Raw genomic sequence first — 56,231 nt, 5'->3', positions numbered from 1 at the left:
CGCTCATCCCGATGCGGTGGTCGTCTCCGAATCAACGCAAGCCGGCGTTCGCAGCCTCTACGCGGTGGCGTCGACTCAGAAGCAAGCCGACGACTTCGTCCATCGGCTGAGGCAGGAAGGGAAACCGGTAACGGTGTCGGGGCGCGAGGTGGTCCCGCACCTTTTTGCCAGCACGCCGACCGTGCTCTGGAACTTTGGCGGCACCGACACGTTTCGATGCATCGCCCGCCTCGTCGTCAATCTCCTGGCGAGTTATCGTCCAGCCCTCGCGCGCGAGCCTTGGCTTGCGCCGCTCAAGAAGTTCATCGTCGACGGAGGAGACTCCGATCCATGGGTTGCCTACTCGTACGGCGATCCTATTGAGCTGCCGGCTCGCTTCGACTTCGGGCATCGCTTCGCCCTCATGTTCGACGCCGAAGCCGGTGAAGTCTACGCCCACGTCTCACTTCTCGGGATCATCGAGCTGTCGGTGCGACTCGGAAACACGATCATTCCGCGAAGTGAAACCTGGGTCTACGAGCTCGACGTGCTCGCCCAATCTCCGCCGTCTGATGTCGCGGTGAGTTCATCCGATGGACTTCTCGTTGTGCGTGGCGCCGCCCCAATGTCCGACCCCAGCGTCTTCGTTCCCGAACGCCTCGCGCAGGTTCTGGTTCGGCGGAACAAACGGATATGGGATGACGATGCCCCGAAGCTTCTCGCTTCGCTCAACGCCGCGCGCGCCGTCGAGCCCTTCGACCGGCACGAGGCGATCGTGGAAGCACTTGCGGAGCAGCAGCAGCGCCTCCTGAACATCGCGACGTTCGTGGCGACCGACATTCGCCGTCACATGACGGACCTCTTCGGAGCGGAGGTCGGCTCTGCGATCGGGGATGCTTTTGGAATGCTTGCCAAGCCCGACGCGACGAACCGGACCGGCGTGAGCGACCTCACTCATGTCCATGCCGAGATGCTCCGCTACGTGATGGCGGACCATCTCCTTGAGATTCTCAACGAGCGCGAGATCCGCGGCGAAGAGCTTCGCCTCCTGCTCGAAGGCGGTCCTGGAGCCGCAATCATCGGGCGCTACATGATGGATCAAGTTCTGCAGGGGCACCCCCTCATGAAGGGGGTGCGATGAAGGAACTGATCAGCAAGAAGACTCGGTACGAACTCGCCGAGTACTTGAGCGGCTTCGTCCTTCGCGAGATCGACCACGAGTGCGAGGCGGTGGATATCGCGCTCGACCTCGCGCACGACCCGCAGTGCCAGGGGCAGCGAAGGACCCGCGCTCGTCAGTACCTTCACTCCCTCGACCTCACCAAAGAGGCTGAGGCGCGCAAGTTCCTCGCCCTGTGCGAGAACTTGCTGAACGCTGCCGCGCCCGACTCGGCGTTTCTGCGAGACTTTCCGAAGTGGCTGCGCAAGGACGGCTTCATCTTCGAGAACGGACGGGTCGCTGCCGTCGCACACGTCACATCGCTCGCCAACGTTCGCGCCATCGCGCTGGAGTTCGACGCGAACCACATGCAGGAACAGATCAATCGGATGTCGGCGTCGGTCGATACCGATCCTGCCCTTGCCATCGGTTCCGCGAAGGAACTGATCGAGACGTGCTGCAAGACGATCCTCGCCGAGCGTGGGAAGCCAGCGAAGGGCACCGAGGACGTTCTCGAACTGGTGAAGGCAACGAGGGCGGAGTTGAAGCTGCTCCCCGACGACGTGCCTAACGCAGCGAAGGGGCACGACACGATCAAGCGACTGCTCAGCAACCTGGCGACCGTTGCACAAGGACTCGCCGAACTACGAAGCCTCTACGGCACGGGGCATGGGCGTGATGGGAAGGCAAAGGGCGTAAAGCCGCGTCACGCCCGTCTCGCTGTCTATGCGGCGTCGGCTCTGGCGGTGTTCCTCTTCGAGACCCACAAGGATCTCTCGGGATGAACTACGCCGCCTTCCCGAAGATCCTCTTCCGCATCGCGAGCACCTTGGCGCGGTCGTACAGCCGGTAGCCGTTGATGGGGTGGCGCCGAGCGACGAACTTTCCGAGTTCGTCCCAGCGGCGCAGGGTTGCCCATCGGCTGGCCGTCGACCGCCGACCTCAGACTGAAACTCGCATGGCTCGACAAGCAAATCGCTCAAGGTGGGGATCGCCAAGCTCATACATGGGGGAGCGGGAAGCCGTGCGTGCTCGCTTGGCTGACGCCGCGTCGAAGACGCCTCCGCTAGGGTAGTGGGAAGTGGCCGCTCGGATCGCCGGTAAGTCGGCCGTGAGCGTATGGCCCTGCAAGGCTCAACCTGCCGAAGCTGCGGCAGCTCGTGGTCGATCACTACGAGCAGCTCGACTCCGAGACGCGTGCGCTGGTGCCGCTGCGGCGCTTCTATTGGCCGATGGCGAAGACTGGAAACTGACAATCACGCCTCTGGCAACGAGGGAGCGCCACGCGGCTGTTTGCACCCGCGCCTCACCTCTTCCGCTCCCCGTGCCGCTTCACCGCGAGATACACGCTCGACACCGGCATCCCAAGGTGCTCGGCGGCGGCCGCGACGTTTCCGTCGAACGCCTTCACCGTCAGGTCCACGCGCGCATCGTTCGCGGCCACCTTCTTTGAGCGCTCTCTCTGCTTGGGCTCCACTTTCGGTGGCGGCTGCTCGCGCCCCGGTTGCTCCTGCCCCGGCTGCTGCGAGGGGGGGGCTGGCGCGAGGTCGGGAAGCTCGGTTGGGAACAGCTCCTCGTGAAAGTCGACCAGCGGAAAACCGTGCGCGACCGCATCCGCGGCGCTCCTCTCCACCGCGACTTGAAGCTCACGCACGTTGCCTTTCCAGCGGCGCGGCAAACACGCTTCGATGAACCGCGCGGTGAGCTGCGGCGCGCCTGGGATGCGCCGCCGGAACATCTCCGCGAAAAACGGAATTTCCTCTCGCCGCTCGCGAAGCGGTGGCAAGTGAACCTCGCGCTCGACCAACCGCCGCAAGAGGTCCTCACGAAACTTTCCTGCCGCGACCATCGCCGTTAGATCGCGGTGCGTGGCGCAGCAGATGCCGAGGTCCACCTTCTTCGGCGTGTCGCCGCCAACCGGCAGAATCGTTCGCTCCTGAAGCGCGCGCAGGAGCTTCGCCTGCACGTCCAGCGAGAGCTCGCCGATCTCATCGAAGAACAGCGTGCCTCCGTGCGCGCGCTCGAAGGCCCCCGCCCGATCGGCCACCGCGCCCGTATAGGCAGCACGCTTGTGACCGAACAAGTCGGCCTCGGTGCGGTCCTCGCGTATCTCTGCGCAGTTGATCGCGACCAGCGTTCCACGCGCGCGCGGGCCCTCTTGGTGGAACAACCTCGCCACGCGCTCTTTGCCTGCGCCCGTCTCGCCGTGAATCAAGAGCGAGCGATCGTGCTGGGCCGCTTGCGCGGCCGCGCTCCAGACGCGTTTGATCGCCGCGCCCGCCACCTCATCCCCATCGAGCAAGTCTTCGCGCCCATCGAGACGGTCCACGTCCGAGTCCAACAAGAAGACGGAGCCGCCCACGCGTAGAACGGCGGGGTAGGGCACCGTCCGCTCACCGTCGACCTTCTCGCCGTTCAAGAACGTCCCGTTGTGGCTACCAAGATCGCGGACGCGGACGCCGCCTTCGTCATTCGAGATCTCAGCGTGCCGGCGCGATGCGGCCTTGTCGTGGGACACGTCGATGCCGCAGCGTTCGTCCCGCCCGATGTCGAGGCGTCGCTCAGCGAAGGCGCGCTTCCGGCAAATCGGCGCGCCGTTCGACCAGACGAGGATGGCGCCGGAGACCAAAGCTCGTTCGCGCCGCAACGGGGGAAGGTCGTCAGCGGTCTCGTTCGCCTCGCTCACAGGCCGAGCATACAACGTGGTGGGGCGTCCGATCCCAGGGCCGGGCGCCCGGGAGCGACGCTGCGGGTATGCTTTTGGCGCGTTTCGCGCGAGTGCGCGCGCTTGGCCTGTGACCCGGCACTGTTTGCCAGGGCCGCACGACGCGATAATGAACGGCGTGGGTAAGCCGACACCGGGCATGTTCGAGAACATGTGGAATCAGCTGTTCGAGGTCTGGCTGAATCCTGAGCTTGAACGCCGGAAGGCCAAGGGGCTGCCCCTGCTGCCGCCAAATTTCCCGGAGCAGATCGTCGCGGCCCAAGTGATCCTGCATCCCACCGAACCCGCGGAAATTCGCTTCAACGAGGAGGTCCGGGCCGTAATGAAAACGGACCGCGTCGGACGACCAGGCCCGCTGATGGCGAACGAGAAGGTGCAGGTGAAGAGCCTCCAACTGACGGACTTGGACGGCGACTGCGGTCACATCACCTTGATCTTCGTCGCAGGCCGCTGGCAGATCTTCTTCGACTTCACGTACTACGGCGCAACATGCGCAGCCTCTATTGTGGCCGCTGAGCAGTTTCTGGACACGGCGCGTGAAGCCGCGGAGCGCCGCAGACCTCGACCCTTCGTCCACAATCTCTATACGGCCGTCGAACTGCTTGCGAAGGTGAGCCTGCTGAGCGTCGCACCTGATCAGGGCGTCGCTAAGTCGAAGAAACACGCTGCGGTGATCGGCGCGATGCACAAGCGGCGCAAAGCAGGTTGGGTGCCCGGAAGCCACACGGAGCTACTCACGACCCTCTTCGACCTTCGCCAGAAAGCGGGGTACGACGCCGGCCCGTTCATCGTGTCAGACGCGAATTACCGACAGTTTCTCGATACGGCCGACCAGATGTTGGTGCACGCGAAGTCCGTCGTGCGAGAGCGCTTCCCTCCGTATTAGCCTGGCGATACAGCGCTAGGGCGGCACGCGTCACAGACCTGTGCGCACGCGCCCAGGTGTCCTTCGACGCGACCGCCGCGAGGCCGCCGTTCGTGAAGTTTCGTGAAGACCCCTCCCGCCCTTCGCTTCGAAGGTAACCTCTCTCCCGTGAGCACTCCCTTCGCATCGCGGAAGAAAGCCGGGCCGCAGCTCGCAGCCCGCGTCGGACGTCTCTCGCTGTGGTCGCCCGCCGTCGGCATCGCCGCGGCTCTCGCCGCGGTCCTCGGTGGCTGCGGCGCGGCCACCGCGCCCCAGCCGGTGGCCCACAAGCCCGCGCCATCGGCGCCCGCGCCCCCGCCCTTCACAGCGGCCGCCCTCGATACGCTCCTTCGTCGCGAATGGGAGAGCCGTGGCATCACGCCGGCGCCGCGCGCCGACGACGCCACGTTCCTTCGTCGCGTTCACCTCGACATCGTCGGCGTCATTCCCACGGCCGACCGCGTCACGGCGTTCCTCGCCGACAAGACACCGGACAAGCGCGCTCGCGTCGTCGACGAGCTGCTCGCGTCGAAGGACTACGCCGACTACTGGGCCGCCCGCTGGGAAGAGGTCCTCGTCGGCGGTGCGCGGCCCGGCGACGTCGACCGGTTGACCTTCCGCGCGTGGCTCCGCGAGGCCTTCGCGCGGAACGCCAAGTGGGACGAGCTCGCGACGACGCTCGTCACAGCGACCGGTCGGAGCTCGCCTGGCCTCCTCCGCACGGCGACGCTCGCCGAAGCGACCGAGGGCCTCAAGGTCCAAGGCATCGCTCCCGCCGTGAACTTCGCCGCGAAGTTTCGCGACACGCCCCAGGACTTCGCCGGTCAGACGGCGCGCATCTTCCTCGGCACGCAAATCCAATGCGCCCAGTGCCACGATCACAAGACGGAGAAATGGACGCAGGCGGAGTTTCGCTCCTTTTCGGCCTGCTTTGGCCGAACGCAACTGACGGTCGTCGAGCGTGGCGGCGGCTTCGGGCGCATCGTCGACGCTCGCGATCTGCCCGGGCCCGTGCCGCGCTTCGCGAAGAACAGCGAGGTCGCGCCCTTCGTTTCGACGCCGCCGAAAGCCCTCGACGGCACCAGCATGGACGGCGAGACGCGGGCGAAGCTCGCCAAGTGGATGGTGACGCAGCCGCTCTTCTCCCGTGCCTTCGTGAACCGCGCCTGGGGCCACTTCTTGGGGCGAGGCTTCGTGAGCCCCGTCGACGACATGAGGCCGTCGAACGCGGCCGAGGCCCCGGCGGTGCTCGAGGCGCTCGGCGAGGCCTTCGCGAGGAGCGGCTACGACATCAAGGCCCTCGTGCGCGTCATCACCACGAGCGAGGTCTACCAACTGTCGGCGCAGCTCGGCGGCCCTGGTACAGGGCCCCTCTGGTCGCGGTTCCGCGTCACGCCGCTCGGCCCAGAAGAGCTCGTTCGCTCCGTGGTGCGGGCGACGGCGCTCGACGCGACGCTCTCCGAGAGCGGTGCCGGTGAGGTCGACGATCTCCACGTGCGGCTCACGCGGCTCTTTGCCTTCGTCTTCGACGTCGACGAGGAGATGGACGCGACGCGCTACGAAGGCTCGGTGAGTCAGGCGCTCATGATGATGAACGGCCGCCTCATCGATCGCGGTACGGCGGGCGGCGCGACGTCGCTCTTTGCCGCGCTCAAGGCCGCGCCGAGCGACGAGGCGCGCGTCGCGACGCTCTACTTGCGAACGCTGGGGCGCCCCCCGCGCGACGCGGAGCTCGCGGCTGGCGTCGCCGCGCTCTCGGAAGGGTCGCGCGGAGCTCGCGGGGCACGCCTCGCGACGCAGCCGCCCAAGCGCCTCCCGAAAGGCGGCCCCGATCCGCTCCGGGGCCTCCCTCCGCCGCGCGCCGCCGACGCGAAGACCGCGGCCATCGAGGATCTCTTGTGGGCGCTGCTCAACGCGTCCGAGTTTGCGTTCAACCACTGAGGCTGCCGATGCGACGACGCGAATTTCTCTTGTCTACGCTCGCCGGCGCGCTCGCTGCGCAAAGCGCCCGCGCATGGGAGGGCCCTCTCCCGGCGTCCGTCATCGTCCTCTGGATGAACGGCGGACCGAGCCACCTCGACACGTGGGATCCGAAGGCCAAGGGGCCGACGAAGGCGCGGCGCACGCGGCTCGCGGGTCTCGACATCGCCGAGGACATGCCGCTCATCGCCGACGTGGCCGATCGACTCTGCGTCGTACGCAGCCTGTCGAGCAAAGAAGGGAACCACCAGCGCGCCCAATACGTGGGCCGCACGAGCTACAGCCCGAATCCCACCGTCGAGCATCCGTCGCTGGGCGCGTGGGTCGCGAAGCGGCTCACGGCTCCAGACAGCGGCCTGCCGCCCTTCGTGAGCCTCGGGGGCCCGAGCCTCGGGGCCGGGTTTCTCGGCGCGCAATACGGCCCGTTCGTCATCGGCAAGGCGGGGGCTCTCCCCGACGGTGCGCGCCCCACCGTCTCCGACGCGCGGCTCGCCCGCCGTCTCGGACTCCTGGGCTCCCTCGAGGATGGCTTCTCACAAGAGATCGTGACGCCGCTCATCACGGAGCGGCGCGCGCTCTACGAGTCGGCGCGCCGATTCATGGCCAGCGATGCGCTCGCCGCCTTCGACGTGTCCGCCGAGTCGGCGGCGACGCGCGCCCGCTACGGGGCGACCGACTTTGGCACCGCATGCCTCACGGCGCGGCGTCTCGTGGAGCGCGGCGTCCGCGTCGTGGAGGTGATGCTCGACGGCTGGGACACGCACGAAGACAACTTCACGCGCGTGAAGAAGCAGCTCGCCATCCTCGACCCGGCCATGGCGGCGCTCGTGACGGACGTCTCGCAGGCGAAGACGGGCATGTTGTCGGGCACCGTCATCCTGTGGCTCGGCGAGTTCGGACGCACGCCGCGCATCAACGGTCGCGACGGTCGCGATCACCATCCAAAGGCCTTTAGCGCTGTGCTCTCGGGCGCCGGCGTCGCGCCTGGCATCGTCGGCGCGACGGACGCCGAAGGCGCGAACGTGGTCGGCAAGAGCGTGAGCGTCGCGGATCTGCTCGCGACGGTCTACACGCTCGTCGGCATCTCGCCGAGCCAAGAGTTCGAGTCCCCGTCGCGACGGCCCATCGCCATCACCGACTTGGGAGTCCCGATCGCCGCGGCCCGGCGCTGACCGTTCGCTGAAGCCACCGTTTTGGCGCCTACCCGCTGCGCGTGATCTTCACCGCCGGATAGGTACCGGAGCGTAGGTGCGCCGCGGCCGAGGGCGGCGCCGCGGGGGCGACGAGATCCGGCGAGGTGCTCGTGGATTCGCGATTGGAGGGCGGGACCATGGAATCGCTTGCCCGTTCGAGCAGCGCCAGGCGCTCCGCCACGCGGACGTTCAACGCCGTCGCAACGTCACGGTCGAGCAGCGACGTCGTCAAGAACAGCGCAAAGGAGACGAGCTCGTCGAGGCGGCGAATCAGCTGGGCGATGGGCGCCTCGCCGGGGCGGGCCGCTAGGTTTCGCGCGACGCGTTCGGCAACGACGGTGCCGTCGGCGAGGGGCCAGGCGCTGTCGAGTAGCGCGGCCAACGAAGGGCTCCCCGCGACGAAGCGCGACAGCCCGGCGCGAAGGTCTTGCCCCACGTAGCTCGTGTCGCATCGTTGGTGGATCTCAAAGAGGGCGCCGCTGTAGATTTCGACGATGGCCCTGGCGCCGCGCGGACGCGGTGGCGCCATGCGGACGAGCCCGGAACGGACGAGCTCGGCGATGCCCTTTCGCGTCTCGTAGTCGAGCCACCCTGCGCGGCGACCGACCTCCGCCACAGAGCGCCGACCATCGCAGAGCGAATAGAGCGTGACGAGTTCGCTCGGGACCGCGCGCGTCTCGAGCGGCTCCGGAATGTGATGCTCGCTTTCGATGCACGTGGCTAGCTCGCCCAGCTCGTCGAAGCGTTGGGCGCTCTCCATGAGGAGCTCCATGAGCGAGATGCTCTCGCGGAGCCGCGCGGGCGAAGGGCGCGAGAAGAAGCTGAAGGCTCCCGTCTCCGCCGCGAGGACCCCGTAGACGACGAGCCGCGCCGCTTGCTCCACGGCAAGGGCGAGATCGGCCGCGACCACGGCGCCCGACTGCTCGAGGGCTTCAACGAACGAGCTGCCCGAGACAACCGCGGTTCGCGCCACGAGGTCGACGGTGTCGCGCGATGCGACCCCGCGAGTGAGGATCACGTCGACGACCTTCTCACCGCGGGCGTCGCTCGTCGCGTCGATGACGCGCCCCTTCTCGAGAACCACGGTGCGCGTCGCGCCGCCGCTTCGAACGATCAGCGTCCCGGACCATCCGGACTGCCCCATGAGCGCGAGCACATCGAACATGGCCCCGCGCGTCTCGATCTCGCCAGCGAGGCGAAGCGTGGGTTCGGTGGGGCGACGCATGAGCATGTGCCCCGCGGAGCCGTCGACGATGCACCACTCGCCGGAGCGTTGCTTGAGCTCCTCAGCGGCCACGCGCCCCACGGGCGTCACCATCCCCTCGCCAATCCGGACAACACGCTCCGCCATTCAGACAACCTCCGAGAGGGGTACTCTTCGGTATGGCCGCCCTGGTCGCTACACTTACCATTCACTTTTGTGGTGCAAGTGGAACGGTTTCCCACTCCGTCGCACAACGTCGCCGCGCCGTTGCGCGAGTAGGGCATGCATCGATCCGCGGGACGCCCCTGGCGGCCCTCCGCGGCGCGGTCGCGTGCCTCAATGGGGATCGCCACCGCACCGCGAGGGCAAGAGCCCGCGCGGGGCTAGCCGATTGGCACGCTCGAGAGAGAGCTTGCACGATGCGCCCTGGCACACAGCGGGCGCGAGTTCATGAAGCTTGGCAGCCGCAGCTCCCGCGAGCCTGAACTCACGAACGTTCGTCGTCTCCTCGAACTCCGCCGGCAACACGCTCTCGTTGTCCGCCAAAGGGACGTGCCCAGCGAAGTAACAGTACACATCCTCAGCGATGAACGTCCCGCCCTGCTGCCACTGTCCAGTTTGAAAACAGCGGACGTTGGAGTCGCGCTCCGAGCCGCATCGGTCGACGAACGGCGCATCGCTCCACGTGATCTTCGTCTCGCCCGGCAGCGCCGCCACGAGGGTTCCTTTGGGAACAACGTTGCGCGCCACCGCTGGCACTTGGAGCAGCGCCGCGTGCAGCGGTGAGCCGCGCGAAATCTCTCCCGTGACAAAGGCGGTGGTGGGCGCTCCAAAGAGGCTCAAGTTTCCAAGGTCGCTCGCGTTCTCGTCGTCAGGTGCGGAAGAGCAGCCGACGATGGCGGAGGCAACAGCAACGACGAGCACAAAGGAACTGTGGCGAAATGACATGGTGGACCTTTCGTTGGGCATGCCTCGCATGGAGCACGGCGCGTGCCTCGGATTCGGGCGACGGCGCGCGGCCAATTTCGCGCTGGTTTGCCAAACGCGGGAGTGCCGACGCGTCGCTCGACAAGTTCCGTCACTCGCTCGTGACCGGGAACCAAATTGCCGACGCTCCTCTTGTCCTCACATCGAGTCGCATCCTGTCCACACACGTTGGGTGCGCCACCGCGTTGCCGCCGAAGCGCCCTCGACGGGGGCAAAAACTCCACGCGCTTCGAGATCGACCGCTTCTCTGGAGGCCGATGCGCACGCGCTCCGTCTGTGCAGCCTGTGCAGCGCCATTGGCCTTCGCCCTCGGGGGCTGTCAGCTCCTGTTGGGCGATCGCACGGAGGGGCCAGCTCCTGTCGCGAGCGCCGCAGCAGCGTCCGATGCCGGCGCGCCCGATGCGCTTCCGGATGGTGCCCCCGCGGCGCGACGCCGATCAGCACGGACCCATCGGCAGCTTGGGTCACCGTCAGCCCGACGTCGGTGTACTGGTGGTCGACCAAGCAGAGCGCCATCCAGGTCGCGACGAAGCGCGACAACTTCACCAAGGCCGTCGTCACGCGCCCCGGTCAAGTCGTCACCGACCTCGTCGTCTCGCGCGCCGAGGATCTTTCTGGATCGAAACGGGTCCCGATGGCTCGGGCGGCAACTCGTGCCGAATCCTCGGGTTCGAGCACAACGGACTCGAGGCCAAGTTGCTCTACGCGCCTGCGCCGGCGAAAAACGCGACCCTGCGGCACCTGGTCTACGGGCAGAATCAGCTCCGCGCCGTCAGCGACGGCAACTTGGTGTCCGTTGACCTTCGGGCTCCGGTAAACAGCTCCTCCATCGTCATTGGCATCACCCCCGACGGGCTCGCCAGCGACGGCGCCACTCTTTTCTACACGTACGTGAGCTCCACGCCGGGCCTCAACTCCATCATCGCCCTGACCGCGCCGCCGCGCGCCGTCGCTCTTGAGCTGAACACGGCGCGAAACCTTGCCGTCGACGAGACGCAGATCTTCTTCGTGCAAGGCACCCCGGACGCGGGGACGAGCCGAATTTCCGCCGTGCCAAAGACCGCCGCTAAAGCCCAAGGCGACGCCATCGCGATGTTGTCCGTCGGCGAGGAGAACCCCATCGCGCTGGCCATCCACAGGTCTGGTCCCAACGCGTCGGCCGTCGTCTGGGCAAACGCAACAACGGGCGCCATTCGTCGGCGGGACCTTCGCAAGGGCGGCACCACGACCACCTTGGCCACCGCCAACAGTCCCAACGCCATCGCCGTTGACGACGACGGCGTCTATTGGAGCAGCTCCGACGGCGTCACGCGGCTCCCCCCGTGACGGTCGTTTTATGGACGCGGATCATCTCCATGGGGCATGGATCGGTTCGCCTGAGGGGGGGCCGACGCTGGGGGCCAAAGCCGTCCGCGGGCAGGGGAATCACTGCGCGAAAGCCATGATCGGGCCAGGTACGACGTGTGCATACACGCGGCCATGCGCATCCGCTTCCCGCAACTCTCGCTCTTCGGCTCCTTCGTCTGTCTCGCTTCCCTAGGTTGTTCCGGCGGAGCGTCCTCCGATGCGACCGGCGGCGAAGACGAGGACGTGGGCGCGCTCGAGCGGGCCGGCCAGGCCGTGTCGCTTCACCTTGCCATCGCCGAGAGCAAGCTCGTCTTTAGCTCGCACGTCGAGTCCTTCAGCATCAGCGATGGAGGCGACAAGACGCTCCCGTGCCGCGATCGCGAATTTTATCTGACGAGCAAGGACAGCCTCTACAAGGACGGCTGGTCGGTGCGCGATGCGGCTCGCTTCGGCGAGGACGCCGAGGGCGCGAAGTTCCACGAGTACCCGTTCGCATCGTGCCGCGACGACAAGACCGAGATCCTCGGGTGGTTCGGCAAGGAGCGCGACATCGAGTTCATTCCGTCGGAGCAACTGCTCGACAACGACTACAAGCCGTCGCGCCTGCCGCTCATCCTGCAGCGGAAGAGCATCGGCCAAGCGGACGCGAAGTACTTCTCCTGCGACGGGGACTTCAAGAAGACCCTCGTTCGCGAGAGTGAGAACGCGAAGTTCTTCGACATCTCGGTCACGTGCAAGGCGCGCAGCGCACCGACCAAGGCGCAGCTCGGGCCCGTCGACTTCATCGCGGAGCCGGGACCGTACGCAGCGGTGGCCTCGTACAAGCCGTGGAGCCTGCCCGCCGTGGCGTCCGATGCGGCCGCCTTCGACCGCGTTCGCGAGGCGCTGCTCGGCCAAGTCGGCGAGGGCAAATACAACGGCGCCATGAGCACGCTGCAGAAGACGTGCGGGCTCGAGGTCGACAAGACCGACGGGGCGCTCGTCGTCTCGCACACCATCGATAGCAGCAGCCGCACGCGTCGCCTCGAGCTGCGCGCCGCCGACCTCTTGGGCTTTGCCGAGGGCGACGTGTACGCCGATCCGATTCGAGTGAAGGGAGAGCCCGTGGGCAAGTTCGCCGCGGCCGAGTTCAAAGACGGCAAGGGCGGCTCGCTCGTGGTGCGCTTCGAGGCGAACACCTCGCTCGACGCGAAGATCGTGCGGATCAACGGCTCGGAGACCTACTGTCGGCGACTCGTGAAAGAGTGAGCAGCGCCTGTCGCTGACGCAAGCCCCGCGCACGCGGATGGGCCCGCCCGCCACCCGTGGCGGGCCGGCGCATCTGCCTCATAGCTCGGACGTCAGACCGCGTCCCAGCACCGCCCTCCGCGCCATCGATTCGGCATTTGCCGCGTCGCGCTCGCGCGTGCCACTCGGTCTCGTCCATCCGCCGCGCGGCGCTTGGGAGGACTCCATGAACAAGACGACTCGTAAAGCCGGGATGGCGCTGACCCTCGCACTCGTCGCGTGCGGAGCCACGGTAGACGGCAACGGAAGCGGCGGTGGCGGCGGGGCCGGCGCCTCGCCGGGGGCCACGCCGGCGAGTCCCGCGGGCCCGCCGACCGACAAGCTCGATCTGCTCTTCGTCGTCGACAACTCGGCCGGCATGGCCACGAAGCAGACGTACCTTCGCCACGCCATCGCCGATTTCGTCGACCGCCTGGTGCGCCCTCGCTGCCTCGACGACCAAGGGCGCAGCGTCGGCCGTGCTGAGATTGGTGGGGCATGCCCGGCAGGGACACCTGAGTTTCTGCCGCTCGCAGACTTGCATGTGGGCTTCATCTCCTCGTCACTCGGTGCGCGCGGCGGCGATCAGTGCGGCGCGACGGAGCCCACACGGCACAACGACGACGGGGCTCATCTCCTGGGCCGCGTGCGCAGCGCAGAAGATCCTGTGGCCGAGGCGACGCCGGTCCCCTTCGTCGCCTGGCTTCCGCCTATCGCGTCGAACGCCGGCAAGCCACGCGATGCGGAGAGCGTCGGCACCACGCCGTTCACCGACGCCAGCAGGTTCATCGCCGCCGCCCAGCGCATCTTGGACGGCGTCGGCCAAGACGGCTGCGGCTACGAGTCGCCGATGGAAGCGGCGTACCGGTTTCTCGTTCAGCCTGATCCCTACGAGCGCATCGTGAAGGTCGGGGATACGGTCCGCTACGTAGGCTACGACTTCAAGCTCCTCGCCGAACGGAAGGCCTTCCTGAGACCCGACTCGGCGGTCGCCGTGGTGCTTCTGACCGACGAGAACGAGTCGAACGTCGCGCCGATGGCCCTTGGCGGCCGTAGCTGGTTCTTCGCCGACTCGAAACGGGTGCGGCCGGGCACGGCCGCATGCGCGACGGCCCCCGGGAGCGGCGATTGCACGAGCTGCTATTTGAGCGTCGCGAGCGGGGACCCCGGTTGTCAGCGCCCCCTCCAGGAAGACACGGACCATCCCAACGTGCGCTTCTTCGACATGAAGAGACGCTTCGGCATCGACCCGCGGTATCCCGTCGAGCGCTACGCGCGCGGCTTGTCCGAAACGTTGGTGCCCCACCGCGACAGCGAATACGAGCCTTGCGACGGAGCGGACTGCGAACCCTTCGCGTACACCGGCTCGGCGAAAGCGACGTGCCGAAATCCCCTCTTCGCGTCCGAGCTGCCCTCCGGGCAAGGCGAGGAGCTCTGTGAGCTTGCGCCCGGCCCGCGCACCCCCGACAAGATCTTCTTCACGGTCATCGGAGGGGTGCCGTGGCAGTTGCTCACCGAGGCCCCGGACGATCTTTCCGCGACGAACAGCGCTCCGTACAAGACGAAGCTCGGCGACACGGATTATCGGTCGCTCGTCGGCGAAGCGCCCGCCGCGTATCGCTTCGACGGCCAACACCCGCTCATGCAGGAGTCGCTGCAGCCCCGCGAAGGCGCCTCCGCCGATGGCGCCCACACGCGCGACTGGAACACGGAGGGCAGGAACGTCCAGTACGCGTGCACGTTCGATCTCCCGGAGCCCGTCGACTGCGCCCTCCGGGAGAACGTCGACTTCTGCGATTGCAGCGAACCCACCGACGCGCCGGTCTGCTCGCCGACCGACCGCAAGGTCCAGATCCGCGGCGTCGCTTCGCCCTCGACGCGCCCCATCGCGCTCGCACAGTCCCTCGGCGATCGCGGCCTCGTGGCCTCCATTTGCCCCCGCGAGCCCCGCGATCGCGCGAGCAGCGCCTACGGGTATCGCCCCGTCATGGACCAACTGGTGAGCCGCATGGCGGCGGTTTTCAAGAAATAGTCAGCGCGCGAGAGCTCACCCTCGCGAAGCCCGGGACCCGCCTCGGCGCGCTCCTTCCGACGCGGGAGCGGTCAGAGCTCGACCGCCGCGAACGTATCGCAGGCCTCGAGCCTCGTGGAGTCGAAGCCGCGCCGGAACCAGCGTGCGCGCTGCGTCGACGTGCCGTGCGTGAACGTCTCGGGCTTCGCGGTGCCTCGCGCCGCCTTCTGCAGACGGTCGTCTCCGATGGCCGCTGCCGCGCGCAACGCCTCGTCGAGATCGCCCGCGTCGAGGAGCTTTCGCTTCGCCGCGTGGTGGCCCCAGAGGCCTGCATAACAGTCGGCCTGCAGCTCGAGGCGCACGGAGAGCGCGTTTTTCTCGCCCGGCGCGCGCCGCTGTGCGCTCCGCATCTTCGCTTCCGTGCCCAAGACGTGCTGCACGTGGTGCCCGATCTCGTGGGCCATCACGTAGGCCTGGGCGAAGTCTCTCGGTGCTTTGAAGCGCGCCGCGAGCTCTCGGTAAAACGACAGGTCGATGTAGACCTTTTCGTCGCCGGGGCAATAAAAGGGCCCGCTGGCGGCGCTCGCGTCGCCGCACGCCGAGCGCGTGCCGTCCCAGAAGAGCACGAGCGTCGACCTGCGATACGCGGGGGTCGTGAGCGCGCTCGACCAGAAACGTTCGGCGTCGTTGAACGCGCCCACGGCCACGCGCTCCAAGTCCTTCTCCTGTGCGCTGCGAGCGCCCGCATTTCCGGCAGGACCGCCTTGTGTGCCGCTGGTGTGGGTGGGCCTTTGGTCAACGCCGAGGTCTCGGAAGAAGTTCCGACCAAAGGCGACGCTCGCCACGGCGACCACGATGAAGCCGCCGAGGCCGAGCCTCACGCCGCGCCCGCCGCCCCGGCCGCGTCGGTCTTCAACGTTGGAGTAGTCCGGCTCACCTTCGAAGCGCACGGCCTTAGGCTAGCGCAAGGGCTGGGCGCGATGCACTCGAGGCGCGAGCGTCGCTCGCGGCGGCCGCCGTCCTGCGGAGGGTACGGCGGCACTCGCGCACTCGGGCGCACGAAGCGCGCCCCCGCAGAGGTTCTTCTCCAAGAGCTTCGTGTAGTCGTCGGAATGGAAGGTGCCTTCGACGTTGTCCTTGTAAGAGCCGTCGATGCGAAGGACGCCCGCCGCAAAGGACAGCTTCTTCGACGTGGCGCCCGAGACGTTGCGGAGCTCGATGCGCTTGAGCTTCGTGGTGATGGCTTCCTTGCCGACGGCGTCGCGGCAAAGGCCCCCGATGGCCATGGCCGCTTCGCCGATGCCGCGGTTGGTGCCGAGGACCTTCAGCGCGACGATGTCACTGCCGAAGCTCGCCCAGTCGATGTCGACGCGGAGGTTCATCCCGCAGCGCTCGCGAACGGGCCGCATGCGCTCGTTGAAGTGATCTTGCGCGTACTTCATCTCCTTCTTGGCTTCGAGGGTCATGGTGGCCGGCGGCTCGGCCGAGACCGCGGTTCCGCCGGGGCCCGCCGCCGAGGCTGACGTCGCCGTCGTGGCGCTCGCCGACGAGTCCGGCGGAGAAGCTGAGGCAGGGGTCGATGCACCGTCTCGGACCGCGGCGTTGGCTCCGCCGCACGCGACGAGCGAAAGGTACGAGAGCGCGAACATCATCGTCTTCATCATGGGAGGTCTCCTTGGTTTCTGAACAGCATTCGAATCTCGAAAATCAGAGTGACTGGCTTAGTTGGCGAACGAGATCGGTGGTCGCGACGCCGCGCGACGCCGCGTAGGGCGCCTCGAGGGTCAAGGTGCCGTCGGCGAAGATCGCGCGCGCTGGCTTTTCGGCTGCGCTGCTCCGGAGCCGAACGAGCTTCACCTTCGTGAGCGCCTTCCTTCCGAGGTCGTCACTTGCGATGCGCGCGAACGCTTCTTCGAGACGCCTCACTTGGCGCGTGACGTTGCGGTGGGCCGCGTCGTCGCCGCCGAGCGACGCGACGTCCAGTTCGAAGAGCACCTTCGCCCCCGACCGGGCCTCTACCGACGCGCTCCACGCCGCAAGGTGCAGGCGTGACGCGAGGGCCGGCTGCGGCGCGTCGGGCAGGGGAGCGGCGTCGGCGTCGCGCGTCACCAGAACCGGGTCTCGCCCCGGCGCGAGGAAGCGAACGCGTCCCCAGGCGTCACCCTCTGCCCAGGTGCGCTCGTCGTCGTCGATGAACGCCGTGACGCTTGACGACGCGACCCGCGCCCGAAGCACGATCACCTCCGGCGTGCCGTCGACGCGCAGCTTCGGCTCTCCTCGTCGATCGAAGACGAAGCCTACGGTGCCGTCACCGCTCGAGTAGTGGCCGAGTCGCAGCTTGGGCGTGCGCGCGTCGGGGCTGCTGTCGCTCGAGGTCGGGGCGCAACTCGGAGGTGCGCCCGGCGGTGGCGGCGAGCCGAAGACGCCGAGGAAGCACAAAAGGTAGATGCCGCTGCACATGGGCGTCGTTCTCCATCGCCCATTCGAGGCGCCTCTCGCGGCGCTCTTCCGTCGAATCGGCGTACGAGAACGAGTGGAGCAAGGCGCGTGCTAACGCGCGAAACCATGGAAGATCACACTATGCTCTCGCCGATCGCAGGAAACGCCTTGCCACAAGGGGGGCCTTCTTCGCTGCTGTTGGCAAGAAGAGGCACGCGGAAGCGCACGCGCGCAGGCGGCACCCCGTCGTCTGACCTCACCGGCCGGTACGAACGCTGAGCGCGCGCGCGTCGCGGGCGCGCCCGCTCACGGCGGTCGACGGGTTTTGCGGCTGTCTTCGCGGTCGTCAACGGCGGCATCGTCCTTGCGACCGTGGCCTACGAAAGGGAAGGCCACCATGCTCCTCCGCAACGCTCAACTTCGTTTCGTCGCGCGCACCTCGCTCTTCGCATCTCTCGCCCTCGGCGCCATCGCTTGCGGCGCCGCCGTGGATGACGGCGGCGAGACGGAGGTGACGCCCGAGCAGCCAGAGGCCACCGTCAACGCGCAAGCGATCAACCGCGGCGGCCTCGTGTGCGGGGCCTGTTCCCCGACCTCGACGGCCGGCGAAGTCTGCCGCTTGGTGAAGCAGTATTGCGACAAGGAGGGGCATCTTCACTGCGACTACGACTGCCCCACGATCGTGCTCCCCGGCTCGATCGGGCGGTAGTCGAACGACGCGTCGTGGTCTGCGAGTACCATGGCCTCTCCATGTCCGCGTTCCGCAACTTGGGCGCCGGGGTGCTCTTCTTGGCCGCGGTCGCCACCCCGCGATCCATCGAAGCGTCCACCTGCGGCGCCGTCGAGTACACGTTCGTGCCGGGGCCCTCGGGGGTCGTCCCGAGAAACGCGCGCGTGTGGCTTACGCTCCCAACGACCTGGGAGCTCACCGGCACGTGCCGCGCGACGAGCGCCAAGCGGTGCCCTGAGCCCGAAGGCCAATACGCGCTCGTGCTCCGCTCCGCGACGACGGGAAAGGACGTGAAGACGCGCATCGATCACACGACCGGTCAGGAGGATCGGGTCCTCAGCGTTCGTGGCTTCGAGCCCCTCGACGCGAACACGCGCTACGAGGTCTGGCTCGTGCGCGGGGAGACCGGCCGCATCCTGGGGACCTTCCGAACGAATGCCGAGATCGATCAAACGCCGCCGTCGTGGTCCAAGCGCGTGCGGGTCGTGGAGGTGCGCGGCGCGGCGCCACGGAAGCTGGCGCGCGGCAAGGGCGGCGTCGTTACGCTGCCTGACGGCCTCGCGCTCGACGGTCCCTTCGTGACCCTCGAGGTCGACGCGCCCGTCGACGGGCCGTCGCCCTTCGTCGCTCTTCGCATTCACACGATGAACGGCACGTTCCCCGGTGGGAATGTGATCATTCCCGTCGCGGCCGGCGGGGGACCGACGCAGCTGACGTTGGGCGGTAGCCTCCCGCCTTGCGCGTACAGCGCCATCGCGCTCCCCGAGCGGCCCGAACGCGTGAAGATCTCGGTGCAGGCCATCGACATCGCTGGAAACCTCGGCGAAGAGACCTCGCTCACGGTGAACTTGCCGCGGTGAGTCTCACGCGGGTTTCGCAAAACGCGCCGCGAAGGCGCTGGGACTCGAGCCCACCACGCTCTTGAAGTCGCGCGCAAGGTGGGCCTGGTCGGCGTAGCCCAGGTCCGCGGCGAGGGCCGCCAGCGAGGGCGCGAGACCCTGTTCCATGCGCTTCGCAATTTCCTGCAGACGGTTCCGGCGAATCACCTGCTTCGGCGTGGCGCCGACGTGCTCACGGAAGAGCCGCTGGAGGATTCGGCGGTGCACGCCGGCGACCTGCGCGAGCCGTTCGACCGTCGTGATCTCGCTGTCGGCGACAACTCGAGCCACGAGCGCGATCGCCAGGCTCGGTTCGTTGTCCGGTGCGAGGCGCCTCTTTTTGCGCAGCCAGTCGGCGAACGCTGCGAACGCCTCTTGATCTCCACCGGGCCGTAGGACGGCGTCCTCCAAGGCGAGGACCTCGTCACCAAAGACGTCGCGAAGGGGGACGATGCGGTTCGTGAACACCGTCGCAGCGGTCGGGAGGAACACGCGCGCGGCCCCGGGCCGGAGCTTCACGCCACGAACGAGGCCCTGGTCTTCCAAGACGCGCCGCCATACGCGAGTCCACACGCCGACGATGCGGCTGCCGCCGTGCGCGCCGCCGGCTTCGAAGACAATGTGAAGGGACGGATCGCCGAGGAGCACGCTTGTGTGGGGCGGCTGTCCACGAAGGTCCCAGCGACCCGTCCAGAAGTCTTGCACCACGTCGCGAAGATCCGCGTCGGGCGCGTGCGTGCAGGCTTCGACACGCTGCCCGCTAGCGCGGTCCGACAAGAGCCCGCGGGTGCGTTCGCCGGGGCTTGGTCGCGTTTCTACAAGCGGCGCCCTTCGCCCCATGGCTACATCATCGTCAAAGAAGGAGCTTCTTCATGGAAAAAGTCATCGCCAAGAACATTTCCGACATCGCCCCCTACGCGGGACCGCACGCGATTCCGGGGATTCGCTTCCGCCCCGTGCGCGAAGCCCTCGGTGTCACGTCTTGGGGGATGAACGTGCTCGAGCTGGACGCTCATTGCACCGGCTACCCTGAGCACGACCACGCCAAGGACGGGCAAGAAGAGGTCTACCTGGTGCTGAGCGGGAGCCTTGTCCTAGAGGCCGAGGGCGCTTCGCGCACCTTTCGCACCGGTGACTTCATCCGCGTCGCGCCTCCGCTCCGGAGAAAGTTCGTGACGAAAGATGAAGCGGCGACGCTGCTCGCGCTAGGCGGGACGCCCGGCAAGTCGTACACGCCGTCGATGGGGGGATGAGCGCCGCCACGGGCTCACGTTCGCGAGCCGGCTTGGTTACGCTGGCTCGCGTGCCACGCGCGCACCCGACAGGAGTCATCCATGGCCGAACTCAAGACCAAGAAGGAATCCACAAGCGTCGACGAATTTCTCGGCGCCATCGCAGACGACAAGCAGCGCGCCGATGCGCTTCGGCTTCGCGCTCTGATGGCGAAGGTCACTGGAGACAAGGGCTCCATGTGGGGCAGCGCCATCGTGGGTTTCGGAAAGCGGACGTACAGGAACGCATCGGGCAAGGAGAACGATTGGTTTGAAACGGGCTTCTCACCCCGCAAGGGCAAGACGGCCCTCTACGTGTCGTCGGGGGCCCCTCTCGATGTTGCGGCGGTGAAGAAGCTCGGGAAGGTCGAAGTCGCGAAAGGCTGCTTCTACGTGAAGTCGTTGGCCAACGTTGACGAGGCTGCGCTGCTGGCTTTCGTGAAGGGCGCGGTCGCGAAGTTGCGGCAAGGCTCCGGCGCCACGGAGGCGAAGCCCGCGAAGGCCGTGAAGCCCGCGAAGGCCGTGAAGCCAGCGAAGGCCGTGAAGGTGGCGAAGGCCGTGGAGGCGAAGGGGGCGGCGAAGCGGCCTTCGGCGAAGCGAGTCCGCACCACGTAGCAAGACCGCCGCTCGCGCCATGAGAGAGGCGCCGCCGCCCAGAATCGCTCACAGGCGGTCGCGTCCGCTCATTCGCACGCGCCTTCCTACGGGGTCCCCATAGTTGCCTCGCCGCGACACTCACCCGCGGCAAGGAGAATCCCTTATGACCTCGAATCGCTTCGCGCTGCTCGTTGTTGGCCTGACCTCCATGGGCGTACCGCTCGCTGCCTGCAGCGATGACGACCCGGCTTCGCCGTCTACGAGCGGAGGGGGAGACGCCGGAAGCTCGAGTGAGACAAGCACGGGCACCGACAGCGGCTCCGGCGGAAGTGACGCCTCGACGGCCGCCGATTCCGGCACCGACGCCGCGGCCCCGAAGGCGTTCGTCCGTGTCGCGCATCTCTCGCCGAACGCGCCCGCGGTGAAGGTCTGCGTCACCGCGTCGAGTGCAACCTTCTCCGCGACCGACGTTCCCGCGACGCCGGCCCTGACCTTCAAGCAGGTCACGACCTACCTCGAGGTCCCCGCCGGCACGTACAAGGCGAGGCTCGTGGCCGACTCGGCCACCAACTGCGCGACCTCTCTCGCAGGGCTGCCCGACATCACCTTGCCGGCGCTCGCCGCCGGTGACTACGCGACGGCAGCCGCCATCGGCAAGCTCGGGAGTGATGCGTCGGCCACGGCCTTCACGGTCAAGCCGTTCTTCGATCTGCTCGCGGCGCCGGCTGCCGGCAACACCCACCTCCGCTTCGTGCACGCAGCGCCCACGACGAACATCCCTGTCTTTGTCGGCGCTGCGTCCGGCGCAAACCTGTCGGCGGCTCTCTTCAGCTCGGTCGCGTACAGCGAGACAGACGCGGCTCTAGCGGCGACGAAGGGCTACAAGCCGATCGCAGCCGCCGACACCAAGATCACCCTTGGCGCGGCGGCGTCGGCAACCGGCGCCACGGTCTGGGCGAGCGACGCCATCAAGGCCGCAGGCCTCCCCGACCAGGGCATTCGAACGGCGTTCGCCATCGACGCCGCCGGTGCCGCGTCAGCGGGACAAGTCGACGTCCTGGTGTGTGACGACAAGGCGACCGGCGCCGGCGTCAACGCCACTTGCGCGGTCTTGCCGAAGCTCTGAGGCAGCGCGAGTCCCCGCGCTTCTCCCACGAAGGAGGAGCGCGGGGAGTGAGCCGTCGGACCCTGCGGTCGCGCGCAAGGGGACGCTACCGGTACACTTGCTCGGGCGGGAGCGGTTCGACGACGAGCGTCGTCTGTTGGTACTGGCCCTTTCCGGCGCCGATCGCCGCGATGCGGCAGGCGAGGACGCGGCCCACGAGCGGAGCATAGGGCACCTGCAGATCGCGGCGCGGGTGCAGCGGGAGCGGCCGAACCTGGTGCGGCACGTAGACGGACACGTCCTCGTAGTGCCAGCCAGCGCCGTAGATGATCCCTGTCTCGAGGTCCCTGACGAGGGGCTGACTCGGCACGGGCTCAACACCTTGGAACATGCTCGCCGCGGCTGCGAACACGTGCACCTCGACGCGATGGCCGACGGGAATCGGCATGGCATACAGGATGTTCAGCGTAACGGGCTCGTGCATCGGGCGAGGATAACCGGCGGCACACTGTCCGGGGCGCGAACCACTCAGCGGAAGACCCCGGCGGAGTGCCGCGGCGACGTTTCTTTGCCGAAGACGTACGCGTCACGCGGCACGCGCTGCGCAGGCGGGTCGACCGTCGGGGCTTCCGTGGCGGCGGGTGGTTGTCGTAAGACTATGGGTTCATGCTGCAAGCCCGTCCTCGCCGTGTCGCTCTCGTGCACTCGAACCTCGCCGGGGTCTTGCTGGCGGGCGCTATCCTCAGTGCCGCGTGCTCCGCGTGCTCCGAGGGAGAGCTCAGCGCACCGGGCGCCGACGGTGGCTCGACGCAGGACGGGGAGGCGTCCACCACCGACGCAGGCGCCGCCTCCGACGCCTCTGTCACCGGCGACGCTGCCCTCGCCAACGACGCGGCCGTCGCGGACGCAGGCAGCGGGTTCATCGTGGCCGACGTCGACGGGACGAAGGTGAACGCGACGGTTAACGTCGGCGCGCGACCGGGCCCCGTCGGCACGCTACAGCTCGGGGCGGGCACCGACGCGCTCACGACGAGCGCTAGCTACAAAGGCTTCATCCTCGGGGTGAAGAACGCCGTGGGGACTCACTCGTGCGCCACGCTCGGCGCGGCTTCGATGAACTTCGGCTTCAACGAAGCCGGTAAGCCGGTGGGCTGGGTGGCCGACAACTACAAGGGGACCTGCTCCGTCGAGGTCACGCGCGCGGCGGCCAACGTCGGCGACGCGATCGAAGGAACCTTCTCAGGCACGTTGGTTGACCTCGCGAAGGCGGAGCACAGCGTCACGGGCGGCTCCTTCAAGGTCTCCCGCGTCCAATAGCGCCGCGTTCAGTCCTGCGTCGCCGTGGAGGTGTGCTCCGCGATCGCATGCGCTCGTCGATCCCCATGATCGCCGCGCCGCACGAAAATTCGCGCGACGAGTCGTTGCATAGGAAGACGGCGCGTGTCTTCACGTAGCTGCCAGTGCGGTTACGTCAGCCGCGAAGAGGACCTCATGCGCACACTCGCCATCTCGCAATCTCGTTTCTTCTCTCACCTCACGGCACTCACGCTCTGCCTTGCTGGAGGCGCTCTCGTCGTCGGTTGCGCGTCCGCCGATGCCGACGCGTCCAGCGCCACATCCGAAGACGATCTGCGCGCGCTCATGAGCGCCGAGATCGTCGGTACGCTCGCCCCCGGCGAGACCAAGAGCGTCTCGCACGACGGTACGCGCGTGTACCGCGCCTTCGCGATGAACCTGTCGGCCGGCCAGCTTGTGGACCTTCGGGTGGAATCGCAAGATGGCGACCCGCGAGCGTGGCTCCTCGGCTCAGCCTTCCAGACCCTCGATCGCAGCGGCGACGTCAGCGCCACCGACCGAAACGCGCGCATCACGAAGACGGTGACGAAGGGCGGCACGTACTACCTCGCGTTCCGCGACGAGAAGTCGCGGCCTGCCACGTTTGCCGTCTCGTTCGCCAATGCATCTTCTCCGAGCAACTCCACGGCGGTCTGTACCGAAGACGCGCAGTGTGGCGGCGGCGCCGCGATGTGCTTCTTCGATCGCTGCGTGACGGTGCGGGACGAAAGCCAGCGCGTCGATTCCATCGCCAGCGGCATGGAGGCCGCCTTTGACACGAGCGGCTCCCTTCGCGTTGCCTACGCCCAGTCCTCCTGGTCGCGCACGACCGGCGCCACGAGCTATGCGATCCACGAAGGCCCATGGACAGCCGTTCAGAGCGGCAACGGCGGCGGCGTCTCGTCGCGGGGCGCAACCTCCGCGACCCGCGTCCGCTACGATCGCGCCGTCGGTCTCGAGCCGGAGCTTGTGTTCACGTCCGCCGGCTACCCCGGCGCGCCGGCCATCTTTGGCGACGACCAGGGGCCGCGGCCCGGATCGCGCGATGTCGTTCTCAATACCGCGATTGGGCGAAACGGGCAGGGGACGACCTTCCTCGCGATGGCGCTTCAATCGGCGAGCGGCGCAGGTTCTCGCTGCCGCCTTGTCCTGGCGGCGCGCCCCGCCAACGGCACCTTTGGCTCTCTGGAGGAGATCGACCTGTGCCGTTCGTCGGCCGGTTATCGCGATCTCGCGGTGCACGTTCGCAAGGACGGCGGTGCGGACGTCGTCGCCGCGGCCGAGTTCGGTGACATCGTGCGCTACCGTCGCACGAACGCCATCGACCCGTGGACGAAGACCTCGCTGGCGTCTACGGCTCCCCAAGGGCGGCCCCACTTCACCCATACGCATGGCGCCGACGGCACGACGCACCTCGTGCTGCAGCCGTACGCCTATACGACGAGCTCATCGCTGGCCGACTATGCGGCGACCTACGTCGAGCTCGACGACGTCGGCGTCGCCCGTTCCATCGCGCTCGGCTCGTACCCCACGCTCACGCAGGCGCCCTTCCCGGACCTCGCCGTTGACGGCACGGGCAACGTGTTCGTGCAGAAGCGCGCGCACGTGAGCTACGACCCAGCCTACGCTCGCGGGTCGGTGGTTCGCATCGACGCGCGGGGCACAGTCGCCGAGCGAAGCCTCGGCCTCTTGGCGACGGGCTCTTGGACCTACGCGTCGCTCGCCGTCGCGACAAGCGGAGAGCTCGCCATCGTGCACGTGGCCGATGGGCGGAACGTCTCCGCGCGCCGCTTCGTGCCAATCGCGCGCTGAGCGGTCCCGCCGAACCGACGTCGGACCTTCGTCGGGCGCGGGGGGCGGGCACGGGCGGGGCGGGCGCGCTCGTCCCGATGGACCAAACGTGGAGACCAGGTCGGCATCCGCGCCGACCTGGCGGCCCCCGCCGCTGCGATCGCGACTTCAGTCATTCCAACGCGATCAAGCTCGGCACGCGTCTGCGCAGTCTGCGCGTGCCTGCCGCCCATCGCGGCATGATCTCTGCTCATCGAGAGGATCATGTTGCTCGCAAGAAGCGCACTTCTCTCGTCTCTGGCGTTCGCGGTCGCGTGCGGTGCTGGTGGGCCACCGTCGGCGGAGGACGAGTCAAACCTCGAATCGCCGCCCGAGCAGGCTCCGCCGCTCCTCACCAAGACCGCCGTGGCCCGCTTCGCGGCAGACGAGGACCGGGTCTACGTGGGCTCGGCGATGAACCCAAGAATCGAAGTGGTGCGGCTCGACGGCACTGAGAGCTCGCGCGTCCTCTGGGATGGCGACCCTCGCGGCGCCGCCCCCAAGGTGACCTACCTCCAGGGGATGACCCTCGTTGGCAGCGACCTCGTGTTCGTTGCGAGCCACGAAGATCGAGTCGAGCGCGTCTGGCGCCTGCCGAAGGGCGGGGGCGCCGTCACCTTGCTCGCGAAGGCGGCGCTCGGGGATCAGGGCGTGGATGTCGCCCATGACGCGGCGACTCGCCGCCTCTACGTGAGCTCGGACACGTCGGTGCTCGTCGTCTCCCTCATCGACGGGGCCACCTCGTCACTCCCAACGGGGCGGCGCTGCCACAAGACCCTCGTCGACGAGTTCGGCGCGCTCTGCGTTCCGCGGCCCGACGAGGTGCAAGAGGCCTTCTACGCGGACTTCCGCGCGCCTACGCCGGCCTTCGCGCCGGTGACCTTCGCACGCGGCGGGCTCGTGTCCAAGCAGCTCGCCCTGCGTGACGGGCGTGTCTATGCGAACGTCGACGAACCTGGACGTCGTGCCGTCATCGGGCAACCGAACAACGACACAGTTGTGGCTTTCGACGCGAAGTCCGGTGCCGAGGTGACGGCGCAAAGGGGGCCAAACCGGAGGCTCGGCGAGCTCGAGTTCGGTCGCATCGCTGCCCGTCGTGACGGCACGGTGTGCATCACCGCGGGACGCCTCTTCTGCAGCACCCCGAGCGGAGACTTTCGAGTCGTCGCGACCTCACAACACTTCGCCTTCGACTCGGTCTCGCAGATCAGCTTCACGAACGCTCGGGTCGTGGTCGCGAGCCCCTATGGCGTCGTCGCGCCACACTTGATGTCAACCGGCGAGGCCGCCAGCGCGAACGGCGCCGGCGCGAGGTAGCGGATTCGGTTGCGCGGCTTGGGCGGCGGCGCCCGCTCATGTCCACGCGGCGAGGGTCCACACGCCGGCGAGATTGCCTTGTGGTGTCACGCCGACGACGAAGATGGACACGGTGGTCCCTTCCACGTTGCCCTCTTCGCCCTCGCGCCCGAAGTAGTAGACGCGGACGCCGCGAAGGTTCTTTGCGAGCGCTGCGTTGATGCGAGAGATGCGCGGGCATTGCTCCGGGTACGCCCCCTCGTGATCGCGACACGTGGCAAAGCCGTGCCGCCAGGCCGCGAACGACTTCGTCATCGACTTGAGCTCAAGGAGCGGCTTGTCCGCGTCGGCGTGCCGGTCGACGTAGGTCGCGAGCCTCTCCTGCAGCAGCTCCGCGGTCAGCGATCGCGTTCCCTGCGGCAAGGGCGCGTGAACGACCTCGAAGGGGTAGTCGGCCTCACTGATGTAGAGCGCGCCCTGCACGGCAGCTCTGAGCTCCGCTTCGATGGTCGCATCGCTTCGTGCCGCCGACAGCGGCGCGTCGTCGTCAGCCAACGCCTCCGGAGCGGCGGAGCAGCCGACGTGTGCGACCGCAAGACTCAAGACGGCCGAGAGCAACAACGGACTCTTCATGCGGGTCTGTGTGTCACGCGCTGCGACGGTGGCAACGGCGGCGCCCGAGTTTTAACCGGGGAGAACGAGCGACGGGAGCCACCCACCCGGGCTCTCGGGGCGCTTGCTCAGTGACGGCCGACCACGCGGCCTTGGCCCTCGCGAGGGGCTGCTTCGAGATGCTCGTAGCGCAGCGAACGGCGCCACGAGACGAGCTATCCTCTCATGGCCATGATGTCCTTCAGCTACGACCTCGTTTGGGGTGTCGGCGTGTGGCGATTCCAAGGCTCCGTCAACAGCGACGCGGACTACGAGCGCTACATCAGCTCGTTGCACGAGCTCGACGTGCGCATGCGGGGGCGTGAGTCGACGGCCATTGTAGTCGTCGACCGCGATAACCCGACGCCGAACGCCGCGTGGCGAAAGCGTATGGCCGAGGCCACCAGGACCGTGCAGTCGACGCCGCTGCTTGTCTTCGTGTCGGAGTCACGCGTGGCGCGGGCCGTGGTGACGGCCATTAACTGGATCCGGCCGCCTCCCTACGAGATCTCCATTCACGCCTCCTTCGAGGAGGCGGTGGTCTGGCTCGCGGGGCGGCGGCCAGGTATCGCGCGCAAGGTCTACGACGACCTCATGGACGAGGCCTCGCGAGCCCGCCCACAGTCGGCAACGAAGGCGGCTTCATTGGGCCGCGTCGTCGACCGTTGATAGCAGGGGCCACCGCCGTGACCACGGCGCCAGCTCAGGAGCCCGAAAAGAAGCTCTCGATGGCGGCGCTGCTTCGCTTGGCGTCCTCGAAGCCTAAGCCCACGAGCCGCGAGGTGAAGGCTGTGTCGAAGGCGAGGTAGCTCAGTAGGTCCCACCCGGTGCCGTCACCCACGCCGAGACCTTTCATCAAGTGACGCAACATCAAAGGCAGGTGCGCCTCGGCCTTGGCGGCGACGGCGCCGAGGTCGGTGGAGGGGAGCAGGAGCGTGGCCGGAAACAAGCGAAGCTCATGGCGCGAACGAGCGTCGGGCGGAATGAGAGCGAGCGTCCGGTTGATCCGGTCGACACGCTCGAAGTCCGCGTCGATGGCGTCGAGGAAGACGGCATTGAGCAGCGTGCCACCTACGTCCGCGTGACTCGGCGAACGAAGCGGCGAGTCACCGTGACGGAGCTCGAACGGGTCCGCCTCTCTCGAGCGGTGCCGAGTGCCGATGGCGAGCGCTCGGTCAGCGCCGAGGTGGATCGCCGGGCTGAACGGTGTCCCTAGGCGGATGCAACCGTCGGCGTAGAAGGCGCCATCGATTTCGACGGGGGGAAAGAAGACGGGGATGGCCGAGGATGCGAGCACGTGTTGGACACCGAGGCTGGCTCGGGCCCCCATGCGACCCGTGCGCGTCCATCCCGCGAGCTCACGGGCGCCTTGGTAGAAGGTGATCGCGATGCCGCTGTGATAGTTCGTAGCCGTCAACGCGAGCGTGCGCGCCCCGCCATCGAGCACGTGAGCCAGTGCGGTGCTGTCGACGTTCTCTTCGAGCAGCGTCCGAAGCGGGCTCGTATCCAAGAGCGACTTGGCGCGGCCGCTGCCTATGAATCCACCGAGCGCAAGGTCGGTGAGCCACCTGGCGCCGATGCTCGAGAGCGTCGCCACGTCGGTGCGGAAGACATCGCTGGCCTTCAGCGTCGCCCAAAGATCGCAGAGGGCGCGCGTCGCCCCCTGAAAGTCGTCTGCGCGGGCCATGAGAAACGCCGCGTTGATGCTGCCCGCCGACGTCCCCGTCACGACGGAGAACGGGAGCTCGTGCGCGCCGGTGATCTCGGCGATCCCGAGGAGCGCGCCCGCTTGGTACGCGCCGCGAGCGCCGCCGCCTGTGAGCACGAGGCCGTGCCTCAAAGGACCCTCCTCGAGCGCCCCTCGCGCTGCGTCACGCCTCAGCGCCTCGCTCTTGAATCTCGAAGGCGAAGGGAAGCGGGCGCGCCTCGTCGCGGCCACCGAGCAGGAGCAACAGATCCGTCGAGGTCACCAGGCCGATGAGCCGCTCCGACGGCCCGACGACGACGACGGCGTCGATCTTTCGTTCGGTCATGATCGCCACCAGCTCCGCGACCGATGTCGTCGCGTGACAAGTGATCGGATCAGGGGTCATCGCCACGGCAACGGGAACCTGCGGGACGTCCACCGTTCCATCCTCCCCGAGCTTGGCGCGAAGGAGGACGTCCCGGTCCGAGAGCATGCCGAGAAGGACGCCTCCCTGCACCACCGGCAAGTGGCGAATCCGCTCGCGGCGCATGATGCGATGGGCCGCGCCGAGGGAAAGTTCGGGCGGTACGACGAGCACGTTGCGAGTCATGGTGATGACGGCTTGCATACCGCGCGGCAAGCAATCTTCGCGCCCGGAGACACCGTTCGAGTCGAGTCACGCCGGCGTCGCGAAGCCGGTGAAGACGCCCCTCGTTCCCCGCGCACCGCCCCCCGCCGAGGCGCGAAAGTTGCGCCAGCCGGGATGACGCGCGCGCTTAGGTTGCGCCAGCGGCTAGCCGTCGTTCGTGACCTCGGGGCGCTGTCGTTCAGAGCTTCGCGCGCAGCTTCTCCAGTGCGCCGACGAGCTCGTCGATGGCGGACTTGGATGCGTTCGCGACGTCACGTTTGACGGCGCCCAGCTCGGTGAGGACGCGCGGCTCGAGCTTGTTCCACTCGTCCTTTGCGTCCATGCTCGCGAGGTGAATCCTCACCTTGACGTCGTCGATGAGTGCCTGGGCACGTTCCACGCTCTTCTCAAGCTCAGCTTTGATCTCACTCATGGGGGGTCGCCTTCCTTCTTGCGCCGCGGCGCCTCGTCGGCGCTCACGGCCGGATGTTAGCGTACGAGGCGAAGTCCGGAATGCCCGCGTCTCGCGCGGCGTTCCGATCCGCCATGAAGCGCCTCCCCATCGCTCTGGCGGTGACCGCTGCGACGGCGGCCGCGGGGATGGCGGTGGCGTCGCCGAGCTCCGCGCCGTCGAAGGGCGCCGCCGACGCCGGCGCAGTCGCCCGAGACGCCGCGGCACCGGTCGACCCTTGCGCGGGGCCGGCCGACCTGACCAAGCGCGACGAGCTCACGTGTGCCGACCGCAAGGCCTGGTACGGCGTGGTCGGTTGGTCCGAAGAGTGTGAGGTGTCCCACGACCACAGTGCCATCGAGGGCACGGGAAGCCTGACGTTCACCAAGCTCGGGCCGGGTCGTTGGCTCGGCACGGTCCTCTGCACGCTCGGCGCGTACCAGGGAGAGGCCGAGCTCTTCGTCCTCGAAGACGGTGTCGACGGCGGCGCACCAAAGGCGACGCGTCTTCGCTTCAAGGTCCCCGGCGAGCGGCGAGGCACGCTCACCACCACGTTCACGGTCTCGAACTTCGCCGACTATGACGCCAAGAAGCGCGAGCTTCGCACCTGGACACGCTACCGGGGCCCCGGCGACTGCGGCTCGATGGCGCGTTACGCAATCGTTGGCACGCGCGCCGTTCTCCGCGAGCTTCGGGAGCAGCGAGAATGCAACGGCAAGGAGACGAACGAGAACAAGTGGCCGCGGATCTATCCCTGACGCGCGCCGCCCTTGGGGTGAAGCGCGATCCCCGACGCGCTCGGTTCTCCGGCCGCGGGATGGGCCCGCCCAGGTATGCTTCGCCTCGATGACCGCGTTCTTGACGGCCTTCGGCCTCGCGGGCGCCGCGGGCCTCAACGCCTACGTTCCGCTGATGGCCATCGCCGTGCTCGCGCGGTTGGGGCTCGTGCACCTCGCACCGCCGTTCGACCTCTTGGCGAGCACATGGGCTCTAGTGGCCATCGGAGTTCTGCTGACGGTCGAGGTGATCGTCGACAAGGTGCCCGGCGCCGACCACGTCAACGATCTCGTTCAGACCGTGGTGCGTCCCGCCGCCGGCGCACTAGCGTTCGGCGCTGCGACGGGGGCCATCGCCGACGCTCCCGGGTGGCTTACCCTCGCCGCCGGGCTCGTGACGGCCTTCAGCGTTCACAGCGTCAAAGCAGCGGCTCGCCCCGCCGTAAACGCGTCGACGCTGGGATTGGGAGCGCCCGTCGTCAGCGTCCTCGAGGACATCGTCGCCGTGGCCACCTCGCTGATCGCGCTCCTCGTGCCGTACCTGGTGGCGCTCGTCGCTCTCGGGTTCGTGGTGCTCGCTTTCGTTCTTTGGCGTCGGCGTCGTCGTCGCCGAGACCGCGAACGAGCCGGGGCGCGCGGCTAGGCGCAGCACGCGTCCGTGCCGCGCATTCACCGTGTCAAAGGCGCTCTACTCGTAGAGCACGTGGCCGTCGACGCGGCCCTGAAAGACGAAGTACGGCGGCATGCACGCGCCCATGGTGGCGTCCTTCTCTTCGAGCTCCTTGCCGTCACGTCCCCGCGGCAAGACGCGCGCGCAGACGTAGTCGTCGCGGCACGGGGCTTTCTGTCCGCACGCGCGGATGAGCGATGGGCGAGCGTCGTCTTCGAGGCACACGGTGAACGGCATCTTTAGCTCGAAGAGGCACTTGTTGATGCCGCCGAAGCGTCCGCCGCCGCTGGGCACGCCGCCACAAATGACGGTCTTGTCGGCGGAGAGGTCGCCAAGGTTCGTGCAGTTCTGTCGGCAGGTGCCGTCGGGGAACCCGCCGTTGAGCTTGTCCACGTCGCCGTGGGCGGAGCTGCAGTTGGCTCCGCCGCCGCACGCGAGATCGCGCCCCGTGAGCCGATCGAGCATGGGGTCGAGCGTCTGCGTGATGCGGCTCGCCTCGCACGCGTCGCCGATGGCCGGCGCCTTCTCGCCAGCCAAGCAGTGCCCCAGCGTGTCGTCGTTCACGTCCTTGCAGAAGAGGCCGGGCGCGCACGCCCACGCCGCGAAGCCGACGTCCTTGCCCAACGTGCAGTGCGAGCCGTAGGTACCGGCCACGAGCTCGTTGGGGCGATCCGCGTGAGGCCTCCCGAGCGGCTGGCCTCGCTTTGAGGTTGCCTCCAGAAACTGCTTCCGCCACGGGACGATCTCCATCAGGTGAGCAGAGCCGCCCACCGCGAGGGCGTTGAGGCGAGCCGTGCCCACGCGCTCTTCCCCGAGCAAGTGGAAGCCGGCGATGCCGCGCGATTGGTGGCACCCGTTGCAGGTCATGCCGTCGAGGCGATGGAGGAGGGCGCCGGCGGAGCGAACGCGCTCCGTGCCACCGAGCGGTAGATCGGAGAGATCGCTCTCGCGGAACAACGCGGAGAACGGCTTGTTGCCGAGCCGCGCGGCGGCCCGAGGCGCGACGCTCACGGTCTCTTGCGCGAGGAACTTCGTCGGCACCGTCGCCGTGCCCTGGTCAATGGCGGCCAAGTTGCCCTTGATCCACTCGCGCAGCTCGGCCTTCTCCTCGGCCGAGAGGTTGGTGCGGGGCGTGTCGTCGAGCGGGATCGGCTTGAGGCCGCTCGGGTCCAGGCTGAAGGCGCGGAGCGCATACTCGGCGTGGCCGCCCATGTCGCGTCGAACCGTGGCGGGCCAACGCACGAGCTGGAAGTTGGTCTCGAGGCGGTTCACGACGAGACCCGCGAGCGGGCCGGCGGCGGCGGCGGCGGCCACATCAGGAGCGCTACGCAGCGTGAGCCACTTCGAAGCCGTCGTCGCGCAGCCTTGCCCGTCGTCGGGCAACGGCGCCAGCAGGTTGAGCGTCATCGGCAGGCGCGAGTCGATGCGTGACGCAGTGTTCCCGGGCTTCGAGTACGTCGTGTACGCGAGGCGGTAGACGAAGTGGACCTCGCCGCAGCCACCGCGGTGCTTGAGATCGATGCGGTTGGCGATGCCCGTGAGCTCGAAGCGCACCTGCGGCGACGAGAGCCAGCGCGCATCGAAGAGTCGATGCGCGAAGGCGGTGCCGACGCCGCTGCTCTTGTCGCGAGCCTTGAGCGCATTCACGGTCTCGGCGACCGACGCCACGACGTCGCGGTAGATGGGCGACGCGTCGTGGAGCTCTTTCACGGTGACCCCTGAGCCGCGGAGCATTTTGGCGAGCCCGAACCGGTCTTCAAGCTTCGTCAGCGTGCGCGCATCTTTGATGAGCACGTCCGGCGACTCGTCGGCGACGGCCACGTCCACGAGGGCGCCTTCATCGACGGTCTCCTCGTCGGAGTCTTCGGCGGGGGAGGTGCTGCACGCCAGCACGGCGGACGCCGCGAGGGCGGCCAGGGCGGTGAGTTTCAAGTTAAGGAGGCGCATGGAATTGCTCGAGCACGGCCTATGCCAGCGCGCAGCGCGAGCAGGGCGCCTGGGGGACGGCTTACCGGGAGGTATTTCGGTGGATCGACGAGCCACATCCGGGGGAGCGGGCGGGTGTGCCCCATGGATCTCACCGCCGCGCGGTGAGCACCCGGAGCGCGGCGTTTGTCGACGAAGTGGCCCGTTCTGCATAGTCTGACCTTCGAACCTTGGGTCTCACAAGGAGTCCGCCGTCCATGCTTCCTCGCTCGCCCCTCGATTGGCCTTCGCCGAGTGACACGGGGGCAACGGTCTTTCGCACCGAAGACGTTTTGACGGCGTTCGTGCACGAGTCGCGCAACGCGGTCTTTGGCATCTCCGCCACGCTCGAGGCCTTCCAGGTCGACTTCGGCGGCAGCGCGCTCGGCGCCGAGTACTCCGAGATGATGACCCAGCCGCTGGCGCGGCTGCGGGTTCTGACGGACCAACTCGCGGACTATGCGCGCCCCGCCGCATTGGAGCCGCGGTCGGTTTTGCCGATGCATGTCGCCGCTTCGGCTGTGGACAGTGTGGCGGGCCTGGCCAAGTCGCGAGGCGTCGAGCTGCGGCTCTCGGGCGCCTCTCTCTCTCCCGCGATGCTGGATGCCGAGCGCCTTGGCGTGGCCCTCGCCACGCTGCTGGAGTGCGCGATTTTGCGCTCGAAGGCGGCCGTGGACCTCCAGGTTGATGAACGCGTTGCCGACGGCCAGCGAAGCCTGCGCTTCTCGGTCTGCGACAACGGCAAGAGCCTGGAGGCGTGCCAGGGCTTTGAGCCAGCGTTCGCTCAGCAAGGCAAGGGCACCGTCTGGAACCTTGCAAAAGCGCAGCGCATCGCGCTCCAGCACGGCGGCGAAATCACGGCGCAGAATTCCCCTGCTGGCGGCGTCGTGCTCTCGCTGATAGTACGAGGCATTGGAGGCAACCTCTGATGGTCGGGCGAACTCCGCTTGGCGTGGCCGGCGACGAGCCGGTGCCGCGGGTCTTGGTGGTCGAGGACGACGCGAACGTCCGCTTCGGCATATGCCGCTATCTCGCGGCCCAAGGTGTCACCGTCCACCAGGTCGAATCCTGCGGCGACGCCATCGCCTATTGCCTCGAGGGCAACGATCCGGAAGCTCTGGTCTTGGACTGGCGCCTCCCCGACGGCGACGCTTTCACCATTCTTGAGAAGCTCAAGGAGGCCAACGCCCGGATACCGTTCGTCCTCGTCACGGCCCACGGCTCCGTGGAGCTCGCGGTCCGCGCGATGCGTGAGGGCGCCACAGACGTGCTCACGAAGCCTGTGCACCTGCCGACGTTGCTCGGCGTCATCGGTCGCATGGTCGAAACGGAGCGCGACGCGCGAAAGCACTCGACGACGACGCTCAAGGCGCAGGTGGCCCCGTTCGTCGGCACCGGCCGCGCCGCGCGGGAGCTGAGCGAGCTTGCCGCGAGGGTCGCAGCGAGCGACCGCCCCGCCTTGATCGTCGGCGAGACCGGTGTCGGCAAGACTCTCTTGGCCCGGTGGCTCCACCAAAACGGGGCGCGCCGCAAGGAGCCCTTCGTGGAGGTCAACTGCGCGGGCCTCAGCAGGGAGCTCGTGGAAAGCGAGCTCTTCGGGCGCGAGCGTGGAGCCCATACGGGCGCCGAATTGGCCAAGCTTGGCCTCGTGGAGAGCGCGCACCGAGGGACGCTCTTCCTCGACGAAGTCGGCGATCTCGACCCCTCGGTGCAGCCAAAGCTCCTCAAGGTTCTCGAGGACAAGTGCTTCCGTCGCGTCGGCGACGTTCGCGAGCGAGCCGTCGATGTGCGCATCGTGGCGGCGACCCAACATGAGCTCGGCCAAGCGGTTCGAGACGGCCTCTTTCGCGCTGATCTCTTCTACCGGCTGAGCACCGTCACGCTCTCGGTGCCGCCGCTCCGCGAACGACGCGAGGACCTGCCCGCCATCATTCGGGAGCTTTTGGCCACCCTGGGCGCTGACGCCACGCTCGAATTGGCGAGCGACGCCGAGGCAAAGCTTCTCGAGCACGATTGGCCCGGCAACGTGCGCGAGCTCAAGAACGTCCTTGAGCGCGCGGTCATCTTCGCTAGCGGTCGAGCCATTCGTGGCGAAGATGTTCGTTTCGATGTCTCCACGGACGCGCCGCGCGTGCCCCGCGCGTTCGCGGGTCAGACGCTGGACGACATGGAGCGAGCGCACATCGAGGCGGCGCTCCGTGACGCTGGCGGGCACGTCGAGCGGGCTGCGCTCAGCCTCGGCATTCCCCGCAGCACGCTCTACCACAAGCTCAAGCGGCTCCGCGAAGGCGACAAGTCGCAGCGTCGCTGAACCGGCCTCCGAAGAGCGATGCTCGTGGTGGACCCGTCGCGAGGGTCGTGAGGTTCTCTCGGGTGGGGTCGCCAGCGCCTGAGGTCACCATCCGCGTCCTTTGAGATCGCGGTTTGCGCAGGCGCCTCGATTCACGTCGTGTGGAGCGTCCGAGATGCGCCGATACCCGCGACGTGACGGCAAAAGTCGCGGGCCGCAACACGCGCGCCGGCTCGCGACGGATGGCACGGTCCTCGCTTCGCCGTCGGCATGAAGACCCTTAGCTTGCCGTTGGTCATCGCTTTTGTTGGCGCCTGTGCATCGCCCCCGGCTTCCTCCGGCGATGGCGATGAGAGCGAAGGCGCACTCGCCACGAATCCAGCATCGCCGGTGACCATTCCAACCTCATTTCGCTCGGCTCAGCTCGGGTCGGCGGGCACCCTCCGCTACAACCAGCAGCAGACGAAGGTCTACCGGCCGATTCAGTACGGCGTGTCGGTCACCACGCTGACGCTCTCGGCGACCCTCGGCGACGAGGTCGACATCGTCGTCTCGGGCCGCGGGCCCACCGCCAACCCCGCGGTGGTCGTGCTCGGCTCCGTCGACCCCGTGGAGCTGGCGAAGTGCCGGGAGGTCTCCCACGACGTTCTCCGCAAGCACTGCTACGAGCGCCTCACCCGGCCCGTGCTCGCGTCGAACGACGACGCCGACGCGACGACCAAGGACGCGAGGCTGCGCCACAAACTTACCGATTCCACCCTCACCATCGGGATCCTCGGCGTGAGCGTCTTCGACGTGGTGGTGCGCTCCGTCGCGTCCGCGCTCGACACGACCTCCTGCGTCGCCAATGCCGGTGCCCCGCTACGTGGCGATCACGGCGCCTTCGACCGCGTCACGCTCGAGCGAGACTGCAAAGGTACGCAGTGCTCCCCCTGGCGCGAACTCGGCCGGGAGAGCCGCAACGGCAACAAGCTTGTGGTCGGATACGCGCCCGGCAGCAGCACCGAGGCGCTCTTGCTCGTCGACAACGACGGTCCCTTCGGCACGTTCCATCAAGGTGGTCTGCGGGTCACGGAGGACTGCACGGCGACGACGGTTTGCAGCGTCTCTCAGGGCCGTGTGCGGTGCGATGACTGGCAGCGCGCCACGGTGGTCCGTCGCGGCGCGACGGCGATCGACAGCGACCAGTGCGATAGCCAACTCACGGGCACGTTCGACAAGACAACGCCACGCTTCTCGGGCGTCCTCGGCGCGCGCTGCGCCAGCCTAACGGGCGGCATTCGAACGACAACCGTTCCCGGTGGTCGCACCGAGACGCAGACGGTCATTGTCAAGGCGTGGTAGTCGTCCCGGGGCGCGCTACGTCAGCGAGACACGACCGGACCCGCTAAGGTGCTGCTCGTGGAAGATCTCTCAGCGTCGTGGCTTCGGTGGTTTCGGTTGGTTGCGAGAGCGGAGGGCGCGTCGTTCGTGCTGCTCTTGGGTGTGGCGATGCCGCTCAAGTACTTCGCCGGGATGCCGCTCGCGGTGCGCGTGATCGGCATGTGCCACGGGCTCCTCTTCGTCGCCTACTCGTGGATGCTCATCGACGCGGCCTCGCGCGGTTGGCCCAAGGCGCGTGCCGCCTGGGGCTTCGTCGCCGGCCTCCTGCCCTTCGGTACCTTCGTCTTCGAGGCTCGGCTTCGTCGCGCCGGCAACGGATGGAACGAATAGCCGAGCGATGGCGCAACTCCGCCGCCGCGGGCGATGCGGACTCGATCTACTTCGAGGCGCCGAAGTGTCTGCCTCCCCGTACGCAGCGGAAGTGAGCGTCAAAGACCGTTGCGCTGGCGGGCTCTCCCTCCGAGGCGACGTCGTCGGCGTATTGCGTTGCGAGCTTGCACGATGCGAAGTCGCGAACCGTGGTGCGCCCGTCGGCTTCGAACACGACGACGCGAAACTGCCCTTCCTCGAGCGCGCCCTTCGCTCGGGCGATGTCTTCAACACTCATGCGCCAAACCCTAGCGCTTGTCGCCACTTGGTGCTCGCACGACCGCGGTGATCGCGCAGCGCCTTCGTCATGGCGCGGTCCCTGCGCGCAGCAGCCTCGCGGGCCGGGGCGGTTCGGCGCCAAGCCGTCGGCACCGTTCGTGCACATCGCAAGGCGCCCATGCGTTGGCTCCTCGTAGCGTTCATCGTCCTTCACGGACTCGTCCACCTGCTGGGCGTCGCCAAGGCCTTCTCGTTCGCCGCGCTGCCGCAGCTAACCCAGCCGATTTCCAAGGGCGCTGGGCTCCTCTGGTTGACGGCGGCCCTCCTCGTGCTTGCGTCCGCGGCGGCGTTCGTCGTCGCGCCCCGCGAGTTCTGGGTCGTGGGCGCCCTCGCCGCCGTCGTCTCCGAGGTCGTGATCGCCTCGGCGTGGCGCGATGCGAAGTTCGGCACGGCGGCGAACGTGGTGATTCTCTTCGCGGCGATTTGGAGCTTCGCGTCGCAGGGGCCGTGGAGCATGCGCGCCGCGTACCGTCGCGAATGCAGCGCAGCGCTCGCGCGAGCTCCGGCGCCGGTCACGGTTGTCGACGACGACCTGCGCCTGCTACCCGAGCCGGTACGAAACTACGTGAGGCGATCGGGGGCCGTTGGCCAGCCTCAGGTCGCGGACTTTCGCGCCTCGTGGCGAGGCCGCATCCGGGGCGGCGAGACGGAGCCTTGGATGCCGTTTCGCGCCGAGCAGGTCAACGTCTACGACTCGCCGCTGCCGTCGCGCCTCTTCTTCATGGACGCGACGATGAAGCACCTGCCCGTCGATGTCTTTCATCGGTTCGTTGGCGAGGCGGCGACGTTTAGGGTTCGCCTACTGTCGCTCGTGCAGCTCGTCGACGCGAAGGGCCCAGCGATGAATCGCGGTGAGACCGTAACCCTCTTCAACGATCTCTGCTTCCTCGCGCCGTCGCGTCTCACGGATCGCACCATTGTGTGGGAAGCCATCGACGACCACCGCGCCCGTGCCCGTTACACGCGCGGCACGGAGACAATCGCCGCCGAGCTCGTGTTCGACGCGGCCTTCGATCTCGTCGACTTCGTCTCGGACGACCGACTGGCCGCTTCGAGCGACGGAAAGACGTTCACGCAAAGGCGCTGGACGACGCCGGTGCGCGGGTATCGCGCCATCGGCCCGCGCCGCGTGATGTCCGCGGGGGAGGCTCGTTGGGAGACGCCTTCCGGAGGCTTCGCCTACATCGAGCTCGAGCTCGTCGGTCTAGAGGTCAACGGCAACGCGTCTCGTCCTTCCGCGGCGCCTTAAACAGAAAGCGTTGACGGTGCTGCCGGGGGTTACTGGCCTCCGGCGTCAGTGGGTGCGGCGTCAGCCGCACCGCCGTCGACCTCTGCACCGCAGGCCGCGGTCGCGAGTCCCGCAAGTTCCGCGGCCCAGTTCCTTTTCACGCTCACGGTCGTCGCCCGCTCCACGTCGGTGCACGCTGCCGCGGTCTCGGCGACAAGGGTCTTGCACGTTGTCTTGAGGGCCTCGCCTTGACATTCGGTCTGAGGGCTCGCCTGTCCGCCGCAGGTGCAAGCGGCGTTTGCGCAAACGGTTTCGCGCGTGGTCGCCGCGGCACACGAAGCAGACACGCCTTTTCGGAGCAGTGCTGCGCCGACGTTGGGAACCCAGACCTGCCACGAGACATTGAGGATGGGTCCCCACGCCGCGCCAAACGCGGCCGCATGGGTGCAGGCGGCGCAGTCCGTGTGCCCCTCGACGAAGGTAAAGCAGGCGTCGTTCCAGGGAACCGCAAACGAGGCGCAGGCCTTGGCGAAGGCGGCGATGTCTGCCGCGGAGCATGCGTCGGGGGAGCGCAACAGCGGACGCGAAGCAGGGAAGACGTCCATCGGGACGTTGATGGGCGTGCACTTGTCGCCCACCGCGCCGGACACATACACGTCGGCGACGAGCGACCCGTCCGGTCTGGCGGGGGCCGGTGCTCCGTCCGGTCCCGCGTCGACGCCCGTCGGCTCGACGTTGTCGCTCGCGCTGCACGCCGCCACCAGAAGCCCGCTCGCGACCGAGCACGTCGCGATCGCGGCGCAAGCGTCCCGCCGGCGCCGCGCCAGACCGAAGAGCGCCGCGAGGGCCAGCAGCGCGAGTGAACCGCGAGGCTCGTTGGGGGGCGCTAACGAACAGCCGGAGCCAGCGTCCGTGGGAGGCGCGGGCTGCGGCGGGGCGCCGCCCTCCGGCGCTCCGGCCGGAGCGTCTGCGACGTTTCCCGTCTCCTGCAGCGCGAACCGCACCAGATCGGCGACATCCGGCAAGGGAACGAATCCCGTATCCCCGTTGCAATTCGAGGCTTCCGCCACGCCAGCGAAGGTGATGCCGACGAGCGTGCCGTCCGCGGCGAGGATACCCCCTCCGCTGTCGCCATCGCACACGCCAGTGGTCGCGGTCCCGATTCCCGACGCTGGGTAGGCGCGGACGATCACATCTCGTTTGCGACGCGTCGGCGGGGTTACAGAGCGGCCGTTTGCGGAGCCGTACCCGACCACACTCACGGATTGCCCAACGTTCGGCCGCGTCGCGAGTTCGAGCCGAACCGCCGGTACGGAGAGCGGGGCCTCTAGCTCGACGAGGGCCACGTCGGGGCTGCAGCGGTCGTTCGAGGCCGGGTGAAACACCCGGCGGCCACGCGTGGCGGGTTTGACCCGCGCGTTCGCCAATGCCGAGCCATCCGTAACCACGCCGATGCGGAAGGGACGCATCTCGTCAAAGTAAGGTGGCGACGAAGTGGTGACTGCGCCCGCGCAAGACGTTCGGATGCCTGAGCCAACGTCGGTCACGCAGTGACGCGCCGTCATGAGCAGGTTGGGCGCGATGACAACGGCGGAGCAGAACGACGTCGTGTCATCGTCGTAGACGATGAGCACGATGGCCGTTTCATCTGGTGCGGCGATGCCACCGACGATGGCCTGCTGCCCAAACTCGGTGCGAAGCGGCGCGTCCGGCTGCCCGCATGCCAGGAGCATGGCGAAGGAGGCGACGAGCATCGCCCGTGCAGAGCGCGAGAAGGACACGGTACGTCCGAGCCTAGCAGGGGCCTCGGGCGGGGTAAGAGGTCGATCAGGGGCCGCCGCGCGCGCTCCGGCACCGTTGCTTCACGGCAACCTGGGGATGTCCGTGGCGCCGCGCGTCAGCGGCACTTAGGGATGAGGCCGACGTTGGTCTCACCGCCGTCGTCGCTCGACGCGGTGATCATCAAGATGGCTTCGCCGGTGCCACGCCACTGGTTCCAGATGGTGGGCATCGCCGAGTCGTCAACGTTGTCAGCCAGCTCCTTCTGGGTCTTGTATCGCCAACCGTGCACCGTGAGCTGGTCGGAGAAGACTGAGTCGCTGAGGCGGGAGACCAGCTCGACGGCCTTCTTGGCTTGGCCTTTCCAGCACATGCCCTTGGCGTCGTGGCGAACGTATTCATGGGGCTCGCCGAGCGAGCGCATCTCAAGGTCGAGTCCCTTCACTTGAGCGTCGTCGACGATGGCGCTGGCGGCCCACCACTTGGCGAGGCCCGTCTCCGGACGCGATGAGTCGAACTCGATGAAGTCCGCCGTGATGGGCGCGAGACCTTTGCTCGCGAGCGCCGCGTTGTGAGAGCTCAGGAGCTCTCCTCGCCCGTCGAGGAGCGGAATCCTGAGCGACGTCTGCCCTCGTCGAAGCTCGTCGGCGCTCTCGCCCTCGCCTCCCGAGTCCTCCGCCGACGAACATGCGGCCAAGGCGAGAGCGACGAACGCGACGGGCACGTAGGCGTATCGGAACGACATGACGCGACCTATGGCACACCACGCATGGCGCGCTATTCGGCCGCCGAATTGTTTCCGTGAAGCGCGCGTATATGCCCCAAAAACGCAGTCTTAGACGCGCGATCCGCGGCCAATTCCGCGTCGAAGGCGCCAGCGCGCCGTCGCACGCGTTACCTTCCCGGGATGCTTCATGTCCGCTCGCCCGTAGCCGTCGCAGCGTCCTTCTTGCTTGCGTGTGGCGCCGTCGATGCGTCGAAGTCGATGCGTCCGCCGACGCCCGAGTCAACGGCGCCCGTCGCCACGGCGTCGCCCGTTGAGCTGGGAGTTGATGCCGGCTCGGTCGTGCGGAGTGGTGCCCGTGGGCCGGCCGATGGTGGCCCGGCGTCGCCGCCCGCTGCCGTCTCGCGCACCGGAAGCGTGTGGCCGTTCCACGCGTGGTCGCGGGCCGAGGCGGTGTCGTTCAACGTCTTTGCGATGCGCCCCGACGTGCCCCTTCACGCCTACGACGACCGCGGGTGGAGTCCTCACGTGGTCGAGCGCAGGGCCGTCACCGTCGCGCAGGGCAAGGAAGCCGTGTCGTTGCTCGCGGCGTCGGAGGGCGAGCTCTTGGTGTCGAAGTGTCCGTTCCCGCGCCACGCCGTCGTGCTCTTCGACGGCGATACGCCTGTGGCGAGCATCAACCTCTGCTTCGAGTGCGGGGACATCCTGAGTTGGCCGGCGTCTCCGCCTGAACCACAGGGCCCGTCGGCAAAGAAGGTCAGCGACAAGGAGCGAATGGCTCGTGAGGAGAAGCGCCTGAAGCTCTACGACAGGGTCTTCCCGCGTTGGCGAGCGTTCTTCTCAGAAGGAGTGGGAATGGCTGTCGACGCGAAGCGGTGAGGCGCGGACGCGGAGCGCGGGTGACCCCGGCTCTCTCGTCTGTTGGTTGGATCAGTCTTTGACAGCGATCTGCAGCATCCGCTGCAGATCGGCGGCCATGGTGAGCGTTGAACCGCCCTTTGGTTGGTTCGGGCCGAACCACTGGTCGTCGGCGGAATCGGCTGAACCACCCACAATGACGACGCTCCCGCCGAGCGATTCGAGGACCTCGTCGCTCGTGAGCACTTGCGAGAAGGATAATGGGCTCGGCATGGCGAGCGCTCTCGCGACTACGCCCGAACGGTGCGACCCCTTGGCGCCACTCGAAGTGATGGCGTCGGTCTCCTCGATGAGCGGCGCGAGCGACGCCGCCATCGCGTCGAGTCGCTCGCGACCGAGGGGCTTCGAAAGGTCGAGCGATCCGAGACGGACCGCGCGGAACGCTGCTGCGGCCACGACGGTGCTTGGGAACGGCGCCGGCGGCACCGTGGCGGCACCGGAAGCGTCGGCCGGGAACGCGAGCGGTCCGAGAGGCGTGACCTTCGCACCACGCTGACAGGTCGTCGAACCGTCTGGAGTGAGGATTTCGAGGCACTGAAAGAACGCGCGGTCATGCCCCACGTTGACCTGCGGGATGCCGTAGAGGAGTGCGTCGGGCGCCTTGTCGGGCAGCACCGGCAGCACGAAGGGAAAGGGGGCCGATGACATCGCCTTGGCGAGGGCGGCGTCGGTCGCGTGGCGCTCTTGGTCAGCGGTTCGCGCGACGTTGACCAGCACCACCGACGGGGGAGACTTCGAGGTGGCAAGTCGCGCGAAGAGCCGCGCGTAGACCTCACGGACGCGCGGCAAGGCGGTGCCGATGGGCGCGCCATCGAGCGACGACGGCTCTTTTGCGAGCCAGTCGTTGGTGACCCCGTCGCGCCACAGCACCTTCACGACGGCGCGCGGCGTCGGCTTGACGGCATTGCCTTCGGCGACGAGCGCCGAGTCTTCCGTCGCGTCCTCCGCGGGGGCGGCGCTGCACGCGAAGGTCCCAAGCGCGAAGGCGAGCGCGACGCCAATGGGCGATGGTGTTGAGGCGGGCTTCATGGCAGCGAAAGCTGCAAGGTGCCTGCCAGCATGAGCAGAGCGCCGTCCCCGCGGAATTCGTGGCGCGGTGACTCGTCGAGTGTTGGCTCCGCGGATCCCGTTTTCGGAAAGAATCGGGACGGGACAAATCGTCCCATTCGCGGGCAACGATCAGCTCTTCACCGCGCTCGGCGCCGTCGCTCTCGTCGCGTCACTCTGCGCCGGTGAAGCGGCGCGGCGGCGGCGTTTGGTTCGGACCGTTCGGGCGCAGGAGGGCAAACTCGCCCTCGAGGCCGAACATGCGCACCAGCGCGTCGCGCCGCGCAACCAGCTTCTCGGCGTAGAGCGCGAGCGCTTCGTCGTTGAAGGCGCCGGCGGCGACGGAGGCGACGATCTGCTCTTCGCTCAGCGAAGCCAGCTTGGCGACGGCCCACTTCGCGTCGTTCTGCGTCGTTCGATCGAAGGCGCGCACCGTCGAAACGTTCATGTCGGGGTGGAAAAACCCGGCCTTCGGATCGATGTCGACCGTGAAGCCGAAGTTGCGCGTCAGGTGACCGACGTCGGGGAGGGCGTGGAAGTACTTCGCTTCGCCGCCGTTCTTGGGCCGTTCGACGTCGAGCCGCGTGTTGTTGAACTTCACGTCGCTGTTGCCGAGCCACGCGCCAAGAATGATCCCAATGGCGCGGACCTCCCGCGTGTCGACTTGCCCGTCGCCATCAAAGTCCCAAAGCCCCACGGCGTCGCGCTTGTTGGGCGCATCGACTTCACCGAAGACGCGCTTGACCGTGACGAACTCCATCGAATCCAAGAACGGTCGGTCGTCTTCGGCGCGTTTCAAGCTGTCGAGGGCGATGTCGCCGGTTTCGTCGTGGCCGTCGCGGAAGTGAATGGTGATGTTGTCGCCGCCGGGCGCCTTCTTGATGGGGTTGACCGTGATCGAGAGCCCTTGCGGCGGACGGCCCGGCACTGTGCGGTCGTCTTTGGGGCCGAACTTGAGACCGATGCGCTCCACGCTGGCCGCGGCCGCCACGACGACGCGCGGCTCGACGCGAACCTCCTTGAAGACGTAGTTCGGATCGGTGTCGTAGCCGAGGGCCCACATGATTCGCGTGTTCGGCCCTTCCTCGAACACATCCATCTGATCACGGAACTTCAGTTTCACTTCATCGCTGCCGTTGATGATGTCGATCGACGGGTGCGAGCCATCGGACGCTTGGCTGCGGAAGCCAGCGAGCTTCCAGAGCTCGCCGGGCTTGGGCGTGCGCGGCACCGAGGTGCCGTTGAACCATGGCCCGCGGTAGAGGTTCGCGGGGGTGATGTCGGCGGCGCTACGCGGGTGCCACACGGTCGAGTTGATGGGATCCTTCTTCCAGAGTTGATCTTCGGGGCCGCTCCGGTCGATGTTGACGGCTTCGCCTTCGAGGCCCGCGGCGGGCCGATCGCGCTTCATGCCTTTGAACATCTTGCCGAGCCAGGGGAAGGTCTTCTGAAGGATGTGCTGGATGCGCGCGACGAGCTGGCCGCCGAAACCGCTCTCATCGGTGAGTTGAATGGCGATGGCGATCTCGACGTAGCCGCGCCGGATGTACGCGGCGCGCGCTGTGGGCTCGTCGAGCGAACCGGCGGTGCCGGCGGCGAGGAGCTTCCCGAGCTCGTCGACGAGCTGCCGTTGCGTCTTCGCGCCGGCGAGGGCGCGGCGCTCGGGGCGATCGAAGATGTCGGAGGCGCGCGCATCGATGGCCGCCTCCTTCTCATCCTGCCGGAAGAAGGAGCGTGCCCACTGGTTTCCGGAGTAGGCCTCGACGTCGGCCTTTGCCTGGACCTTCGACGCTGCCTTCTTCGCTTCGAGGTCGGCAATCCGCTTGTCGACGAGACGGAAGAGCTGTGCGACCTCTTCCGGCGAACCGCCAAGGAGGCGCACCTCGTCTTGGAGCGACTCGGCCGTGGTGAGCGCCGCGTCGTCTTCGCTCACCTCCTCTTCGCTCGTCGAGGAACAGCCGACGGAGCTCGGGAGCGCGAGGGACGTGAAGACCAGAACGGGGAGCCAGCGGAGGGAGCGCATGTAGGCGTTCGTACGCAACGCTCATGCCGTAATGGTCCCCCACAGAGGGGCCCGCATCTACCCGTGTCGGCGCCCGGACCGCGCCCAGATGGATAGGCGGCGATCCGGCCGCGGCTCCCCAGCTCAGCCGCGCGTGGAGCATGTGCCTCCGCGCGGAGCCGGGCTCAGGGGGGCCACTTCCGCCACAAAGCGAGCGAGGAGGCTCGTCAGCTTGGCCTTGGCGTCGGCCTCGATCCATCAAGCGAGCGCTAGCGCGGAACACCAAACACGAAACCTCGAAGCGCTGGGTTCGCCGCGTGTTCGAGTGGCGCGGCGGCTGCGCCTCGTGGAGATGCTTGTGACGCAGCGAAGGCGGAACCGCGGGGGTTCGCGCCGGCGCTGAGGAGACTGAGAGCGTTGCCGCCGCTCGGCTCGGCGCCATCGACGCTGACAAAGGCGGGTAGTGCGACGGAGGACGCGGCGCCCGCGCCGCTCGTCGGTTGGGCGACGAAGGCTGGCACAGCCAGTGTGTCGGCGGCGCCCGTACCGTCGGCAGTCCAGGGCGTGTGAAGCGAGAAGCCGAACGAGTCGTAGGAGTCGAGGCCCGGCGAGTCGGTGAAGCTACCAAACGCCGCCGCGGCGCCGCCGAGCGTCGGCACGGGCGTGTGCGTGGAGAAGGCAAACGACTCGCTCCCCGCCGCACCGCCCAACGCGCTGCCGAATGGGCGTGTCCAATCGCCGAAGGCTCCGTACCCGGCTAGGGGCGCCGCGAAGGCGGAGGTCCCAGGCGCGACGAGCGCGTAGCCGCTCGGTGTTGCGTTCCAAAAGCCGCCGTCGCCGCCGTAGCCGTAGCCGAAAGGCACGAGGGGCGCGCTGGCGAAGGAGCTGGTGGCCAACGCGGAGCCCGTCCCCCCGTGGTGCCCCTCTCGTTCTGCAGCAGGTTGGGCTGACGCCGAGAGCGTCGATGGCGACGGGGTCCGCGGCGCGTCGATCTTCCCGTCGCTGTCCTCATCCAGCGTAAGCGCCTTCGCCGTAAGGCCATGGGAGGCGAGAAAATTCGGGTCCGAGAGATCCGACTCGTTCACCGCGACGTCGATCGTGGGTGCGTCGGAGTGCACGAGGTAGCCGCCAACCCTTTGGTTGACGCACCCGCCGTTCGCGTCGCCCAACTCGATCGGTGAAAGGGTGCGCATCTGGTGGCTCATGGCGCGTGCTCGGCACTTCGAAATTCGGTCGCTTCGCATGGTGGGCTCCTCGCGTCTGGGCGCTGCAAGAGAGCGACCATCGCGCGTAGACCTTGTTCTCCAGCAAATCGACGAGCTCGCGGCGACGAGCGGCGCCGCGAGAAGCGTTTGCCTCGCGTGGCGATCCAGAAGCGGCGCTTCGCACTCGAGCGCCGTGGTCCGTGGTGGCTGGGCAGGTGCGACTGCAGGTGCGAAGGCCTGCTTCCGGATCCGTAGGCCCGATCGCACCGCGGCCTCGTCGGGCTTCGAAATGGCCTGACGCGATGCAAGCGCGCGGCATGGCTCATTGGCGACCTTGGCCGAGCTCTTGCTCAATGGCCAATCAGGAGAACGCCCCATGAAAGCACTCGACCTCAATGACCTCGACTTGGTGAGCGGTGGGCTCGCAGTGCGTGGCGGCATCGGCCCGTCGCCCGTGTTCGACCCGACCAAAAACCTCTTGGTGCACGCCGGCGCCACGCCCGACGCGGTTCAGACGTTCCTCGATGCAGAGGCGCTCGTCGGCGTTGACCCGTTTCACAGGCCGGGGCTCTCGCAGGTGCCGCCGCGCGGCTTCGGCGCGCCTTCAGGATTTCCTCAAGGTCCAAGCGTCGGTGCGCTGCTCGGGTACGGCCCCAACGGGCAGCCGATCTTCGGCGGTCCCAACCAACCGCCGCCGCAAGGGCTTCGTCCCTCCTTGCCGTCGGTGCCGGGCCTTCCTCAGCTTCCATCCTTTCCGGGACTTCCTCAAGGCCTCGCACCGGGCGCTCGCGGTGGCGCCGCTCCGGCATCGCCGCTGGGATCGCCGTTGGGTTCGCTAGGCTCGCTTGGCTCTGCGCTCGGACAGGTGCCGAGCCTCTTGGGGGGCGGCAAAGGCGGCGCCGGCGGCGGACTGTCGCTGCCTGGACTCGGCGGACTCGGCGGACTCGGTGGAGCTGGCGGTGCCGGACGAGGTGGCGCACCGACGCCGCCTGCACCCGTGCCCACGTCCGCGCTGCCTGAGCCGATCGCGCCGAGTCCGCTCCCGACCCTGCCGGTGGCGAACCCGTACGCCGAGCCGGCGTTGCCGGCCGAGTCGTTTGGGCCGGCGCCCTTCGCGTCCTCGAGCGAGACGTACGACAACGGCGGCGGCTTCGCGAACGATGGTGGCTTTGGCGCCGGCGAGTACTTTTGAGGACTGCCGCGTGGCTCCGCGAGCGACGCTGAAGCGCGCGATTGACGAGCCGCCGCGTCCCTTGGGGCCCGACCGGGCCGCTGCGATCGCGTGCTTCCTCGTGCGAACAATCACTTCACCCCAGGCGGCAGGGCGGGGCGCGCCCGGCGCGCGGAAACACGAGGCATTTAGGCCTGCGCCCCGCGGCCTCGCTCTTGCGTCGTGGGTCGCATGCCGACCACAAGAGTTCGCCTGAGCGTGTCTCCGTTCGTCGTGCCCGCGCACGCGGACTCGTTCATCCCTCCGGCCAAGTCCTGCGAGCGCGACATCTTCGGTGCCAGCGGCTTCGGCGAGCCCATCGCGACGCTCGGTCTCGTGGCCGATGACGACTTCCACGAGTATGCCGCGTGGTCGGCTGACCCGGAGCCAGCGCCGTCGTCTTGCCGCGTCGTGATGACTGAGAACGCGGACGGGACGTTCTCCGCCGTGCAGGTTTTTGGCGTGACAACGCTCGCGGTCTCCGGAGTTCTAAGGGGAGGTGCATCGGACGACGTGAACGAGCGCGACGCCGACGCCGCCTTCCTTCGCGGCCTCGCGGGTCTCATGACGGGGCCCGGCGTCCATTGACGGCGCCGCGCACCACGGCGCGCGCACCTCGGGAGGGCCGCGCCGTGTTTTTAGGCCGCGGCCGCCGGTCAGCTATCCTGGACCGGCGACCATGCCTCGCGCGCCGCTCCCTTCTTGCCCCGCGAACTTCCGCGAGGACGCTCCGTGAAGCCGGCGTCCGAGCCCGTTGTTACGCCCCCCAACTCGGTGCCTCAGCGCATCGGGCGCTACCTTGTCTTCGGGGCCTTCGCGCAAGGCGGCATGGCGAGCGTGCACATGGGGCGCCTGCTCGGCTCATCGGGCTTCACGCGACTCGTGGCTGTGAAGCGGCTCCACCCGCTCTTCGTCACGAGCCCCGAACACGCTGCCATGTTGCTCGACGAGGCGCGGATCACAGCGCGTGTGCGCCACCCGAACGTCGTTCCGATCTTCGACGTCGTCAACGAAGACGGGCACCTCTTCCTCATCATGGAATACGTGGCCGGCGTGTCGCTGGCCGACCTCCTCGCTTCTGCCCATGACTACGGAACGCCGATCCCGCCGCCCATTGTGAGCGCCATCGTTGTCGATCTTCTGCGTGGCCTCCACGCCGCCCACGAGGCGCGCGACGAAGACGGCGCGCCGCTCGGCGTCGTTCATCGCGATGTGTCGCCGCACAACGTGCTCGTGGGCGCCGACGGCGCGGCCCGCGTGCTCGACTTCGGCATCGCCAAGGCGCTGCGGAAGGACCACCTGACGTTGAGCGGCGATCTCAAAGGCAAGGCGTCGTACATGGCGCCGGAGCAACTGCGCGGCATGACGGTCACGCGTCAGACGGACGTCTTCGCCGCCGGCATCGTCCTTTGGGAGGCGCTCACAGGGCGGCGTCTCTTCGACGGCGAGCCCGCCACTGCGATGCTGAAGATCTTGGAAGAGCGCCCGGGACCGCCGAGCGCGATCGTGGGCGACCTTTCACCGAGCGTTGACGCGTGCGCGCTTCGCGCCCTCGCGGCGGCGCCGCGCGCGCGCTTCGAGACCGCCGAGGCCATGGCTGTCGAACTCATCGAGGCCTGCCCGCCGGCGACGCGCGAGGAGGTGGTGAGGTTTCTCGACATGGTGGCCAGCGATGAGCTGGATCGGCGCGCTCAGTTCGCGCGGCAGGCGGAGCGTGCCGCCACGCCCATCGAAGGGCCAACGGAAGTGGAGAGCGAAAGGGTGGCACCCGTCGTGACGGGCACGGCGCTCACGACGGGCCCTGCCCGTTCGGCGCGCACGTGGCAGCTGGGCGCTTGGCTCGGCATGGGTGCCGTTGCAATCGCCGCCCTCGTGGCGCTCTGGCGCTTCCAGGCACGCGACGACACACCGATCCAAGAAGTCACGGCGACCCCCGCGCCGGCACCAGCGCCGCCGTCAGCAGCCGTGCCCGCGCCCTCGACGCCGTCCTCCGCGCGACCCGAGCCGTCGACGTTGCCGTCGACGTTGGCTAACAGCGCCTCCGCGCCACCGGTCCCCATGACGGCGTCTGCCACCGCGGCTCGGCCGCCGGCGGGCGCGCGTCCCGTCGTTCGCACAACTGGCAAGGCCGCCGCGTCGAGCCGGCTACCGCCCACGAAGACACCGCAGGATCCCGAGGACACGCGCGCCGCGGGCGACCGCAATTGAGCCAGAACCAGGGCGCGTCCGCATGCGAACCAAGACGGGAACCAAGACGGGAACCAAGACGGGAACCAAGACGGACAGTATCCTTGGCGTCGTGAAGCGGCTGCCTCGGAGGGGAACGCGCGCGGCCGCCGCGCTCGTCGGTCTGGCTCTCGCCTTGGCGACCTCCAAGGGCACGGCGCAAGAGCCCGCGACGCCGCAGGCGGCCGCCGAAGCCCTCTTCGCGGAAGGACGGACGCTGCTGGCTCAGGGCCAGCGCGAGGCCGCCTGCAAGAAGTTCGACGAGAGCTACCGCGTGGACCGCGCCGCCATGGGGACGCTCTTCAATCTTGCACTCTGCAACGAACGGCTCGGGCGTTTCGCCACCGCGTGGCTTCAGTTTCGCGAGGTCACGGCGCGTTCGAGGGCCACGCGACCCGATCGTGCCGAGCTCTCGGAGGGGCGCGCCGCCGCCATCGAGCCGCGACTCTCGAAGCTCCGCGTGGTCGTGCCGGAGGCGGTGCGCCGCATCGAGGGGCTAGCTGTGACGCTCGACGGTGCCGCTATTCCGCCCGCAAGTTTCGGTACGTGGCTCCCCGTCGACGGAGGCGTTCACGTTCTCTTGGCGAGCGCGAAGGGGCATGTCGCTGTCACGTTTCGCCCGAGCGTCGCGAAGGAGAAGGGGAACGTCGAGGTCACCGTTCCGCTCCTGGAGCCAGGGCGCGCGGACGCTGCCAGCACCCCGGTTGCCGCAACCGGTGCCACGCCCCCTCGCTCGACGCTGGGCTGGGTTCTTGGGGCAGGCGGAGTGACGGCGCTCGCCGTGGGAGCGGGCTTCGGCGTCTCCGTGCTCGTTCGGTCGAGTGACACCAAAGACGACGCGCTCCCGCTTGCCGAGCGTCAGAGCACGTACCGAGAGCTCGACGCGCAGGCCTACGTCGCCGACGGCGCCGCGGCGCTCGGCGTGACGCTGCTGGTGGCGAGCGCCGTTCTGCTGCTCACGCCGACGAAAGCGGCGTCGACGTCGGCCCGCCGCCCGGCGGCGGCGCTGTCCTTCTAGGCGTCGCTCGCCGTCGCTTCGCTATCGCGCGGGCTCCGCGCGGTGGCCGGTGTAGTCTCGTCAGCCATGGCTGACATCTCTCGCGAAGACGGTGCAACAGCGCTCATCCGCTCCCGCGTCCGCCCCGGACCGCTCATGTCGCCGGGCTTCATGCTCAGTGTCGTGGAGGGCTCGGAGCCGAACCCGACGTTTGCCATCGACGACTGCGCGTCGCGTCGGGTCCTCGTCGGGCAGAGCCCCGCGTGTCACGTGCGACTGACGGACAAGACCGTCTCGCGTCGCCACGCTGCCTTCGAATTGGAGGGTGGTGCGCTCCGCATCCTCGATCTCGGTTCGAGTAACGGGACCTTCGTGAGCGGCGTGCGGGTGCGCGACGCCTACCTTCGCAGCGGGGAGCTCATCACGCTCGGCGCCACGACGTTGCGCGTCGACATCGACGTAACGCCGCGTGTTGTGGCGGCCTCGCAGGAGACGCGGTTCGGGCGGACGCTGGGGGCGAGCCCGGAGATGCGCCGCCTCTACCCGGTCTTCGAGAAGCTCGCGGCGTCTGACGTGCCGGTCCTCATCGAAGGCGAGACGGGCACCGGAAAGGAGGTCTTGGCCGAGTCGATCCACGACGCGAGCGCGCGCCGCGATGGGCCCTTCGTCGTCTTTGATTGCACGACCGTGTCGCCGCAGCTCGTGGAGGCAGAGCTCTTCGGGCACGAGCGCGGCGCCTTTACGGGCGCCGTCACGGAGCGCGTTGGGCTCTTCGAGGAAGCGAACAAGGGCACGCTGTTTATCGATGAGATCGGTGACCTCGAAGTGGGGCTCCAGGCGAAGCTCCTTCGCGCCATCGAGAAGCACGAGGTCAAACGCGTCGGTGGCAGCAAATGGGCCCACGTCGACGTGCGCATCCTCGCGGCGACGCGGCGCGATCTCGATCGCGAGGTTCAAGCGCGCCGCTTCCGCGACGACCTCTTCTTTCGCCTCGCCGTGGCGCGCGTCGACCTCCCGCCGCTTCGCAATCGGCAAGGCGACGTGGCGCTGCTCACGCGCTGCTTCTGGGCCATCCTCGGTGGCGACGAGGCCGCGCTCCCGCCCGACCTCGTGCAACGCTTCGAGGAATACGCATGGCCTGGCAACGTCAGGGAGCTTCACAACGCCGTTGCCCGTCAGCTCGCGCTCGGCGACGTCGTCTTGGGGCGAGAGAAGCCGGCCTCCAGCGCGCCGCGGGCCGACTACATCGATCAAGTCTTGGCGACGGACTTGGCGCTGCCCCGAGCCCGCCAACAGGTGACCCTCGAGCTGGAGCGCCGCTACGTCGCGAAGATGCTCGAAGCGCACGGGGGCAACGTCTCTCGCGCCGCTGCGGCGTGCGGCATCAGTCGCCGCTACTTTCAGATGCTGCGCGCCAAGAAGCCATAGCGGCGCTTACCGACGCCGCTTTCGAACGACGATGTTGTCGAAACGCCACTCCAAGGGCTCGATGGGGTTCTTGATGTACCCGCCGATGTAGAGTCGCGTTGACGTGCCGACAGCGGTTGCTCCGAGGGGCCTGCACGCGAGCTGCGTGCCCGGCGCCGCCGGGTCTTCGCTCGGGCCGCGCAAGACGGCGGTCAACCCCGCGATGGGGACGCCATCGACGAGGCAGTCGCTTCGATTTTCGACCGACAAGACGAACGTTGTGTAGCCGTTGTCGGGCCCGACGATGGAGCCGGGAATCGTGACGCCGGCTTCCTGCACTTGCGAGGTCTCGGGGGCCTGGAGGTTCTCGACGACGCTCAGCGCGTAGTGCCGGTAGTCGACGCCGAAGACAACACCGCGCGGCGCGTCGGGAGCCAGCTCCAAGAGGAGCAACAAGATGGTTCGATTGGGCGTGGCGGCGTCGTAGGCGCCCGCGTCGAGCTTGTCAAAAGCGGTGCTGAATTGGATCGTGACGTCCGTGGGCGCTGTGTCCTTCAGCAGGATCGACCGCTCGCGGATGCCGATGCCCGCCGCCGCTTTCACGTCGACGCGAAAGGCGCGCGGCGCCGACAGCGGGCGGTCTTGATCGAGCGCGAGCGTGAGAGGTCCGGCGAGGTTTTCGGCGAGGCCGGGCCCGAGCCCGAAGGTCTGCGGGTCGATGCCGTCCTCGTCGAAGTCGACGCAGGCGACGACGGGCGCTTCCGCGGGATTCGGAATCGCCTCGCAGAAGCACGCGCCGCCGCTCGGCGTCCGGCACGCGCGTTTCGCCGCGTCGGCGAAGGCGTCGTTGGCGGCGTCGCTCCGCGAGGAGCCGGCTGCGGTCGGCTCTTCGAGGCCTGCCAATTGATGGCACGCAGCTGCGGCGAAGGCGGCCATGACGACGCCCGCGAGCGCCTTTCGTTTCCTGCCCGTTACGGGAAGAGGCACGGGAAGGAGCGTAGACCGAGGGCGAGCAAAGCGGCGACGGTTCTTAGAGGCACGCGCAGACGGGGTGCTTCTCCGTGGCGTACGGCTGAGGGCAACTTCCGAAGTTGCACGCCATCTTCGTGCACACGCTGGCACCGCCCGGAATCGCGAGCCAGTTGCACTCGCAGAAGGTCACCGTGGGCGTCCACCCGGCGCCGCAGCTCGCGGATTTGACCGCGCACTGGCACTGGCCCGGTTGAACGTTTTGGCCGACACAGTCGGCCTCGCAGGTGCCGCGCGCCGCTGCCTTGCAGATGCCGCCGTCGCAGGTGAGGCCGCCGGAGCAGGTCGCGGCACCGCAGCAGGCGAGGCCCTGCGTCCCACAGGGGGCCGGCGGCGGCGGTTGCGGGAGACCGGCATCGGGGGTGAGGGCGCCCGGCGGACACGGTGTGCACGAGCCGCCGCAGTCGACCCCGGTCTCGACGCCGTTCTTGAGGCCGTCGCTGCAGGTCGGAGCCGAGCCTCCGCCTGGCGTGCTCGGTGGTGCGCCCGGCGCGGGCGCGGGGATCGTGCCCGTCGCCGATGCGACCGGCGCACCGGGGGTTGGCACGCCCCCTTGTCCCGCGCCCGCCACACCGAGCGTTGCATCGTCTTCGGGGGCCTCGGCGTTGCAGCCAAGCGCCGCCACAAGGATGACCGTCACGAGTGCCAAGAGCCCATTGATTTTCAGCGACATGGTCGTCTCCACCGCAAGAGCCGGGCCCGCCCGGAGCAACAAAAAAGAGGAGCCATATTCAGCTCGTCGCGGGGGCGCTGGGGCGATCCGCTCGTTCGCACCTGCGAAGCCGGCCTTCGCACTCAGGCTTCGATCAGCCCGTCGCACTCAGGGAGAGGACGTGCACGCGAGCGGAAACGACTTGGCGTCGCCCGCCTGATCGGACTCCCAGGTCAGCGAGGAACGGAAGGTCGCGATGGCGCCGCCGAGGATGCTTCTGGGCACCGCGATCTCGAATCCTTGCTCGCCGCGCGTGCCTCGAAAGATCGCCGGGTCGCGCCCCACGGTCATGGTGTCTTTCGTCACCGCCACCGATTGGCTGCGTGGAAAGCCGGTGGCGCCGTTCTGGACGAGGCGCAACGTGCCCTTGTCGTGTTGGTTCTCGTCTAGAACAAGAGCGACTGTGGCGCTTCCGTCGCTCGTGCAATGAGCGCGAATCGGCTCGTTGGCCACCTCGGCGCGATGGCTTGCGTCGCTGTGCAACACGGTTTCGTCGCGCCCGTTCGTCAAGACGAGCGCGGGCGCGCGCCACTCGAAGGTGAAGTGGTCGTACGCGTACGTCGCGTCTTCGTAGCGGAGCGTGATCGCGTCGCGCACGCGCTGATCAGGATCGACGTACGCGGGGCGAGCGCGCGAGAATTCGTAGGTGCCGCTCACGTGTTTGGTCTCGTCGGGCGCCGGCGTCCAGAATCCTGGACTGCGACCCTGGAGGCGCAGCTCGGCGGTGAAACGGGTAGGCGTCTCGAGCGTCAAGCGTTCGAGCGTGCGTCGTGAATCGCTGGAACGGATTCGCGCGTAGCTGCCAAGGGAATGGCGCGGCGAGCGACCGGCGCCTCGTCCTCCGCGAGCGGTGAGGCGGCGCCGCCGCAGGCGGTGGGAGCGGACAGACCTAGCGAGAGCACGAGTAGGGAGCGCAACATGGGTTCTTCCTCATCGGTGTGTTGACGCACCGTTGCGAGCAACGGTCATGCCGCGCGCGCTGGCGCACCGAGCGGCGGTGGCGCGCGCTTAGGCGACCCGCGGGCCACTGCCACGATGCCGCACACGTGAGGGGGGCGACCGCGAACCGTTCCTTCGCCCCGGCAGACTACATCCTCGTCATGGCCAGAAGCGCATGACCCAGGGCTCGAGCTTCCCCGGTAGTTGCGAGTAGCCACCGACCACGATGAACCCATCGCTTTGAATGGCGAGGCCGCCGGTGTAGTCGGCCGCAGCGGGGTGCACGTCGATCACGGTCAGGCCGCCCTTTCCGAAGCTCGGATCCGGCGTGCCGTTCTCGAGCAAGCGTCCCACGATAACGGCGGCCGCCGTCCCGCCCGTTGTGGCTCCGGCGAAGACAACGCGACCCGCCGCGTCGATGGCCAAGCGACGGGGCACGCCGGCACCGGCCAGGATGCTCACGCCGTTTTGGCCGAAGGTCGCGTCGGGGGCCCCGTCCGTTTGGTAGCGCATCACGACCACGTCGTAGACGCCGGCGCTTGCGGTGGGCACGACGCCCGCCGCGACGACCTTGCCGTCGGCCTGAAAGGCGACAGCCTGCCCCTTTGAAGACGCGCCCGCCACCGCCGACGCTGAGACCTTCCACCCAGTCGGCGCGAAGGTTCCGTCGGGCGCGCCGCCAACGGAGACCCGTGCCACGACCCACGGGCCGCCACCGGTCGCCTCACTGACGCCTGTCGCGACGAGCTGCCCCGAGGAAGCCATCGCGACGGCGAAGCCAATGTCGTTGCCGCCCATCTCGATCTCCGAGTAGCCCTTGCCCGCGAACGTCGTATCGAGAGCGCCGCTGGCGGTGAATCGAAAGAACGCAAAGGCGTTCGTCGCGCCGGACGTGACGCTCCCCGTTCCGACGATCGCACCGCCCTGGCCGAGGGCGAGGCCGTTCAGGAGCTGCGACGCCGTCGGCGCGAGCGAGGACTTGCCGGCGCTGCCGAAGGTCGTATCGAGGGCGCCGTCGGTGGTGAGGCGCGCGAGCGCGACGGCGGTCGCTGTCGTTCCGGCGACGCCCCCTAGGATGACCTTCCCGTCGGGCAAGCCGACGCTGTCGGCGGAGGCTTCGTCACCGCCAAAGTCGACGACGGCTCGGCCGGTGCCGGCGAAGGTGCCGTCGAACTGACCGTCGCGCGTGAAGCGGAGCGCGGCAAAGTCGCGAGGGACCGTCTCCGCAGTTGCCCCTGTCACCACGAAGGCGCCGGACGGTTGCATGACCAAGCCCGTGACGGTCATGTCGGTTGGCGCGACGGCTCGCCCACCCGTGCCGAAGCTGGTGTCGAGTGATCCCGCCGGTTCCGCGGCTCGGCCGTCGGCGCCCGACACTTTTGCGTCGGAGGTGGACACGCCCGCGTCTGCCGTCGCGGCGGGC

54 protein-coding genes (2 of these 54 cut by a window edge) are annotated in these 56,231 nt (G+C 68.1%); 30 read left to right on the top strand and 24 right to left on the bottom strand.

Annotated features, from left to right (window positions below):
- On the top strand, positions 1-1,120 hold the 3' portion of the coding sequence (locus IPG50_15485) for a hypothetical protein (protein MBK6693590.1). The gene continues 284 nt to the left of window position 1, outside the view; only the last 1,120 of its 1,404 coding nucleotides appear in the window; its start codon lies off the left edge, out of view; its stop codon occupies positions 1,118-1,120.
- Positions 1,117-1,923, top strand: coding sequence for an abortive infection family protein (locus IPG50_15480; protein ID MBK6693589.1), 807 nt, complete (start codon positions 1,117-1,119; stop codon positions 1,921-1,923). Before IPG50_15485 ends, IPG50_15480 begins: the two co-directional genes overlap by 4 nt.
- A gap of 521 nt (positions 1,924-2,444) precedes the next feature.
- Here the strand turns inward: IPG50_15480 and IPG50_15475 are convergent.
- Positions 2,445-3,824 (bottom strand): sigma 54-interacting transcriptional regulator, encoded by a 1,380-nt coding sequence (locus IPG50_15475; GenBank protein ID MBK6693588.1) that lies wholly within the window; start codon positions 3,822-3,824, stop codon positions 2,445-2,447.
- A gap of 157 nt (positions 3,825-3,981) precedes the next feature.
- Here IPG50_15475 and IPG50_15470 point away from each other — a divergent pair, with 157 nt between their 5' ends.
- The 3 genes from IPG50_15470 (at position 3,982) to IPG50_15460 (ending at position 7,919) form a co-directional block, all read left to right on the top strand.
- Positions 3,982-4,749, top strand: a complete 768-nt coding sequence (locus IPG50_15470) for a hypothetical protein (GenBank protein ID MBK6693587.1) — start codon at positions 3,982-3,984, stop codon at positions 4,747-4,749.
- Between the two features lie 147 nt (positions 4,750-4,896).
- A complete protein-coding gene (locus tag IPG50_15465; GenBank protein ID MBK6693586.1) occupies positions 4,897-6,708 on the top strand; it encodes a DUF1549 domain-containing protein in 1,812 nt (603 codons plus the stop codon).
- Between the two features lie 8 nt (positions 6,709-6,716).
- Positions 6,717-7,919 (top strand): DUF1501 domain-containing protein, encoded by a 1,203-nt coding sequence (locus IPG50_15460; protein ID MBK6693585.1) that lies wholly within the window; start codon positions 6,717-6,719, stop codon positions 7,917-7,919.
- 28 nt (positions 7,920-7,947) lie between these two features.
- Here IPG50_15460 and IPG50_15455 read toward each other — a convergent pair whose 3' ends face one another.
- Both IPG50_15455 and IPG50_15450 read right to left on the bottom strand, forming a co-directional pair.
- Complete coding sequence (locus IPG50_15455; GenBank protein ID MBK6693584.1) at positions 7,948-9,291, bottom strand: DUF4388 domain-containing protein; 1,344 nt, start codon at positions 9,289-9,291, stop codon at positions 7,948-7,950.
- A 189-nt stretch (positions 9,292-9,480) separates the two neighbouring features.
- A complete protein-coding gene (locus IPG50_15450) occupies positions 9,481-10,092 on the bottom strand; it encodes a hypothetical protein (protein MBK6693583.1) in 612 nt (203 codons plus the stop codon).
- 735 nt (positions 10,093-10,827) lie between these two features.
- Between IPG50_15450 and IPG50_15445 the strand changes: the two genes are divergently transcribed.
- The 3 genes from IPG50_15445 (at position 10,828) to IPG50_15435 (ending at position 14,776) form a co-directional block, all read left to right on the top strand.
- Positions 10,828-11,457, top strand: a complete 630-nt coding sequence (locus tag IPG50_15445; protein ID MBK6693582.1) for a hypothetical protein — start codon at positions 10,828-10,830, stop codon at positions 11,455-11,457.
- 153 nt (positions 11,458-11,610) lie between these two features.
- Positions 11,611-12,726, top strand: a complete 1,116-nt coding sequence (locus tag IPG50_15440) for a hypothetical protein (protein MBK6693581.1) — start codon at positions 11,611-11,613, stop codon at positions 12,724-12,726.
- A gap of 205 nt (positions 12,727-12,931) precedes the next feature.
- Positions 12,932-14,776: a hypothetical protein gene (locus IPG50_15435; GenBank protein MBK6693580.1), complete on the top strand. Its 1,845-nt coding sequence runs from the start codon at positions 12,932-12,934 to the stop codon at positions 14,774-14,776.
- Positions 14,777-14,847: 71 nt separating this feature from the next.
- Here the strand turns inward: IPG50_15435 and IPG50_15430 are convergent, their stop codons facing one another.
- Genes IPG50_15430 through IPG50_15420 form a run of 3 tightly spaced genes read right to left on the bottom strand, consistent with a single transcriptional unit; the run spans position 14,848 to position 17,215 of the window.
- On the bottom strand, positions 14,848-15,705 hold the full coding sequence (locus tag IPG50_15430; GenBank protein ID MBK6693579.1) for a neutral zinc metallopeptidase: 858 nt from the start codon (positions 15,703-15,705) through the stop codon (positions 14,848-14,850).
- Positions 15,706-15,714: 9 nt separating this feature from the next.
- A complete protein-coding gene (locus tag IPG50_15425) occupies positions 15,715-16,419 on the bottom strand; it encodes a hypothetical protein (protein ID MBK6693578.1) in 705 nt (234 codons plus the stop codon).
- 43 nt (positions 16,420-16,462) lie between these two features.
- Positions 16,463-17,215, bottom strand: a complete 753-nt coding sequence (locus tag IPG50_15420; protein ID MBK6693577.1) for a DUF4908 domain-containing protein — start codon at positions 17,213-17,215, stop codon at positions 16,463-16,465.
- Between the two features lie 376 nt (positions 17,216-17,591).
- Between IPG50_15420 and IPG50_15415 the strand changes: the two genes are divergently transcribed.
- The gene (locus tag IPG50_15415) at positions 17,592-17,903 is read left to right on the top strand and encodes a hypothetical protein (GenBank protein ID MBK6693576.1); all 312 of its coding nucleotides are present in this window, start codon (positions 17,592-17,594) and stop codon (positions 17,901-17,903) included.
- 41 nt (positions 17,904-17,944) lie between these two features.
- Positions 17,945-18,784, top strand: a complete 840-nt coding sequence (locus IPG50_15410; protein ID MBK6693575.1) for a hypothetical protein — start codon at positions 17,945-17,947, stop codon at positions 18,782-18,784.
- A 3-nt stretch (positions 18,785-18,787) separates the two neighbouring features.
- On the opposite strand, the gene IPG50_15405 is transcribed toward IPG50_15410, so the two are convergent.
- Entirely contained in the window at positions 18,788-19,642 is an 855-nt protein-coding gene (locus IPG50_15405; protein MBK6693574.1) for a helix-turn-helix domain-containing protein, read from the bottom strand.
- Positions 19,643-19,674: 32 nt separating this feature from the next.
- On the opposite strand from IPG50_15405, the gene IPG50_15400 reads away from it, so the two are divergent.
- The 3 genes from IPG50_15400 (at position 19,675) to IPG50_15390 (ending at position 21,796) form a co-directional block, all read left to right on the top strand.
- Positions 19,675-20,055: a hypothetical protein gene (locus IPG50_15400; protein MBK6693573.1), complete on the top strand. Its 381-nt coding sequence runs from the start codon at positions 19,675-19,677 to the stop codon at positions 20,053-20,055.
- Positions 20,056-20,136: 81 nt separating this feature from the next.
- Positions 20,137-20,688 (top strand): DUF1801 domain-containing protein, encoded by a 552-nt coding sequence (locus IPG50_15395; GenBank protein MBK6693572.1) that lies wholly within the window; start codon positions 20,137-20,139, stop codon positions 20,686-20,688.
- 145 nt (positions 20,689-20,833) lie between these two features.
- Positions 20,834-21,796 carry a DUF4397 domain-containing protein gene (locus tag IPG50_15390; protein MBK6693571.1) on the top strand — a complete coding sequence of 321 codons (963 nt, stop codon included), beginning with the start codon at positions 20,834-20,836 and terminating at the stop codon, positions 21,794-21,796.
- Positions 21,797-21,881: 85 nt separating this feature from the next.
- Here IPG50_15390 and IPG50_15385 read toward each other — a convergent pair whose 3' ends face one another.
- Complete coding sequence (locus tag IPG50_15385) at positions 21,882-22,259, bottom strand: hypothetical protein (GenBank protein ID MBK6693570.1); 378 nt, start codon at positions 22,257-22,259, stop codon at positions 21,882-21,884.
- A 182-nt stretch (positions 22,260-22,441) separates the two neighbouring features.
- On the opposite strand from IPG50_15385, the gene IPG50_15380 reads away from it, so the two are divergent.
- From IPG50_15380 to IPG50_15370, 3 genes are all read left to right on the top strand, one after another.
- Positions 22,442-23,092, top strand: a complete 651-nt coding sequence (locus IPG50_15380; GenBank protein ID MBK6693569.1) for a hypothetical protein — start codon at positions 22,442-22,444, stop codon at positions 23,090-23,092.
- A gap of 123 nt (positions 23,093-23,215) precedes the next feature.
- Complete coding sequence (locus tag IPG50_15375) at positions 23,216-24,922, top strand: hypothetical protein (GenBank protein ID MBK6693568.1); 1,707 nt, start codon at positions 23,216-23,218, stop codon at positions 24,920-24,922.
- Between the two features lie 243 nt (positions 24,923-25,165).
- On the top strand, positions 25,166-26,257 hold the full coding sequence (locus IPG50_15370) for a hypothetical protein (GenBank protein MBK6693567.1): 1,092 nt from the start codon (positions 25,166-25,168) through the stop codon (positions 26,255-26,257).
- Positions 26,258-26,293: 36 nt separating this feature from the next.
- On the opposite strand, the gene IPG50_15365 is transcribed toward IPG50_15370, so the two are convergent.
- A complete protein-coding gene (locus IPG50_15365; protein ID MBK6693566.1) occupies positions 26,294-26,869 on the bottom strand; it encodes a hypothetical protein in 576 nt (191 codons plus the stop codon).
- A 210-nt stretch (positions 26,870-27,079) separates the two neighbouring features.
- Here IPG50_15365 and IPG50_15360 point away from each other — a divergent pair, with 210 nt between their 5' ends.
- Positions 27,080-27,556, top strand: coding sequence for a hypothetical protein (locus tag IPG50_15360; GenBank protein ID MBK6693565.1), 477 nt, complete (start codon positions 27,080-27,082; stop codon positions 27,554-27,556).
- Between the two features lie 34 nt (positions 27,557-27,590).
- On the opposite strand, the gene IPG50_15355 is transcribed toward IPG50_15360, so the two are convergent.
- The 3 genes from IPG50_15355 to IPG50_15345 form a co-directional block, all read right to left on the bottom strand.
- Positions 27,591-28,727, bottom strand: a complete 1,137-nt coding sequence (locus IPG50_15355) for a patatin-like phospholipase family protein (protein ID MBK6693564.1) — start codon at positions 28,725-28,727, stop codon at positions 27,591-27,593.
- A gap of 31 nt (positions 28,728-28,758) precedes the next feature.
- On the bottom strand, positions 28,759-29,202 hold the full coding sequence (locus IPG50_15350) for a CBS domain-containing protein (protein MBK6693563.1): 444 nt from the start codon (positions 29,200-29,202) through the stop codon (positions 28,759-28,761).
- A 199-nt stretch (positions 29,203-29,401) separates the two neighbouring features.
- The gene (locus IPG50_15345) at positions 29,402-29,635 is read right to left on the bottom strand and encodes a hypothetical protein (protein ID MBK6693562.1); all 234 of its coding nucleotides are present in this window, start codon (positions 29,633-29,635) and stop codon (positions 29,402-29,404) included.
- A gap of 113 nt (positions 29,636-29,748) precedes the next feature.
- On the opposite strand from IPG50_15345, the gene IPG50_15340 reads away from it, so the two are divergent.
- Entirely contained in the window at positions 29,749-30,411 is a 663-nt protein-coding gene (locus IPG50_15340) for a DUF1176 domain-containing protein (protein ID MBK6693561.1), read from the top strand.
- Positions 30,412-30,499: 88 nt separating this feature from the next.
- The gene (locus tag IPG50_15335) at positions 30,500-31,072 is read left to right on the top strand and encodes a DUF4126 domain-containing protein (protein MBK6693560.1); all 573 of its coding nucleotides are present in this window, start codon (positions 30,500-30,502) and stop codon (positions 31,070-31,072) included.
- A gap of 45 nt (positions 31,073-31,117) precedes the next feature.
- On the opposite strand, the gene IPG50_15330 is transcribed toward IPG50_15335, so the two are convergent.
- The gene (locus tag IPG50_15330; protein ID MBK6693559.1) at positions 31,118-33,046 is read right to left on the bottom strand and encodes a hypothetical protein; all 1,929 of its coding nucleotides are present in this window, start codon (positions 33,044-33,046) and stop codon (positions 31,118-31,120) included.
- A gap of 311 nt (positions 33,047-33,357) precedes the next feature.
- Between IPG50_15330 and IPG50_15325 the strand changes: the two genes are divergently transcribed.
- The 4 genes from IPG50_15325 (at position 33,358) to IPG50_15310 (ending at position 37,067) form a co-directional block, all read left to right on the top strand.
- On the top strand, positions 33,358-33,993 hold the full coding sequence (locus tag IPG50_15325; GenBank protein MBK6693558.1) for a HAMP domain-containing histidine kinase: 636 nt from the start codon (positions 33,358-33,360) through the stop codon (positions 33,991-33,993).
- On the top strand, positions 33,993-35,375 hold the full coding sequence (locus IPG50_15320; GenBank protein ID MBK6693557.1) for a sigma-54-dependent Fis family transcriptional regulator: 1,383 nt from the start codon (positions 33,993-33,995) through the stop codon (positions 35,373-35,375). The genes IPG50_15325 and IPG50_15320 overlap by 1 nt, the downstream gene beginning before the upstream one ends.
- Positions 35,376-35,624: 249 nt before the next feature.
- The gene (locus IPG50_15315; GenBank protein ID MBK6693556.1) at positions 35,625-36,698 is read left to right on the top strand and encodes a hypothetical protein; all 1,074 of its coding nucleotides are present in this window, start codon (positions 35,625-35,627) and stop codon (positions 36,696-36,698) included.
- Positions 36,699-36,755: 57 nt separating this feature from the next.
- Positions 36,756-37,067, top strand: a complete 312-nt coding sequence (locus tag IPG50_15310; protein MBK6693555.1) for a DUF3817 domain-containing protein — start codon at positions 36,756-36,758, stop codon at positions 37,065-37,067.
- A gap of 46 nt (positions 37,068-37,113) precedes the next feature.
- On the opposite strand, the gene IPG50_15305 is transcribed toward IPG50_15310, so the two are convergent.
- Complete coding sequence (locus tag IPG50_15305; protein ID MBK6693554.1) at positions 37,114-37,344, bottom strand: hypothetical protein; 231 nt, start codon at positions 37,342-37,344, stop codon at positions 37,114-37,116.
- Positions 37,345-37,503: 159 nt separating this feature from the next.
- Here IPG50_15305 and IPG50_15300 point away from each other — a divergent pair, with 159 nt between their 5' ends.
- Positions 37,504-38,634, top strand: coding sequence for a hypothetical protein (locus IPG50_15300; protein MBK6693553.1), 1,131 nt, complete (start codon positions 37,504-37,506; stop codon positions 38,632-38,634).
- 29 nt (positions 38,635-38,663) lie between these two features.
- On the opposite strand, the gene IPG50_15295 is transcribed toward IPG50_15300, so the two are convergent.
- Both IPG50_15295 and IPG50_15290 read right to left on the bottom strand, forming a co-directional pair.
- On the bottom strand, positions 38,664-40,367 hold the full coding sequence (locus IPG50_15295) for a trypsin-like serine protease (GenBank protein ID MBK6693552.1): 1,704 nt from the start codon (positions 40,365-40,367) through the stop codon (positions 38,664-38,666).
- Positions 40,368-40,510: 143 nt separating this feature from the next.
- On the bottom strand, positions 40,511-41,137 hold the full coding sequence (locus IPG50_15290; protein ID MBK6693551.1) for a hypothetical protein: 627 nt from the start codon (positions 41,135-41,137) through the stop codon (positions 40,511-40,513).
- A gap of 162 nt (positions 41,138-41,299) precedes the next feature.
- Here IPG50_15290 and IPG50_15285 point away from each other — a divergent pair, with 162 nt between their 5' ends.
- Positions 41,300-41,995 (top strand): hypothetical protein, encoded by a 696-nt coding sequence (locus tag IPG50_15285; GenBank protein ID MBK6693550.1) that lies wholly within the window; start codon positions 41,300-41,302, stop codon positions 41,993-41,995.
- Between the two features lie 51 nt (positions 41,996-42,046).
- On the opposite strand, the gene IPG50_15280 is transcribed toward IPG50_15285, so the two are convergent.
- The 3 genes from IPG50_15280 to IPG50_15270 all read right to left on the bottom strand — a co-directional run bounded on the left by IPG50_15280 (position 42,047) and on the right by IPG50_15270 (position 46,288).
- Positions 42,047-43,063: a CHASE2 domain-containing protein gene (locus IPG50_15280; protein MBK6693549.1), complete on the bottom strand. Its 1,017-nt coding sequence runs from the start codon at positions 43,061-43,063 to the stop codon at positions 42,047-42,049.
- A 190-nt stretch (positions 43,064-43,253) separates the two neighbouring features.
- Positions 43,254-45,104: a hypothetical protein gene (locus IPG50_15275; GenBank protein MBK6693548.1), complete on the bottom strand. Its 1,851-nt coding sequence runs from the start codon at positions 45,102-45,104 to the stop codon at positions 43,254-43,256.
- 248 nt (positions 45,105-45,352) lie between these two features.
- Positions 45,353-46,288, bottom strand: coding sequence for a hypothetical protein (locus IPG50_15270; protein MBK6693547.1), 936 nt, complete (start codon positions 46,286-46,288; stop codon positions 45,353-45,355).
- Between the two features lie 376 nt (positions 46,289-46,664).
- Here IPG50_15270 and IPG50_15265 point away from each other — a divergent pair, with 376 nt between their 5' ends.
- The 5 genes from IPG50_15265 to IPG50_15245 all read left to right on the top strand — a co-directional run bounded on the left by IPG50_15265 (position 46,665) and on the right by IPG50_15245 (position 52,149).
- The gene (locus IPG50_15265) at positions 46,665-47,480 is read left to right on the top strand and encodes a hypothetical protein (protein MBK6693546.1); all 816 of its coding nucleotides are present in this window, start codon (positions 46,665-46,667) and stop codon (positions 47,478-47,480) included.
- A 237-nt stretch (positions 47,481-47,717) separates the two neighbouring features.
- On the top strand, positions 47,718-48,086 hold the full coding sequence (locus IPG50_15260; GenBank protein MBK6693545.1) for a hypothetical protein: 369 nt from the start codon (positions 47,718-47,720) through the stop codon (positions 48,084-48,086).
- A 144-nt stretch (positions 48,087-48,230) separates the two neighbouring features.
- Positions 48,231-49,706, top strand: a complete 1,476-nt coding sequence (locus IPG50_15255) for a protein kinase (GenBank protein ID MBK6693544.1) — start codon at positions 48,231-48,233, stop codon at positions 49,704-49,706.
- A gap of 22 nt (positions 49,707-49,728) precedes the next feature.
- A complete protein-coding gene (locus tag IPG50_15250; GenBank protein MBK6693543.1) occupies positions 49,729-50,742 on the top strand; it encodes a tetratricopeptide repeat protein in 1,014 nt (337 codons plus the stop codon).
- A 66-nt stretch (positions 50,743-50,808) separates the two neighbouring features.
- Positions 50,809-52,149 carry a sigma 54-interacting transcriptional regulator gene (locus tag IPG50_15245; GenBank protein MBK6693542.1) on the top strand — a complete coding sequence of 447 codons (1,341 nt, stop codon included), beginning with the start codon at positions 50,809-50,811 and terminating at the stop codon, positions 52,147-52,149.
- A gap of 6 nt (positions 52,150-52,155) precedes the next feature.
- Here IPG50_15245 and IPG50_15240 read toward each other — a convergent pair whose 3' ends face one another.
- From IPG50_15240 to IPG50_15220, 5 genes are all read right to left on the bottom strand, one after another.
- Positions 52,156-53,115 (bottom strand): hypothetical protein, encoded by a 960-nt coding sequence (locus IPG50_15240; protein MBK6693541.1) that lies wholly within the window; start codon positions 53,113-53,115, stop codon positions 52,156-52,158.
- A gap of 43 nt (positions 53,116-53,158) precedes the next feature.
- Positions 53,159-53,830: a hypothetical protein gene (locus tag IPG50_15235; protein MBK6693540.1), complete on the bottom strand. Its 672-nt coding sequence runs from the start codon at positions 53,828-53,830 to the stop codon at positions 53,159-53,161.
- A gap of 147 nt (positions 53,831-53,977) precedes the next feature.
- A complete protein-coding gene (locus tag IPG50_15230; GenBank protein MBK6693539.1) occupies positions 53,978-54,622 on the bottom strand; it encodes a hypothetical protein in 645 nt (214 codons plus the stop codon).
- The gene (locus tag IPG50_15225) at positions 54,619-54,789 is read right to left on the bottom strand and encodes a hypothetical protein (GenBank protein MBK6693538.1); all 171 of its coding nucleotides are present in this window, start codon (positions 54,787-54,789) and stop codon (positions 54,619-54,621) included. The genes IPG50_15230 and IPG50_15225 overlap by 4 nt, the downstream gene beginning before the upstream one ends.
- A 178-nt stretch (positions 54,790-54,967) precedes the next feature.
- On the bottom strand, positions 54,968-56,231 hold the 3' portion of the coding sequence (locus IPG50_15220; GenBank protein MBK6693537.1) for a hypothetical protein. It continues 125 nt past the right edge of the window; 1,264 of the gene's 1,389 nt are visible here — the last part of the coding sequence; the start codon falls outside the window, past its right edge — the gene reads right to left on this strand; it ends in the stop codon at positions 54,968-54,970.

This window comes from Myxococcales bacterium (assembly GCA_016703425.1).
In the GTDB taxonomy this organism is placed as follows: domain Bacteria; phylum Myxococcota_A; class Polyangia; order Polyangiales; family Polyangiaceae; genus JADJCA01.
The sequence above is the reverse complement of the archived record's forward strand: the minus strand, read 5'-3'. Positions and strand labels throughout refer to the sequence as shown.

Excerpts from the sequence above, each read along its gene's own strand:
- IPG50_15480 (MBK6693589.1), top strand. The coding sequence starts at position 1,117 with ATGAAGGAACTGATCAGCAAGAAGACTCGGTACGAACTCGCCGAGTAC.
- IPG50_15440 (MBK6693581.1), top strand. The coding sequence starts at position 11,611 with ATGCGCATCCGCTTCCCGCAACTCTCGCTCTTCGGCTCCTTCGTCTGT.
- IPG50_15350 (MBK6693563.1), bottom strand. The coding sequence starts at position 29,202 with ATGCAAGCCGTCATCACCATGACTCGCAACGTGCTCGTCGTACCGCCC.
- IPG50_15275 (MBK6693548.1), bottom strand. The coding sequence starts at position 45,104 with ATGCGCTCCCTCCGCTGGCTCCCCGTTCTGGTCTTCACGTCCCTCGCG.
- IPG50_15455 (MBK6693584.1), bottom strand. The coding sequence starts at position 9,291 with ATGGCGGAGCGTGTTGTCCGGATTGGCGAGGGGATGGTGACGCCCGTG.
- IPG50_15385 (MBK6693570.1), bottom strand. The coding sequence starts at position 22,259 with ATGCACGAGCCCGTTACGCTGAACATCCTGTATGCCATGCCGATTCCC.
- IPG50_15265 (MBK6693546.1), top strand. The coding sequence starts at position 46,665 with ATGAAAGCACTCGACCTCAATGACCTCGACTTGGTGAGCGGTGGGCTC.
- IPG50_15285 (MBK6693550.1), top strand. The coding sequence starts at position 41,300 with ATGCTTCATGTCCGCTCGCCCGTAGCCGTCGCAGCGTCCTTCTTGCTT.
- IPG50_15425 (MBK6693578.1), bottom strand. The coding sequence starts at position 16,419 with ATGATGAAGACGATGATGTTCGCGCTCTCGTACCTTTCGCTCGTCGCG.
- IPG50_15435 (MBK6693580.1), top strand. The coding sequence starts at position 12,932 with ATGAACAAGACGACTCGTAAAGCCGGGATGGCGCTGACCCTCGCACTC.
- IPG50_15415 (MBK6693576.1), top strand. The coding sequence starts at position 17,592 with ATGCTCCTCCGCAACGCTCAACTTCGTTTCGTCGCGCGCACCTCGCTC.
- IPG50_15245 (MBK6693542.1), top strand. The coding sequence starts at position 50,809 with ATGGCTGACATCTCTCGCGAAGACGGTGCAACAGCGCTCATCCGCTCC.
- IPG50_15400 (MBK6693573.1), top strand. The coding sequence starts at position 19,675 with ATGGAAAAAGTCATCGCCAAGAACATTTCCGACATCGCCCCCTACGCG.
- IPG50_15225 (MBK6693538.1), bottom strand. The coding sequence starts at position 54,789 with ATGTTGCGCTCCCTACTCGTGCTCTCGCTAGGTCTGTCCGCTCCCACC.
- IPG50_15380 (MBK6693569.1), top strand. The coding sequence starts at position 22,442 with ATGCTGCAAGCCCGTCCTCGCCGTGTCGCTCTCGTGCACTCGAACCTC.
- IPG50_15320 (MBK6693557.1), top strand. The coding sequence starts at position 33,993 with ATGGTCGGGCGAACTCCGCTTGGCGTGGCCGGCGACGAGCCGGTGCCG.
- IPG50_15370 (MBK6693567.1), top strand. The coding sequence starts at position 25,166 with ATGTTGCTCGCAAGAAGCGCACTTCTCTCGTCTCTGGCGTTCGCGGTC.
- IPG50_15300 (MBK6693553.1), top strand. The coding sequence starts at position 37,504 with ATGCGTTGGCTCCTCGTAGCGTTCATCGTCCTTCACGGACTCGTCCAC.
- IPG50_15460 (MBK6693585.1), top strand. The coding sequence starts at position 6,717 with ATGCGACGACGCGAATTTCTCTTGTCTACGCTCGCCGGCGCGCTCGCT.
- IPG50_15390 (MBK6693571.1), top strand. The coding sequence starts at position 20,834 with ATGACCTCGAATCGCTTCGCGCTGCTCGTTGTTGGCCTGACCTCCATG.
- IPG50_15250 (MBK6693543.1), top strand. The coding sequence starts at position 49,729 with ATGCGAACCAAGACGGGAACCAAGACGGGAACCAAGACGGGAACCAAG.
- IPG50_15395 (MBK6693572.1), top strand. The coding sequence starts at position 20,137 with ATGGCCGAACTCAAGACCAAGAAGGAATCCACAAGCGTCGACGAATTT.
- IPG50_15345 (MBK6693562.1), bottom strand. The coding sequence starts at position 29,635 with ATGAGTGAGATCAAAGCTGAGCTTGAGAAGAGCGTGGAACGTGCCCAG.
- IPG50_15340 (MBK6693561.1), top strand. The coding sequence starts at position 29,749 with ATGAAGCGCCTCCCCATCGCTCTGGCGGTGACCGCTGCGACGGCGGCC.
- IPG50_15410 (MBK6693575.1), top strand. The coding sequence starts at position 17,945 with ATGTCCGCGTTCCGCAACTTGGGCGCCGGGGTGCTCTTCTTGGCCGCG.
- IPG50_15280 (MBK6693549.1), bottom strand. The coding sequence starts at position 43,063 with ATGAAGCCCGCCTCAACACCATCGCCCATTGGCGTCGCGCTCGCCTTC.
- IPG50_15270 (MBK6693547.1), bottom strand. The coding sequence starts at position 46,288 with ATGAGCCACCAGATGCGCACCCTTTCACCGATCGAGTTGGGCGACGCG.
- IPG50_15295 (MBK6693552.1), bottom strand. The coding sequence starts at position 40,367 with ATGCTCGTCGCCTCCTTCGCCATGCTCCTGGCATGCGGGCAGCCGGAC.
- IPG50_15235 (MBK6693540.1), bottom strand. The coding sequence starts at position 53,830 with ATGTCGCTGAAAATCAATGGGCTCTTGGCACTCGTGACGGTCATCCTT.
- IPG50_15305 (MBK6693554.1), bottom strand. The coding sequence starts at position 37,344 with ATGAGTGTTGAAGACATCGCCCGAGCGAAGGGCGCGCTCGAGGAAGGG.
- IPG50_15420 (MBK6693577.1), bottom strand. The coding sequence starts at position 17,215 with ATGTGCAGCGGCATCTACCTTTTGTGCTTCCTCGGCGTCTTCGGCTCG.
- IPG50_15405 (MBK6693574.1), bottom strand. The coding sequence starts at position 19,642 with ATGGGGCGAAGGGCGCCGCTTGTAGAAACGCGACCAAGCCCCGGCGAA.
- IPG50_15335 (MBK6693560.1), top strand. The coding sequence starts at position 30,500 with ATGACCGCGTTCTTGACGGCCTTCGGCCTCGCGGGCGCCGCGGGCCTC.
- IPG50_15360 (MBK6693565.1), top strand. The coding sequence starts at position 27,080 with ATGATGTCCTTCAGCTACGACCTCGTTTGGGGTGTCGGCGTGTGGCGA.
- IPG50_15290 (MBK6693551.1), bottom strand. The coding sequence starts at position 41,137 with ATGTCGTTCCGATACGCCTACGTGCCCGTCGCGTTCGTCGCTCTCGCC.
- IPG50_15450 (MBK6693583.1), bottom strand. The coding sequence starts at position 10,092 with ATGTCATTTCGCCACAGTTCCTTTGTGCTCGTCGTTGCTGTTGCCTCC.
- IPG50_15330 (MBK6693559.1), bottom strand. The coding sequence starts at position 33,046 with ATGCGCCTCCTTAACTTGAAACTCACCGCCCTGGCCGCCCTCGCGGCG.
- IPG50_15315 (MBK6693556.1), top strand. The coding sequence starts at position 35,625 with ATGAAGACCCTTAGCTTGCCGTTGGTCATCGCTTTTGTTGGCGCCTGT.
- IPG50_15365 (MBK6693566.1), bottom strand. The coding sequence starts at position 26,869 with ATGAAGAGTCCGTTGTTGCTCTCGGCCGTCTTGAGTCTTGCGGTCGCA.